General features: G+C 57.2%; 59 protein-coding genes (2 of these 59 running past the window's edge). 37 read left to right on the top strand and 22 right to left on the bottom strand.

The window, feature by feature from the left end; translation table 11 throughout:
* The 3 genes from P0120_05150 to P0120_05140 all read left to right on the top strand — a co-directional run.
* On the top strand, positions 1-396 hold the 3' portion of the coding sequence (locus P0120_05150) for a c-type cytochrome (GenBank protein ID MDF0673717.1). It extends 51 nt beyond the left edge of the window; only the last 396 of its 447 coding nucleotides appear in the window; the start codon falls outside the window, past its left edge; its stop codon occupies positions 394-396.
* A 326-nt stretch (positions 397-722) separates the two neighbouring features.
* Positions 723-2570 (top strand): hypothetical protein, encoded by a 1848-nt coding sequence (locus P0120_05145; protein MDF0673716.1) that lies wholly within the window; start codon positions 723-725, stop codon positions 2568-2570.
* A gap of 305 nt (positions 2571-2875) precedes the next feature.
* Complete coding sequence (locus P0120_05140) at positions 2876-3469, top strand: DUF2269 family protein (GenBank protein ID MDF0673715.1); 594 nt, start codon at positions 2876-2878, stop codon at positions 3467-3469.
* 177 nt (positions 3470-3646) lie between these two features.
* On the opposite strand, the gene P0120_05135 is transcribed toward P0120_05140, so the two are convergent.
* The 4 genes from P0120_05135 to P0120_05120 form a co-directional block, all read right to left on the bottom strand.
* Positions 3647-3877 carry a YgiT-type zinc finger protein gene (locus tag P0120_05135; protein ID MDF0673714.1) on the bottom strand — a complete coding sequence of 77 codons (231 nt, stop codon included), beginning with the start codon at positions 3875-3877 and terminating at the stop codon, positions 3647-3649.
* A gap of 999 nt (positions 3878-4876) precedes the next feature.
* Positions 4877-5311, bottom strand: a complete 435-nt coding sequence (locus P0120_05130) for a PIN domain-containing protein (GenBank protein ID MDF0673713.1) — start codon at positions 5309-5311, stop codon at positions 4877-4879.
* 6 nt (positions 5312-5317) lie between these two features.
* Complete coding sequence (locus P0120_05125) at positions 5318-5599, bottom strand: AbrB/MazE/SpoVT family DNA-binding domain-containing protein (protein MDF0673712.1); 282 nt, start codon at positions 5597-5599, stop codon at positions 5318-5320.
* Positions 5600-5678: 79 nt separating this feature from the next.
* Positions 5679-7544 (bottom strand): caspase family protein, encoded by a 1866-nt coding sequence (locus P0120_05120; GenBank protein ID MDF0673711.1) that lies wholly within the window; start codon positions 7542-7544, stop codon positions 5679-5681.
* Positions 7545-7815: 271 nt separating this feature from the next.
* On the opposite strand from P0120_05120, the gene P0120_05115 reads away from it, so the two are divergent.
* From P0120_05115 to P0120_05065, 11 genes are all read left to right on the top strand, one after another.
* Positions 7816-9324 (top strand): Do family serine endopeptidase, encoded by a 1509-nt coding sequence (locus P0120_05115; protein MDF0673710.1) that lies wholly within the window; start codon positions 7816-7818, stop codon positions 9322-9324.
* Positions 9325-9422: 98 nt separating this feature from the next.
* Complete coding sequence (gene tatC / locus P0120_05110) at positions 9423-10364, top strand: twin-arginine translocase subunit TatC (GenBank protein MDF0673709.1); 942 nt, start codon at positions 9423-9425, stop codon at positions 10362-10364.
* 43 nt (positions 10365-10407) lie between these two features.
* Positions 10408-11379, top strand: a complete 972-nt coding sequence (locus tag P0120_05105) for an Mrp/NBP35 family ATP-binding protein (protein ID MDF0673708.1) — start codon at positions 10408-10410, stop codon at positions 11377-11379.
* Positions 11376-12674, top strand: coding sequence for a molybdopterin molybdotransferase MoeA (locus tag P0120_05100; GenBank protein ID MDF0673707.1), 1299 nt, complete (start codon positions 11376-11378; stop codon positions 12672-12674). The genes P0120_05105 and P0120_05100 overlap by 4 nt, the downstream gene beginning before the upstream one ends.
* A gap of 94 nt (positions 12675-12768) precedes the next feature.
* Positions 12769-13287 carry a molybdopterin-guanine dinucleotide biosynthesis protein B gene (gene mobB, locus P0120_05095; GenBank protein MDF0673706.1) on the top strand — a complete coding sequence of 173 codons (519 nt, stop codon included), beginning with the start codon at positions 12769-12771 and terminating at the stop codon, positions 13285-13287.
* Positions 13271-13981: a cytochrome c3 family protein gene (locus P0120_05090; GenBank protein MDF0673705.1), complete on the top strand. Its 711-nt coding sequence runs from the start codon at positions 13271-13273 to the stop codon at positions 13979-13981. The genes mobB and P0120_05090 overlap by 17 nt, the downstream gene beginning before the upstream one ends.
* A 15-nt stretch (positions 13982-13996) precedes the next feature.
* Entirely contained in the window at positions 13997-14740 is a 744-nt protein-coding gene (locus tag P0120_05085; GenBank protein ID MDF0673704.1) for an ABC transporter ATP-binding protein, read from the top strand.
* On the top strand, positions 14737-15144 hold the full coding sequence (locus P0120_05080) for a hypothetical protein (GenBank protein ID MDF0673703.1): 408 nt from the start codon (positions 14737-14739) through the stop codon (positions 15142-15144). Before P0120_05085 ends, P0120_05080 begins: the two co-directional genes overlap by 4 nt.
* A 190-nt stretch (positions 15145-15334) precedes the next feature.
* Positions 15335-16126 carry an ABC transporter permease gene (locus P0120_05075; GenBank protein MDF0673702.1) on the top strand — a complete coding sequence of 264 codons (792 nt, stop codon included), beginning with the start codon at positions 15335-15337 and terminating at the stop codon, positions 16124-16126.
* Positions 16127-16365: 239 nt separating this feature from the next.
* On the top strand, positions 16366-16698 hold the full coding sequence (locus tag P0120_05070) for an RNA-binding protein (protein ID MDF0673701.1): 333 nt from the start codon (positions 16366-16368) through the stop codon (positions 16696-16698).
* A 260-nt stretch (positions 16699-16958) separates the two neighbouring features.
* Complete coding sequence (locus tag P0120_05065) at positions 16959-17498, top strand: 2OG-Fe(II) oxygenase family protein (GenBank protein MDF0673700.1); 540 nt, start codon at positions 16959-16961, stop codon at positions 17496-17498.
* A gap of 40 nt (positions 17499-17538) precedes the next feature.
* Here P0120_05065 and P0120_05060 read toward each other — a convergent pair whose 3' ends face one another.
* Positions 17539-18042 (bottom strand): response regulator, encoded by a 504-nt coding sequence (locus tag P0120_05060; protein ID MDF0673699.1) that lies wholly within the window; start codon positions 18040-18042, stop codon positions 17539-17541.
* A 342-nt stretch (positions 18043-18384) separates the two neighbouring features.
* Here P0120_05060 and P0120_05055 point away from each other — a divergent pair, with 342 nt between their 5' ends.
* The gene (locus P0120_05055; GenBank protein ID MDF0673698.1) at positions 18385-18849 is read left to right on the top strand and encodes a nucleotidyltransferase domain-containing protein; all 465 of its coding nucleotides are present in this window, start codon (positions 18385-18387) and stop codon (positions 18847-18849) included.
* On the top strand, positions 18830-19219 hold the full coding sequence (locus P0120_05050) for an HI0074 family nucleotidyltransferase substrate-binding subunit (GenBank protein MDF0673697.1): 390 nt from the start codon (positions 18830-18832) through the stop codon (positions 19217-19219). The genes P0120_05055 and P0120_05050 overlap by 20 nt, the downstream gene beginning before the upstream one ends.
* Before the next feature lie 37 nt (positions 19220-19256).
* On the opposite strand, the gene P0120_05045 is transcribed toward P0120_05050, so the two are convergent.
* The 6 genes from P0120_05045 to P0120_05020 form a co-directional block, all read right to left on the bottom strand.
* On the bottom strand, positions 19257-19391 hold the full coding sequence (locus P0120_05045) for a hypothetical protein (GenBank protein ID MDF0673696.1): 135 nt from the start codon (positions 19389-19391) through the stop codon (positions 19257-19259).
* A 279-nt stretch (positions 19392-19670) separates the two neighbouring features.
* Positions 19671-21383 carry a kelch repeat-containing protein gene (locus P0120_05040; protein MDF0673695.1) on the bottom strand — a complete coding sequence of 571 codons (1713 nt, stop codon included), beginning with the start codon at positions 21381-21383 and terminating at the stop codon, positions 19671-19673.
* Between the two features lie 227 nt (positions 21384-21610).
* On the bottom strand, positions 21611-21979 hold the full coding sequence (locus P0120_05035) for a hypothetical protein (protein ID MDF0673694.1): 369 nt from the start codon (positions 21977-21979) through the stop codon (positions 21611-21613).
* A gap of 19 nt (positions 21980-21998) precedes the next feature.
* The gene (locus tag P0120_05030; protein ID MDF0673693.1) at positions 21999-22388 is read right to left on the bottom strand and encodes a hypothetical protein; all 390 of its coding nucleotides are present in this window, start codon (positions 22386-22388) and stop codon (positions 21999-22001) included.
* Between the two features lie 215 nt (positions 22389-22603).
* Positions 22604-22831: a helix-turn-helix transcriptional regulator gene (locus P0120_05025; protein MDF0673692.1), complete on the bottom strand. Its 228-nt coding sequence runs from the start codon at positions 22829-22831 to the stop codon at positions 22604-22606.
* 381 nt (positions 22832-23212) lie between these two features.
* Positions 23213-24652 (bottom strand): NFACT family protein, encoded by a 1440-nt coding sequence (locus P0120_05020; GenBank protein MDF0673691.1) that lies wholly within the window; start codon positions 24650-24652, stop codon positions 23213-23215.
* A 231-nt stretch (positions 24653-24883) separates the two neighbouring features.
* Between P0120_05020 and P0120_05015 the strand changes: the two genes are divergently transcribed.
* On the top strand, positions 24884-26449 hold the full coding sequence (locus P0120_05015) for an HEXXH motif-containing putative peptide modification protein (protein ID MDF0673690.1): 1566 nt from the start codon (positions 24884-24886) through the stop codon (positions 26447-26449).
* Positions 26450-26636: 187 nt separating this feature from the next.
* On the opposite strand, the gene P0120_05010 is transcribed toward P0120_05015, so the two are convergent.
* The 3 genes from P0120_05010 to P0120_05000 are packed head-to-tail and all read right to left on the bottom strand — an operon-like array spanning position 26637 to position 28624.
* Entirely contained in the window at positions 26637-27083 is a 447-nt protein-coding gene (locus P0120_05010) for an FUN14 domain-containing protein (protein ID MDF0673689.1), read from the bottom strand.
* Positions 27080-27940: a zinc metallopeptidase gene (locus P0120_05005; GenBank protein ID MDF0673688.1), complete on the bottom strand. Its 861-nt coding sequence runs from the start codon at positions 27938-27940 to the stop codon at positions 27080-27082. Before P0120_05005 ends, P0120_05010 begins: the two co-directional genes overlap by 4 nt.
* Before the next feature lie 27 nt (positions 27941-27967).
* Positions 27968-28624: a DUF2959 domain-containing protein gene (locus P0120_05000; GenBank protein MDF0673687.1), complete on the bottom strand. Its 657-nt coding sequence runs from the start codon at positions 28622-28624 to the stop codon at positions 27968-27970.
* 225 nt (positions 28625-28849) lie between these two features.
* Between P0120_05000 and P0120_04995 the strand changes: the two genes are divergently transcribed.
* The 7 genes from P0120_04995 to P0120_04965 all read left to right on the top strand — a co-directional run bounded on the left by P0120_04995 (position 28850) and on the right by P0120_04965 (position 35959).
* Positions 28850-29083 carry a hypothetical protein gene (locus tag P0120_04995; GenBank protein MDF0673686.1) on the top strand — a complete coding sequence of 78 codons (234 nt, stop codon included), beginning with the start codon at positions 28850-28852 and terminating at the stop codon, positions 29081-29083.
* A gap of 78 nt (positions 29084-29161) precedes the next feature.
* Positions 29162-29683, top strand: coding sequence for a signal peptidase II (lspA, locus tag P0120_04990; GenBank protein MDF0673685.1), 522 nt, complete (start codon positions 29162-29164; stop codon positions 29681-29683).
* A gap of 224 nt (positions 29684-29907) precedes the next feature.
* On the top strand, positions 29908-30465 hold the full coding sequence (locus P0120_04985; GenBank protein MDF0673684.1) for a DUF4136 domain-containing protein: 558 nt from the start codon (positions 29908-29910) through the stop codon (positions 30463-30465).
* Between the two features lie 284 nt (positions 30466-30749).
* Positions 30750-32027 carry a ribonuclease HI gene (gene rnhA / locus P0120_04980; protein ID MDF0673683.1) on the top strand — a complete coding sequence of 426 codons (1278 nt, stop codon included), beginning with the start codon at positions 30750-30752 and terminating at the stop codon, positions 32025-32027.
* Positions 32028-32269: 242 nt separating this feature from the next.
* Positions 32270-32788 (top strand): DUF2059 domain-containing protein, encoded by a 519-nt coding sequence (locus P0120_04975; protein ID MDF0673682.1) that lies wholly within the window; start codon positions 32270-32272, stop codon positions 32786-32788.
* Positions 32789-33570: 782 nt separating this feature from the next.
* On the top strand, positions 33571-34641 hold the full coding sequence (locus P0120_04970; protein MDF0673681.1) for an HAD family hydrolase: 1071 nt from the start codon (positions 33571-33573) through the stop codon (positions 34639-34641).
* A gap of 7 nt (positions 34642-34648) precedes the next feature.
* On the top strand, positions 34649-35959 hold the full coding sequence (locus tag P0120_04965; protein ID MDF0673680.1) for a hypothetical protein: 1311 nt from the start codon (positions 34649-34651) through the stop codon (positions 35957-35959).
* A 211-nt stretch (positions 35960-36170) separates the two neighbouring features.
* Here the strand turns inward: P0120_04965 and P0120_04960 are convergent, their stop codons facing one another.
* Positions 36171-36620, bottom strand: coding sequence for a type II toxin-antitoxin system VapC family toxin (locus P0120_04960; GenBank protein MDF0673679.1), 450 nt, complete (start codon positions 36618-36620; stop codon positions 36171-36173).
* Positions 36617-36883: a hypothetical protein gene (locus P0120_04955; GenBank protein MDF0673678.1), complete on the bottom strand. Its 267-nt coding sequence runs from the start codon at positions 36881-36883 to the stop codon at positions 36617-36619. The genes P0120_04960 and P0120_04955 overlap by 4 nt, the downstream gene beginning before the upstream one ends.
* A 206-nt stretch (positions 36884-37089) precedes the next feature.
* Between P0120_04955 and P0120_04950 the strand changes: the two genes are divergently transcribed.
* The gene (locus P0120_04950; GenBank protein MDF0673677.1) at positions 37090-37476 is read left to right on the top strand and encodes a hypothetical protein; all 387 of its coding nucleotides are present in this window, start codon (positions 37090-37092) and stop codon (positions 37474-37476) included.
* Between the two features lie 126 nt (positions 37477-37602).
* Here P0120_04950 and P0120_04945 read toward each other — a convergent pair whose 3' ends face one another.
* Both P0120_04945 and P0120_04940 read right to left on the bottom strand, forming a co-directional pair.
* A complete protein-coding gene (locus P0120_04945; GenBank protein ID MDF0673676.1) occupies positions 37603-38001 on the bottom strand; it encodes a hypothetical protein in 399 nt (132 codons plus the stop codon).
* A gap of 3 nt (positions 38002-38004) precedes the next feature.
* Positions 38005-38301 (bottom strand): AbrB/MazE/SpoVT family DNA-binding domain-containing protein, encoded by a 297-nt coding sequence (locus tag P0120_04940; GenBank protein MDF0673675.1) that lies wholly within the window; start codon positions 38299-38301, stop codon positions 38005-38007.
* A gap of 211 nt (positions 38302-38512) precedes the next feature.
* Between P0120_04940 and P0120_04935 the strand changes: the two genes are divergently transcribed.
* Positions 38513-39517, top strand: coding sequence for a hypothetical protein (locus P0120_04935; protein MDF0673674.1), 1005 nt, complete (start codon positions 38513-38515; stop codon positions 39515-39517).
* A 169-nt stretch (positions 39518-39686) separates the two neighbouring features.
* On the opposite strand, the gene P0120_04930 is transcribed toward P0120_04935, so the two are convergent.
* Genes P0120_04930 through P0120_04920 form a run of 3 tightly spaced genes read right to left on the bottom strand, consistent with a single transcriptional unit; the run spans position 39687 to position 40661 of the window.
* Positions 39687-40121, bottom strand: a complete 435-nt coding sequence (locus tag P0120_04930; GenBank protein MDF0673673.1) for a type II toxin-antitoxin system VapC family toxin — start codon at positions 40119-40121, stop codon at positions 39687-39689.
* Positions 40118-40366, bottom strand: a complete 249-nt coding sequence (locus P0120_04925; protein ID MDF0673672.1) for a ribbon-helix-helix domain-containing protein — start codon at positions 40364-40366, stop codon at positions 40118-40120. Before P0120_04925 ends, P0120_04930 begins: the two co-directional genes overlap by 4 nt.
* A 40-nt stretch (positions 40367-40406) precedes the next feature.
* The gene (locus P0120_04920; protein MDF0673671.1) at positions 40407-40661 is read right to left on the bottom strand and encodes a hypothetical protein; all 255 of its coding nucleotides are present in this window, start codon (positions 40659-40661) and stop codon (positions 40407-40409) included.
* A 254-nt stretch (positions 40662-40915) separates the two neighbouring features.
* On the opposite strand from P0120_04920, the gene P0120_04915 reads away from it, so the two are divergent.
* The 8 genes from P0120_04915 (at position 40916) to P0120_04880 (ending at position 53133) form a co-directional block, all read left to right on the top strand.
* Positions 40916-41191: a SemiSWEET family transporter gene (locus P0120_04915; protein ID MDF0673670.1), complete on the top strand. Its 276-nt coding sequence runs from the start codon at positions 40916-40918 to the stop codon at positions 41189-41191.
* A gap of 130 nt (positions 41192-41321) precedes the next feature.
* The gene (locus tag P0120_04910) at positions 41322-45359 is read left to right on the top strand and encodes an AsmA-like C-terminal region-containing protein (GenBank protein MDF0673669.1); all 4038 of its coding nucleotides are present in this window, start codon (positions 41322-41324) and stop codon (positions 45357-45359) included.
* A 62-nt stretch (positions 45360-45421) separates the two neighbouring features.
* Positions 45422-46309, top strand: a complete 888-nt coding sequence (locus P0120_04905; GenBank protein MDF0673668.1) for a hypothetical protein — start codon at positions 45422-45424, stop codon at positions 46307-46309.
* A 223-nt stretch (positions 46310-46532) separates the two neighbouring features.
* Positions 46533-47615: a glucose 1-dehydrogenase gene (locus P0120_04900; GenBank protein MDF0673667.1), complete on the top strand. Its 1083-nt coding sequence runs from the start codon at positions 46533-46535 to the stop codon at positions 47613-47615.
* A 320-nt stretch (positions 47616-47935) separates the two neighbouring features.
* Positions 47936-49507, top strand: a complete 1572-nt coding sequence (locus tag P0120_04895; protein ID MDF0673666.1) for a patatin-like phospholipase family protein — start codon at positions 47936-47938, stop codon at positions 49505-49507.
* Between the two features lie 331 nt (positions 49508-49838).
* Complete coding sequence (locus P0120_04890) at positions 49839-51671, top strand: mechanosensitive ion channel family protein (GenBank protein ID MDF0673665.1); 1833 nt, start codon at positions 49839-49841, stop codon at positions 51669-51671.
* 363 nt (positions 51672-52034) lie between these two features.
* Positions 52035-52526 carry a hypothetical protein gene (locus tag P0120_04885; GenBank protein MDF0673664.1) on the top strand — a complete coding sequence of 164 codons (492 nt, stop codon included), beginning with the start codon at positions 52035-52037 and terminating at the stop codon, positions 52524-52526.
* Between the two features lie 55 nt (positions 52527-52581).
* Positions 52582-53133 (top strand): hypothetical protein, encoded by a 552-nt coding sequence (locus P0120_04880; GenBank protein MDF0673663.1) that lies wholly within the window; start codon positions 52582-52584, stop codon positions 53131-53133.
* Positions 53134-53207: 74 nt separating this feature from the next.
* Here the strand turns inward: P0120_04880 and P0120_04875 are convergent, their stop codons facing one another.
* Complete coding sequence (locus P0120_04875) at positions 53208-53447, bottom strand: hypothetical protein (GenBank protein ID MDF0673662.1); 240 nt, start codon at positions 53445-53447, stop codon at positions 53208-53210.
* A gap of 32 nt (positions 53448-53479) precedes the next feature.
* On the opposite strand from P0120_04875, the gene P0120_04870 reads away from it, so the two are divergent.
* From P0120_04870 to P0120_04860, 3 genes are all read left to right on the top strand, one after another.
* On the top strand, positions 53480-54262 hold the full coding sequence (locus P0120_04870; protein ID MDF0673661.1) for a lipid-binding SYLF domain-containing protein: 783 nt from the start codon (positions 53480-53482) through the stop codon (positions 54260-54262).
* Positions 54259-55479, top strand: a complete 1221-nt coding sequence (locus P0120_04865; GenBank protein ID MDF0673660.1) for an endonuclease/exonuclease/phosphatase family protein — start codon at positions 54259-54261, stop codon at positions 55477-55479. Before P0120_04870 ends, P0120_04865 begins: the two co-directional genes overlap by 4 nt.
* A gap of 188 nt (positions 55480-55667) precedes the next feature.
* Positions 55668-56784: the start of a DUF3141 domain-containing protein gene (locus P0120_04860; GenBank protein ID MDF0673659.1), read on the top strand. Its footprint extends 1151 nt past the window's final position; 1117 of the gene's 2268 nt are visible here — the first part of the coding sequence; its start codon is at positions 55668-55670; its stop codon lies beyond the right edge, outside the window.

Below are 56784 nucleotides of genomic sequence, written 5' to 3'. Positions count from 1 at the left end.
TCGGTCGCAGTGGTTGGGGCTGAAGAAAAAGATCCTTTGAAGCCTCGTGTTCCGCCCGATCAAGCAGCGGACGCAAAAGCTCTGAAGAATCCGGTCGCTTCCAGCCCGGAGAGCATCGCCAAAGGCAAGGCGCTTTACGAAGGGAAGGGCACCTGCTTCAATTGTCATGGCAAGGCCGGAGATGGCCAGGGCGAAGCCGGGAAGATCCTGAACCCAAGCCCACGGGATTTCACCAATTGCAAGTTCCACAAGAAACGGAAGGATGGCGAACTTTTCTGGGTCATTAAGAACGGCAGCGCCGGAACGGGCATGGTTTCCTTGATCCCCGCCGCGATCACGGAAGAAGAAGCCTGGGCGATCATCAACTATGAACGGAGCTTCTGTAAGGCCGAGTAGTCTCTGAGAAGCTTCCGGTGAGTTGTAAGAACGGGGTGGAGAGGCAACTCTCCACCCTCTTTTTTTCCCGCCGACACGTCTGCCCCTCTTGTTTGCTCGGCTAACCCCGCATATTTCCTCACACCAAGAGGCAATGGGCTTCGGGCCATCTCAGCCCCCCAGTTGGGGGGATCACACAGATAATCGTCTAAATGGTGCCTAGGGGGATTGCACCACAGACATAAAAAAGGGTAGAGTCCGCGCGTCAACCCAGCGTCGCAAGGCAAACTCAAACGAGGTGGCAACCACCAAGAGCCGTCGGTTTTTATAATTTAGGAGGAGCGACTATGTACAGCCTATGGCCGTGGGTGAAGTGCCGGATAGGAGTGGCAACAGTAACGCTTGTGCTAGGGTCAACAGGAATTATTTCCAGTACTGCCACTGACAGGAGTTACGCCGGAGATACCGCCCCACCGCCAGGCGTCGTGGCAGCAGACATCGAATACAATGGTCACATCGCTGTGAATGGGGAACCTGTCACGGTGAAAATTGAAACTCCGAATAAGAACGGCTTGATGGTCTTCGACGGTACAGCCGGCCAGCGGATCAATATCGGCTTCAGCGGTGTCATGCTCACACAGTTTCAAGTTTCAGTCTATGGGCCGGATGGCGGGGTGATACCCAGACGTGTCCCCGCAGTAAGGAACTACTATGCGACTATGGGCGAGCGGCCGATGTCTTCACAGACAAAGGTGTATACATCCATGAAAGCCTACCAGTTTGGAGCCGATTCGGGGGCCACGATCTCTTCCAGCCAGATGAACGGCGCTAGCATTGATCTTGAGGAATTGCCGGTGACAGGGAGCTATACCATTTTCTTCGACCCGCTCAGTACGTATACCGGGAGTTTCACGATCACAGTTTCAAGCGAGTTGGGCGGCGACATCACCCCTCACGGTGCGGCGGTGCCGGTCAACATCAGCCGTACCGGTCAGAAGGCCCGCTATACATTCTCGGGAGAAAGTGGCCAAACGGTGAGCTTGCAAGTGAGCGATGTGACAATCCGAAGCGGGTACGTCTCTGTTGTTAATCCGGATGGAAGTTTGTTAGGCAAGCCGATCTCGTTTGTCTCTGGGAGTGCTGTGGGTGCTATGATTCCAGGACAGGTCCTTCCGGCTTCCGGAACCTATGCAGTCCTGGTTGAATCGGATCTGAGTTACACCGGGAGGCTCAAGCTTGCGCTTTATAACGCCCCAGAACTGACCGGTACCCTCATGATCGACCAAGGGAACGTGACACCGACGCTGACGGTGCCGGGTCAACGGGCGCGCTATACATTTAACGGGACGGAGGGGCAATGGGTGAATCTCGGTCTGACGGGGGTGTCAATTCCCATGGCTTCTGTGGCCATACTGAAACCGGATGGCAGTAAGTGGGAATCGACCACAGTTGGTCCAAGTGGCGGCAGTCTCGATCCTTTGACGGCTCTGCCGGAAACGGGGACTTACGCCATTACGGTGGAGCCGGTTAGTAACTATACCGGCAGTATGACGCTCGGCCTTTCCTCTCCCATCACGGGTACTATTGCGATCGATGGAGCCTCAGTGCCGGTCAATCTGACCAAGGTGGGCCAGACGGCGCGCTATACCTTCAATGGCAACGCTGGGCAATGGGTGAATCTCGGGCTTACGTCAGTGAGCATTACATCCAGCGCGGTCACGCTTATGACGTCGGATGGGACCATCCTAGCCTCAACGGGTGTGGGTACGGCTGGCGGAGGTCTCGAAGATCAAAACCCCTTGCCGACCACCGGCACGTACACGGTTGTCATCAACCCTGTCGGCAGCTACACCGGCAAAATGACCTTGACTCTCTCAACCGAGGTGTCGGATTCATTAAAGGTGAATGCGGCCCCTCGGCCGATCACGGTCAGCCGAGCCGGCCAAAATGGACGCTATACGTTTACAGGTACGGCGAGCCAACAGGCCACGATCAAGGTCACCAATAATAAGCTCGGCAACGTGACCGTAAACCTCTATAGCCCGAATGGTATCCTGCAAGCCGGCATGACGAGTTCAGAGTCAAGCTTTACCCTCAACCCTGTCACATTGGCTTCAGCAGACACGTACACGGTCACCATCAATCCTGCGCTGACTGAGACGGGCAGTATTCAACTACAGGTGAGTAGCCAATAGGAGCCGAGTTTCTGCAGGGGTGAGTCATCGCCTCCGTCGAGACCGTTGCAGAGCGAAAGAGGGTGGGGAGACAAAACTCCCCACCCTCTTTTTTTGTCGCGAAACGACGACGGTTCGAATGAAGGACGGTCAAGACGTCAGTGACGGTGGGTCACACGGGTGCTGATGTAAAAGAGAAAGTGGAGGGTCTGGCAGCTGCCGAGGGGTGTCGGATGGCAAGAACGAGCCTCCATTGTTCTTCACGCTTGTCACCAGCATTCCGATGGAAGATACTGTGCCACGCGTTGATCAGGACATGAGAGGCCATGAGCTACTCTTTACTGCGTTATGCCCACTTGATCGGCTTGATGCTGATCGGGTCTGGATTAATCGGTGTCTGGATCTCGGATATGCGTTCACGGAACGTGCGCGACCTTATTCGCTTCGCGGAAGCCGTTCGGAGCATCGTGGTCTTCTATGATGGCGTCGTGGTGCCTGGTGCCATCATTCTGTTTATATCAGGCGCGTGGATGACGGCGGAAGTCTGGGGCGGGTGGGGATTCATGCAGCATCCGTGGCTGGCGGGGATGATCGTGCTGTTCGTGCTGGAATTCGTCGAAGGGAACACCGTGACGCGGCTCTACTTCATGCGACTCCGTCGCCTGACGGGTGAGGCGTTGAATCACGGAGGCGTGACGCCGGACCTCACTCGTGCTCGACAAGAGCAGGTGCCGACGTTCACCCATTTCTTGGACCTTCCCATGCTCTTGCTCATTGTGTCGCTTGGGGCCATCCGGCCCAACACCTGGACTCAATTTATTGTCGGTGCGATCTGTGCGCTGGCCGTTGCGACGGCACTGACCATCTGGATTCCTCGCCTCTATCCGTGGGTCCCGCCGACATACGACAAGCCGAACTAGCTGCGGTCTCGCTCGCAGGGAAAGAGGGCGGCAGGGAGTGGCGTCTGCTGGGGGATGTCGAACGGCAAAGCGGAATCTGTGTATTTCTGCGCCATGCTGATTCAAGATCCGACCCCATGATTGCCACGCATTCGCATGAGGATTCTCGCAGGGATGGGATCGAATCGAAACTTGGCTTTACCGGTAGGCGAACACGTCCATCTGAATGGACTTGATCGGCTTAGCCTCGCCGTGCACCATGCGACGAACTCGTTCCGTGGTGTCCCGACTGAACACCGGTTCGCCACAATGAGCGCAGATGGTTGCGGGGATCTGCTCAACCCGCACGGGCCTGCCATCGATATCAAAAACCTCGCTCACAAGTTCCTGACGGCTCTCGGTCTTCCCGCACACATGACAGTGAAACATGGCTACCTCCGTCGGGAGTAATCATACCATTCTGCAGGGTCAGGAGTGAGGGTGCCATTATGCTCGAGGAAAACGGCCGGAAGGCGTGGTTGGGGATGTAGAACAGCAAAGCTGAATCTGTATTCCTGCGCCATGCACGATTCAAGACCCCAAATGAGAATATGCGATCCTATTTTATAGTTGCTCACGGAGCTGCAAATTTCCAAGCTCTTGACGAGATCGGGCCAGCGGTCAGGAGGGTGAGGCCGTCCCAGTCCAGCAGATGGCTCTCAGTTGGCTGCGCCCGGTCTCGCTGCCCGCGACGTAATCGACGTATTGGATTCTGGGCAGGCGAATGTGAAAGTCATTTAGATTCCCCCCTTGGAGCAACACCGGAACGATTCGATTATGTGGGCGATGATCCATGGCCCACGCGAGCTCGTCCTGGACCCATTCCGACCTCGCAGAGCTTGGCGACACAACAACGAGAAACCATTCACTCGAATTTAAGCCTTCCCTAATACTACGCTCATACAGTGTCCCTGCGCGAATGTCAGTTCTGGAGTACCAGATCTCGATTCCTAACTGCTGGAGCTCCGGGACCAGCTCATTCTCGACGAAGGCACGATCTTCTGTTGCGTGGCTTATGAACACCTTGGCCATCGGCTTAAACCTCTCTGCCCGTGCGAGTCGCGTCTTTCGGGCTGGCTCGCAGAGTTGAATATGGCGCCACCTAACAATGTTTAGGACGATCTGCATAAAAAAGAGCCGGATCCGCCAAGTTCTGTCCGTATAGCACGCCGCGAATCTTTGAGCAATACGCAATAGCCGTTGCTGCTCCAATGAGTTGCGATTGGGAAGAAAGTTTGGGGTGGGACTTGTCTTCTGCATTGCGAGAGCCGGTTCGATCCTCGGGGTAACCCCAAATGGCCCAGTCCTCACAAGTGATAATTCCCTATTGACATGCCTTTGGGGCAAGTGATCGTGAGGTTGCGTAGGATAGGAGTTCTGTTTCGGCGTTTAAGGGGTACGAATTTCGATGTCGTCCAGGCGAAAGCTCACAAAGTCCCGCGCATTGAAGGTGAGTAAGGTCTTCACTCGCGCGGCCCTAGCGCAAGCGGCGATCACCCAATCATAGGTCCGACCGCCTGCTATGTCGTGGTCGGCAGCCTCTCGGAGCAGCGGCCGAAAGGCTTTGTTGTCCAAGCCCACGAGTGTTCCGACGTTAAGAAAGCTGGTCTCGATCAGAGCGATCGCGTCCTTCGGCGACAGTCGATGGGGCGGCGGGAGTCTGGTGAGTACTGCGTAGGCCTCGATCAGAGTTGGCGTGGCGATGACCAGAGATTCCCGCTCCGCAAGTCGGCGCTCCATTTCCGTAATGGCTCGCTCATGGTGCTCATGCCAGGTGCACACCGTGGCGACCATGACGCTGGTGTCGGGGAGAAAACTACCCATACATGGCTAGGAGACTGCTCTTTCGCGAGTGAGCTGCCGGCGTGTCCGCTCGACGGTCTCGCTTGTGAGTTGCTCGGTCGGCTGATCTGGCATCGCGACAAGGAACCGGCCACGTTTCTTCAGCTTGACGGGAAGCGGTGCCGGCTCGATTTCAATCAGTCCCTGCCGCCAACGAATCTCCAGCTCGCTGCCTGGCTGTAGTCCGGCTTCCCGTCGTAGTTCCTTGGGAATCACCAAACGACCGGCAGCATCGATGGTGGTTTTCATGGTATTGATTTTACCATTCATTTCACCATCATGCAAGCAGGACCGTGTGACATTGCCTATGGGCTTATTGGGAGAACGGCTGTCGCATGAGTCTGGCAAGTTAGGGCATTTCGGAAGAGCTGAGCGAAGGCAGCGCGGTCAGGACGAGCGAGGCGGCCGCGTCGTCCGGTTTGAGCGAGGGAAAGAGCAATGGCCGTTGCTCTTCATTGAACTGAGACTTCGCTGCCCAGGCGACTTTCTGACGCACGTAGCCGGCGAGTTCACCGAGGGTGACTGTCCCGTTCCGGTTGGTATCAGCCTCTCCTCGGAGTCCTCTCAAGAGGTAGTAGGTAAACAGACTGTGGCGGTGCTGGTCGTCTTCCAGTCCCTTCGTAAAGTCCTCGCCTCCGATCAGCCCGAGCGCATTGTCTCCCCCAAGTTCCCAACGGGGTGAAGCGGTCTTGATCTTGGCATTGTCTGGAAGTCTGGACACCATGCCGTCAAACAAGAAGATGACATGTTTGGCCTTGAGCTTGGTGAAGACTGACTCAATCTCATTGAGCGGGTAGAGTCTGGCAAAGTCCGCAGCATTGCCGTCATAAGGGGTCAGCAAGATGTCGCCGGCTGGTGTCACCATCGCCTGTCCTGAAAAATAGACGATTACGACGGCATTCTTGGCCGCATGCAATGGGAGCCACCAGGACAACGCCTTGTTGATATCGGCACGGAGCGCCTCCTGATCTTGCAACAGCCGGATGTTGGACGGGGGTACGCCACCGAGCGACTGAAAATAGGCGGCGACGGTCTCCGCATCCGTCGGGGCGTAGCGGCGGGGTGAGAGCTTGGGATCGCGATAGGCGCCGACCCCAATAGAGACAAGGTAGGTCAGAGGCTGGTGAAAACCCAGCGCCGGCGCGGGAATTGGGTGCACGTTGTCCGTACCGGCACCGGCCGGCTGAATGGTCAACGAGAGGGTTTGGGGCGGCGCCGCGGCTCCTCCTGTCTCAACCACGGTGACATGAATCTCGGCCTGTACTGCCTGGACAGTCACGGGCAACGTCGCCATGAATTCCAGGGATTTTGTTTGGCCGGGCGGCAGAGGCGGGATCTTCAAGCGGGTCGTGGGGAACCGTTCGATGACCGCCGAAGTTCCGGTGAGCGAGGCGGTAGCGTTTTCAATCAGCTGTGACCCTGTATTGACGACATCCACACGTACCCGCACATGCTCGCCTGCTTCAAAAATCAGATTGCTGTTCTCGTCGAGGAGCGTTGCCTTGAATCGAAGGTTCGAAGCAGTGGAGGCAGGAGGATATGGGGTTCCTGAGGGTGCCGATCCTGAAGAGCTCAAACCCTCTATCGGCATGGGATTCGGTTCGACCGAAGATGAGGGAGGCTGGCCGGCTACAACTTGCCGGGCATACAGAGAGACATGTGTCGCAAAATCGATGGCGGCGTCGCGGATGAATGGTTCGATGATGTAGTTGCAGTTCTTCGAGAGCTGTTCGAGTCGCAACCGTTCCCGACGGGCAATCTTGATGTCCGTTTGGTGGAGCAACGCTCCCGTTCGATCGTGGATACGAGCGATTGCGTTGAGCTGTAGGACGGCAGGGGCTCGGTCGTACAGTGCCTCCTTATTCAAGTCAAAGGACGAATCGACCCGGTCAACTTGAATGACATAGTCGGGTGTGGCGGTGTCACTGGTGCCTTCGTCAAACGTGGTCTTGAACGTTTGATGAATTCCTTCCCGTAAGGCCTCCTGCAGTCGATCTCCCAGCGGAATATCCTGGAGCTGTCCACAGGAATCGCTGTAGCGAATCGTCAGGGCTTGGATCGATGGGGGAATTTCCAGCTTGGCACTGGCGGGTAACGGCTCCCCCAGCGGTGGAAATTCCAGGTGTTTGACGCAAGCGGCAAGAACGAGGAGCGCACATCCGATCCATGCCCCTGCCGCTTGCCCTCTGCGATTGAGCGGGTTTCCTAGAAACAATGTCTAGCCCTATGTCAAAAGCCCCCTCGGACCGTCCGTCACCGTACTGGAAACATCAAGCGAAAGCAATCGGCCGGCAGAGGTAGAGCAAGGTCGGAATCGACCGGGAGTTATTCATCGGTCTTCCTGATGGCGGAAGTCATGAGAGAAGCGGACTTTTCCTCTTTGAAGCCTATTGAAAGAGTAGTGTAATATGGAGTGTTCGATCATGTGAAGATGCTCGTTCCCAATAGCACTCTCGATGAGAGTCACATCCTGGAGGAATTCAGTTATGGCAAACTGGAGTCAGCAAGCGACGAAGATCCTTCTCGGCAGCGGACTAATTGTATGGGCTCTATCCGGCAGTGGATGCGTGTCATCCGCATCAGCTGCAGGGGTCCCTCCAGCATGGGCTCAAGGCTTTTCGGATATCGTGAAAAAAACCACCCCGGCCGTTGTGAATATCGCGGTGACGGGTGGGGGAGAAGGGAGCCGGAGGCGAGGAGGGGTTCCTCCCGGTCCATTCGGGGCCCCTCCTCCGGGGGATGAGCCGGGAGGAGGAGAATTGCCGACCCCTCCGCCGATTCCGCATGGTCCACCCACGCCGCATGGCCGCCCTGATCAGAGTGCGGGATCCGGAGTCATCTTGGATTCCAATGGGTTCATCGTGACCAATAATCACGTCGTAGAGGGAGCCACTCAGATTACTGTGACCCTCAGCGATCGGCGCGAGTTTTCGGCGAAGGTGGTGGGTACAGATCCGAAGACGGATTTGGCGGTCGTCAAGATTGACGCCAAGGATCTGCCGTCGCTGCGGTGGGCTGAGTACGAAAAGTTACAGGTGGGTGATCTTGTGCTGGCGGTTGGAAGCCCGTTTGGCCTGAGTTCGACCGTCACGCTCGGCATCATCAGCGCCCTTGGGCGTGGGAATGTCGGAATAGCCGACTACGAAGATTTCATTCAGACCGACGCGGCGATCAATCCCGGAAATTCGGGCGGGGCTCTCGTCAACATGAATGGAGATCTGATCGGTATCAATACCGCGATCTTCTCGCGAACCGGGGGATCGGAAGGGATCGGGTTTGCGATTCCCAGCAGCATCGCTCTCGACATCGTGGAGAGTCTGCAGAAAACGGGCAAGGTCGTACGCGGATGGATGGGCGTCGCGATCCAGGAAATTACGCCGGCCTTGGCGAAATCGTTCAAACTTCCAGAGCAGCGGAAAGGTGTGTTGATCAGCGATGTCAATGAAAATGGCCCTTCCCATGCCGCCGGCGTAAAGCGAGGCGATGTGGTCGTGGCATTTAACGGTAAGGAGGTTCAAAGCGTCAGCCAGCTGCGCAACCTTGTCGCAAGAACGGTGGTGGGAAAAGACGCCCAGATCAAAGTCTTGCGCGAAGGCAAGGAACAACTGCTCGTCGTGAAGGTGGCCGAACGCCCGTCGGATGAAATACTGGCAAAGAAAGAACCGGCGCCGCCGAAGGAGTCGGGAGAAACGATGAAACTTCCTGACAATGTGCTCGCGTCATTGCGTGTCCAGACGCTGGATAACGCGTTGATGAGCCAGTTGAACATTTCCGCGAAGACGGCCGGAGTGGTCATCACGTCGGTCGAGTCTGGTGGACCGGCAGAGGCAGCCGGACTCCAGCGTGGCGACGTGATCCAAGAGGTCAATCACGAGCCGATCAAGACGCTCGGCGATTATCAAAAGGCCGCGGAAAAGATCAAGAAAGACGAACTTGCGGTGCTGTTGGTCAATCGACAAGGAAACAGCCTGTTTGTGGCGATTAATCCGAAGTAGGAAGCGTAGGGGCATCTGTTGATCTGTCAATCTGTTGATTGCCGGAAGCCCGATCGTCAGATCATCAGATCGACAGATTCCGAAACTTACGAGGCTGCGTGCTGAACAAGCTGAACCGGTGGCTGCAAGATTCGGTCTTCAAGCCGCTGGAAGACAAGAAGATGCCGGTCATGGAGCACCTCGTAGAGTTCCAGGTCCGGCTCACACGTGCGGTGATCGCTCTGGCGGTCCTGTTCATGGGGACGTTTTTCTATGCCGATACCTTGGTCAAGTGGTTGCGGGTTCCGCTCCAGAATATGTTCGTGCCGAGCAAATTGACCTGGGAACCGACCGATTTGCCGACGGTGCCGTTTGTCTTCCTTGCGCCGGCGGAGGCACTCTGGCAGAACGTCAAGGTAGCGGGCCTGTTCGCTATCGTGCTCGCCATGCCCTATCTTTTGTTTGAGATCTGGAGATTCGTCGTTCCTGGACTTCACGTTCAGGAGCGACGGTTTGTCGGGCCGTTCGTCTGTGTGAGCGCATTGGCGTTCTACGCGGGGGCCGGATTCTCATTTTTCTTCGTGCTTCCATTCGCCTTGAATTTTTTGATTTCGTACGGAGTGAACGCCGGATTCGTGCCGCAAATCTCGATCGCTCAATATGTCGGGTTTGCCCTGTGGTTCTTGATGGTCTTTGGGCTGATCTTTGAAGTACCGTTGGCCATCACCCTCATGGCCAAGTTGGGGTGGGTCGATGCGCCGTTCCTGATTCAGTATTGGAAGTGGGCGCTGTTGGGATCATTTGTCATTGCTGCGATTCTGACTCCGACGCCGGACCCGTTTAATCAGACGCTTATGGCCGGACCCATGTTTCTCCTGTACTGGGTCGGCATCTTCGGTGCAAAGTGTTTTGGCAAGAACACATCTGCTGAAAGTCATCAGGCCGGTATTCCGACAGTCGCCATGGCTGGGGCAGGGGTTGGAGGGGCTGCCTCAGGTATGTCCATGTCGAAATCTACCGGCGATGACTATGTCAGCGTTCCCGGAGGACGACATCACTAACGACGAGGGCGATCGACGGCAATGGTCGCAGAAAAGAAATCTTATGGCACGTGAACTCAACGTCATCAATAACGGAAGCGGAGATGGAGATGCCTGCACCTATATGTGGGCGTGCGCCATCTGCGACGAGAACGAGCGGTGCCAAAAGGATAAGGAAGGCCATAGCCGATGGCTGGTCGCCAAACGGATGGAGCGCATCGAGCACAAAGTCCTCATCATGAGCAATAAAGGAGGTGTGGGAAAAACCACGTGCACGACAAACATCGCGGTGAGCCTTGCGCTCAAAGGATGGCATGTCGGTATCTGTGACATGGACATTCACGGCCCCAACATTCCGAAAATGGTCGGTGCGGAAGGTCAGAAGCTTAAAATCAGCACCTCCGGAGGGATTATTCCCTTCCAAGCGTACAATTTGAAGATTGCCTCGATGTCGTTTCTGCTGCAGAACTCGGATGATCCGATTATCTGGCGCGATGCCTACAAGTACGAGTTCATCAATCAGCTGCTCGGAGGGGTCGATTGGCAGGATTTGAATTTTCTCCTGATCGATCTTCCGCCGGGAACCGGGAACGAGTCGGTTACGACGATCGATCTGCTCGGCACGGTGAGCGGTGCCGTGATTATTACCACGCCACAAGAAGTGGCACTCCTTGATTCCAGAAAATCCGTCACGTTTTGCAAGGACAGCGAGGTGCCGATCATCGGGATCGTGGAAAATATGAGCGGGCTCGAATGTCCGAACTGCCATACTCATATTGATGTCTTCCGGAAGGGCGGTGGCGAAGCGTCTGCGCTCGACATGGGAGTCCCGTTTTTGGGGCGGATTCCGCTCGACCCGGACGTGGTCACACAGTCCGATGCGGGTGAGCCCTTTGCGCTGTTCAACTCCGACCAGCCGACGGCCGAAGCGTATCACCGTATTGCCAATCAGGTTGAAGCCTTCTGTAAAAAAGGCGCATCGTTGGTGAAAGTGGGGCGGACAACGACGGGATTGCTGAAGGGAGACAGTCAGTGAAAGCCGCGGATGCCATGACCGGATTGACCCAACTCTACGATGCGCAACAGGTGGTACTCGATGCTGCGCCGGTGTTGGGTCTCGAAAAAATCTCGATTCTGGACGCCTTGGGTCGTGTCCTGGGTGAGGACATCGTCGCTGAGCGAGATAATCCGCCGTGGGATAACTCAGCCATGGATGGGTTTGCCGTCAGATGGGAGGATATCAAGCAGGAGCAAGCCATTCGGCAACCAGTCACTCTCTCGGTCATTGAGGATGTTCCCGCCGGTAGGATGCCGTCAAAAGCAGTTGGTTCTGGTCAGGCCATCCGGATCATGACCGGGGCGTCAATCCCCCAAGGGGCTGATACAGTCCTGAAGGTCGAAGATACGGAACATACACCTGATTCGGTCCGCGTGTTTAAGGCGGAACCTAAAGGAGCCAACATTAGACCACAGGGGGAGGACGTCAAAAAAGGAGACCGCATCATCGCGAAAGGGACCAGAATCCGTCCCAGCGAGGCAGGAATGTTGGCGATACTCGCGAAGTCGTTTGTGTTCGCCTACCAGCGGCCGCGAGTGGCGATCCTTTCGACTGGTGATGAGTTGGCTGATTTGGACGAGCGGTTCAGCGAGGAGAAGATCATCAATTCGAACAGTTACGGAATTGCCGCGGCTGTGCAGGAAGCGGGGGGCATTCCGTTATTACTCGGCATCGCGCGCGATACCCCGATGGCCCTCAAAGAGAAGATCTCCCATGGGTTGAATGCCGACATGTTGGTGTTGTCCGGCGGGGTGTCGATGGGTGATTATGATTTCACCAAAGCGGTGTTCCGTGAACTCGGCGCCGAGATGAATTTTTGGAAACTCGCCATCCGACCCGGTCAGCCGTTGGTCTTCGGCAAGATTCAGGGAAAGCTTGCCTTCGGTCTTCCAGGGAATCCGGTCTCATCGATGGTGACCTTCGAGCAATTGGTGCGACCGGCATTACTGAAAATGAGCGGGTGTCGGAGCTATGGCCGTCCGGTGGTTCAGGCCATGTTCCAGGAACGATTTTCCAAGCGGACCGATCGGAGGCATTTCCTGCGCGGCATTCTCACGCAGGAAGAAGGTGTGTTCAAGGTCCGAACGACCGGAGACCAGGGCTCTGGTATTCTCACCTCTATGGTTAAGGCGAATTGTCTCATCGATGTGCCGGTGGCAGTTGAGCGTCTGAATCCCGGCGACGAGGTAGCGGTTCAGTTACTGAGCGGCGAAGCGTGGCTCACCTCGACTGAGCATGGGAGTGCCGGCGGGCATCGGTTGTCCTGTTGCTAGAGAAGGAATCATTGGTCACTGGTCATCGGCCACTGGAGAAGCTCACTCTCGCTTCCCACGCCCAATGACTATTGACTGATGAGTGAACATCCTCATGTCTATTCCGATCGTCTCTTTTATCGGCCGGTCGAACAGCGGTAAAACAACCTTGATTGAGCGCATCATTCCCGAGTTGGTCAAGGCTGGATACCGTGTGGCGACGGTTAAACATACCGGCCACGGGTTTGATCTTGATACGGAAGGGAAGGATAGTTGGCGCCATAAACGTGCCGGTGCCGGTAGTGTTGTGGTGGTAGCGAAGGGCAGCCTCGCCCTGTTTGCCGATGTCTCCGAACAGCTGAAGGTGGAGGAAGTGCGCGATCGTTTCTTAGACGCCTCCTATGATCTCATTATCGCCGAAGGGTGGAAAAGCGAAGGGTATCCGAAGATCCTCATCGTTCGTGATCAGCTCGGTGAAATTGCGTACTCTTCCGACGGCCTTCTCGCGGTAGTCTCCGACAGGACACTCGATCTTCCTGTGCCTGTGCTGCATCTGGACGATGTGGCCGGGGTCGCCGACCTCTTGATCAAGCAGTTCCCTCGTAGACGCCGGGAGCATGAGCTGGAAGTCTAAGGCCACGCTCGTGCTGAGCCTTGGTGCCGGAGCCTTGGTTCTGGGTGGAATTGCGATTCCGTTTACAGACCAGCCGACATTCTGTGCAGGATGCCACACGATCGCCCCTGCCTATGAGAGCTGGGCCAAGTCTTCCCATAAGGAAGTCACCTGTGTTGCCTGTCACGTAAGACCTGGGGTTCAAGGCTGGTTATCCGACAAGGTCTTGGCAGGAGTCGGAGATCTGGCTATCTACGTCTTCGGGACGCCGACCGATGCACACAATCTCAAGGCAAGAGTAGATTCCGGAGTCTGTCTCGGTTGCCATCGTCACATCCTTCGTGTGTCTGAAACGGCGCCGCGCGATCTTCCGTCGCCGGTGAAAGAGGTGGGCTTAGTCATGAGCCATGGCCGACACATGGAGGCTTTCAGCGCCCGTGGACGGGGTGAAGGATGTACGACGTGTCATTCCGGTGTCGTGCATGATGAACCCATCAAGGGGTATCCCATTGTCATTCCACGGGGACATGTGTCGGCCGACAGCAAGCCTTGGTATCCGCCTCATCCGGAAGGCTCCTATCTCCGCGCGAGGGCGCTCAGCGACTGTTTCCGTTGCCACGATGGGAAGACGCAGCATGGCGGGAAAACGTTGGACCGCAAATGCGAGACCTGCCACCTCCCGGAGAAGGTCAGCGGCGCTTTGCTATTCAACTAATCGTTCGTCAACGTGATGTCCACTCCAGTCCTGAAAGTGTCTGAACTGACCAAGCGGTTCGGCGACTTTACGGCGGTCAATGGGGTGTCCTTTGAGATCAGGCCGGGAGAAATTCTGGGGCTGTTGGGGCCGAACGGAGCCGGGAAGACCACTACCATACAGATGCTCTTGGGGCTCGTCACCCCCACGGCCGGCTCGATTCACATGTTTGGTCTGGATCTTTCGACTCATCGTGAGGAGATTCTGCAGCAGGTCAACTTTTCGTCTACTTACATCTCCATGCCCCAGTCGCTGACGGTCGAAGAAAATTTATGGGTTGTGGCGCGGCTCTACGGGATTTCGGATATCGCTCGGCGCGTCAACGACATCGTCAAAAAGCTGGAGATGGAGGAGTTCCGCGGTAAGATTACCCGCAAATTGTCGTCTGGTCAGATGACGAGACTCACATTGGCGAAAGCGTTTCTTACCGAACCGCGCATCCTCTTTCTTGACGAGCCGACGGCGAGTTTGGATCCTGATATCGCGGACAAGATCAGATCGTTGCTGAAAGAAGAGCGGCGATCATTCGGCTTAAGCATCCTCTACACGTCACATAACATGCGCGAAATGGAAGAAATGTCGGATCGCATCATTTTTCTTCAGCGGGGACGCATCGTGGCGGAGGGAACGGCGCAAGACATTGTCGACCGATTCGGAAAGGCCGATCTGGAAGAGGTATTCCTGAAGTTTGCACGGGAGCCAGGACAGTCATCATCGTGACGGACGTCTTGATCGATAGTGTCTCCGGATTCCTTACGGGAGGGCTTGCACTCAGCGCGGTCTGGGGTCTGTTTTGGTCGGCGATCAGCCTGGTCGGTCTGAGCCGACGTACGTGCAGCTGGCGTATCGTCCTCATGAGTTTGACGGGAGGTTTTGTGCCGCTTGCCTTGGCGATCATTCTTGTGTGGTGGATGGGGCACCTTGAACGTATGACGGCTGTGTTCGCAGCGGGACTCATGGTGATGCCGACGGTGTTGGCGGGCCTTTGGTTACGGCGTATGCCCGACGGACAACGGGCAGGGACGCACCTGGTCGCGGGGATTCGGCATCTCATGGATGACCTGCTTGGTGTACATCAGGGATGCGGGGGCTGCCACGAGGGACATGATCATGTCCCGCATTAATCATGAACACTTCTGCTGTAATCGCCGATCCGCTGTTCCGACGAGCCTGCGGCCGGCGGGCTCGCCCCTCGGACCCTCGACGTACTGCACGAGTACGCCTCAGGTCCTCCGGGCTCCGCGCGCCGGTCTCACGACGCGGCTTGGCGATTTCGCGACGAACTGTCATGCATAATGCGGGAAGGACCTGCCGATGAAACTGCACCGCATCACGGCATTGGTCGTCAGGCATTTGTACCTCTACCGACGCAGTTTGCCCCGCATCATGGAAATCTTTTACTGGCCTTTCCTGGATCTCGTGATCTGGGGGTTTATCACGCTCTATCTCGCTCGATACCAAAGCCAGGTTCCTGGATTCGTCACCTTTTTTTTGGGCGCCTTGATCCTCTGGGACATGTTGTTCCGATCGCAGCAGGGAGTCACCATTTCCTTTCTCGAAGAGCTCTGGGCGCGTAACTTGATGAATCTGTTCGCCAGCCCGCTGAAACCAAGCGAGTTTCTGACCGCCACGATGGCCATGAGCGTAATGAAGGTGACGATTGTCTCGATTGTCATGGCGGGCTGTGCCCTCCTGTTTTATTCGTATAATATCCTGATCGTCGGGGTATGGCTGATGCCGTTCGTACTCAATTTGGTCATTACGGGCTGGATTATCGGCGTGTTTACGACCTCACTCATCATGAGGTTCGGACAAGAGGCTGAAGTGCTCGCCTGGAGCATGGTGTTTCTCTTCCAGCCGATCTCCTGTGTGTTCTATCCCATGGAAGTGTTGCCCACGTGGCTGCAGATGATTGCGATGGCGAATCCGGCAGCCCATGTCTTTGAGGGCATGCGGACTGTCTTGGGTGCAGGCGCATCACCCCTTGGGGACCTTGCCTGGGCGGTGTGCCTGAACGGGGCATTGCTCGTCGGCGTCGTCGCATGGTTCTATCAGACGGTTGCCTATTGTAAAGACCAAGGGCTCTTGGTTCGAGTCGGGGAGTAAGGCGGGGAGTATGGTTGTAATTGTCGAATCCCTGTGCTAGTCTAGCTTTGGCTCGTGTCGCCCTGGGTCTCGGCGATGCCGAGTTTCTATTCAGAAGAGACCCACAATGCCGATGTTGCCTTGTCCGGGAATCTTGTCGGAAGTCAGACCTAAGTCGCTGCATCGATTGCGTCTTCGGCCCGCTCCTTCCCCGTTCCTCGTGTTCAAGACAATGTCATTATTTTAAAGGAGGAACCCCGATGGGTTCGAAGATCTATGTCGGTGGGTTGCCCTATTCGGCGACCGAGCAGCAATTGAGTGACTTATTCGGAGCCCATGGCGCAGTGGCCTCGGCGCGGATCATCACGGACAAGTTCACCGGCCAATCCCGTGGATTCGGCTTTGTGGAAATGTCGTCGGATTCCGAGGCGCAAGCAGCCATCACCGCCCTCAATGGGTCGGATATGGGTGGCCGGACTTTGACAGTCAATGAAGCACGTCCTCAAGAACCGCGTACAGGCGGCGGGGGGCGTGGTGGATTCGGCGGTGGTGGCGGTCGGAGCGGAGGCGGCGGAAAGCGCGATCGCTGGTAATTGATCGGTCAGCACGGAGCACATTGAAGGGGTTGCCATGGAAAGTGGCAGCCCCTTCTTTCTTTGTGAACTGAGCGGGAGGATAAGAGATCGGAGCCGCTGGTACGTATGTCCGATCCCTATGGCCGTGACAAAACATGAATGTTGCCCAATCGACCATAGAGCCGGCTGAGTTATCCTCCTTCTCATTTCAGAGAAGCCCTGTGCTCGTCGTGGAGAACTTTTGGTCGTCAGGAGAGCGGCAATTCTTTCGAGAAGCAATGAATCAGACTGTCTGGAAAAGCCTTTCCGATCTACCGAACGCTCGAGAAGACTTTCCGAATTCCGGCAACTGGGCAAAAGCTGAAATCGGCTCGGGGGAGGGGCAGCGATTTCTGTCGAGGCTACAGCTCCCCTGCATTCGAGACCATATCGAATCTTTCCCGAATATCATCGGGCGTCATGTGGGATTCAACTACTACTCGTATTCCGCCGGCGACTGCCTCTTGACCCATGACGACACGGATCAGGGTCGTTTCGTAAAGGGCCGTCGAGCCTTGCAGCGTCGGATCGCCGTCGTCACCTACTTTCATGAGGAATGGCAGCCCGATTGGGGGGGTGAATTGATCATCTACGAGCAACGAGCGGATCGCACCGGAGGGCCTATCAATCTGACGCCGACCCACTGTATCGAACCTCGCCCCGGATCGCTCGTCATGTTTACCGTCCCTCGATACCACCGAGTCTGCCGCGTGGACCCAACGGCCGGTCAGCATCGGCGGTTATCGATCGCCGGATGGTTCATGACGGAACATGCATAGCAGATGAGCAAGTTACGGTGGAGATGAGGGGATACCAGGTTCAACCGAACCAATCGGTGTCGTTGGCGGCGCATGGCCGCCTTTCTACTGCAAGGGTCGGCGCCGGTTGTGCGAGTACGTTTTTCACGAGGGCGATCAGGCGGTCACGCTCGAACGGCTTCGCCAAGAACGGGAGTGTTCCCCGCCTGATCCCATGACTGGCAAGTTCCTTATCAGGATTCCCCGACATTAGGATGATGCGGAGACCGCTCCGGATCATGGTTGCGCGAACCGCCAGTTCATGACCGTTGACGTGCGGGAATTGGTTGGAGGGTGGGGTCAGCTGAAAACCCGGTGGAGGTAAGACCAGGTCTGTGAGCAATAGATCGATCGGTCCTTGATGCTGTGTGCAGATCTTGAGAGCTTCCGAACTGCCCTCTGCTCCGAGCACCCTAAACCCCGCTTCTTCCAGCAAGGCTTTGCAGAGTCTGATGATCGAGAGTTCGTCGTCGACGACGAGGATGGTCGGCGAAACCTCTGATGATCGACCCCTCTGATCCTCCATGTGGGTCCTCCCGGTCCCATCATAGTGCTGAACATCCTCCAGCGCGAGGAAAAGTCATTTCCGCACGTAGTCGAATCTCTACCGCTGTGATAACGGACTTGAGCGAGTGTATGGCGTCTGGGCCGCAGCGAGTTACGCTCGCTGATGTGTGAGCTGTTGGCCGTGGGCGCTCAAGGGGGCCAGTAAATCGGAGACATCTAGGAAAGCCAGTAAAAGGATGGCATTGATGCGCGCCAATGCCCCTGGCGCCTACCAGCAACTCTGTGTAATGATGTCTGCGGTTTCGCCGGCAGTTGTCTTGATGGAGGAGTATGCCGGGAATGGAACTGGCCCAGGAGCGGCATGGTGCAGCTCATGGCGGCAGACCTCACATTCCATTTCTCGCCAAAGCCTCCGCGCAACGATCGGACTAACTTGTCTTGCCTTTTGCCGATGGAGCGGCTATACAGACCTAAGGACTATCGCCCAGGAACTTTTATGCAAGGCGCGCAACATCAAATTCTGTCGCTCGTTGAGCAGAAGGCTCGGGAAGTGGCGTTTACCGTTCTTGCCGAAGAAACTCGCGTGCATCTCTTTGTCTTCGGTTCCCACGCGAGTGGGAGTGCATCACCCCGATCGGACATTGATGTTGGGATCGACATCGGCCATGTGATTGCGCCGGAAAAATTGGCAGCGTTGCGGGAGGCATTTGACGAGTTGCCGATCCTCCAGAAGGTGGACGTCGTCGACTTCTGCGGTCTCGAAGAGTCGTTCAAGTCTGTCGCGCGCCAGCACACGATGACGCTCTATGACCGACAAGCTGCATAACCTGTTGCGACTGCTGGATACGGCTCTTGTTCGATTGGAAGGGGCGCTGACACAGCCGGTCAATGAGTTTGTGCGGGATTCTGCGATCCAGCGTTTCGAGTTTACGTTTGAATTGTTCTGGAAGAGTTTGAAAGCCTATGCTGAGCAAACAGGGCTGGAGGCGTATTCACCGAAAGACAGTATTCGCACGGCGTTCCAATTGGGCGTGATCCCGGAGCATTCAGACTGGTTTCACATGCTGGAAGACCGCAATCTCACCAGCCATACCTACAATGAAGCCAGGGCAGAAATCATCTACTCTCATTTACCCGGATATTTACGACTCCTTCGCCAAGCGCATGTCGAGCTGACGCGTCGCATAAGCCAATAGGTGCCCGCATTGAGAGAGGAACACCTCTGACGACCGCTCAATGCTGCGGATGGAACTGGCCCAATGCGGCATGCCCGCAGATTTCAAAATGCCATTTCACACAATAGAGGGTATTCGTTGCATAGTCATAAAACCCGCGAACGGTCTTGATGAACGGGGTGGTGCTGTTCATGGGAGTAGCGAAGTGGAGCCCCACGGCCTGACAGCCGTGGTCCCTGGTGGTTCTTCGGCGACACCTCGCCGAAGTGTGTCCTCCTTCGCCAAAGCTTCGGAGGACATCGTTGCGCATTCCTCCACGGGTTCACAGCCGTGGCTTCCTGCATAGGCGGGTGAATCGGATCGCGGCCCGCAATGAGGGCGCCGCATGTAAACCACATCGTCTTTTCCGCTCTTCTTCAAGTCATAATAGCCGAGTGCCCATGTCATAACTTTGCAATTGTGTCTGCACCTCTTATGGTCTATAAATCTCAATCGTATTGAGCACCACGAAAGAGTTGCTGGAGACAAAGTTTATTCCACCGGTCAAGAGGACCGTACCGTCCGCCAGCGCTGTTGCTTGGTGATAGGCTCGAGCTGTTCCCATCGAGGGAGTAGCAGCTGTAAACGTTTGAGTGGTTGGATCGAAGGTTTCTACTGAGCTCAACGTGTGGCCAGTTGGCTGTGGTCTTGCGGTTAAAATATCTGCCCCGCCAGTCACGAGGACTTTTCCGTTTGAAAGAAGGGTTGCCGTGTGTCCCCCACGAACGGAGGTCATTGTGGCGCTGATCGCTGTGAAGGTTTGGCTTGCTGGATCGTAGAGTTCCGCAGTATTTAAGGTGCCGGAAGGATTTTCCCCACCGGCTATGAGGACCTTCCCATTGGGAATCAAATCCGCTGCGGGCTTGTCACTACGGTTGGATGTCATTGTAGCTGAAATGGCCATGAAGGTTTGGGTGGCTGGGTCGTAGAGTTCTGCAGAGTTGTGGGCGACGGGAAGGTCATTAAACCCGCCATTAAATCCTCCCGCCAACAAGACCTGGCCGTTCGGTAACAAGACCGCCACATGTGATCCACGAGGGACGATCATGCGATTCGAAATGGCCGTGAAGGTCTGGGTAGCCGGGTCGTACAACTCCGCGCTGTCATTGCCGTCCCCATCATTGTCAGTGATCTGCCCACCCGCTATGAGGACCTTGCCATCAGGTAACAGCGTAGCGGTATGGTTCCCGCGCGTTGACTGCATTCTGCCAGTGATGGCTGTAAAGGTGTTGGTCGTGGGATTGTACAACTCGGCGGTATTGATGGCGGCGCCTGGGAAGACCGAAGAACTGAACCCTCCCGTAATAAGAACCTGCCCATTTGCGAGGCGTGCCGCTGCATGACCGGCGCGCGGGATCGTCATTGTCGGTAACGACGTGCCAAACGTCGCTGTGACCGTCACGTTTGCATTCAGCGTGACCACGCAAGCGCCGGTGCCAGTACAGCCTCCGCCGCTCCAGCCGGTAAATCCAGCCCCTGTAGCGGCCAAGGTGACGGAACTTCCCTTGATATAGGCTGCAGTGCAGACGGTGCCGCAATTGATGCCTGCCGGATCAGACTTTACTACTGCACCCCCGACGTTGCTCCCGGCGAGTGTGACCGAGAGGGTGGCAAAGCTTTCCTGCAGGTGCGTCGTCGCATCAGCCTCTGAGACGAGCGTGAGTCCAGGGAACGAGGTGTCGAAGTTCGTGGCTGAGAAATCCAGTGCAGATGGAAAGTTTGCCGGCGGTGTTGCTGGCACTGTGATCGGGTTTGCTCCGGAAGGGTTCCCTCCCAGTGTCAGCAAGAGTTGCGACAGATTGAGCACGCGAGGATCGGATAAGCTTGTGGCGTTGAACACCGAGAGCGCCGTCACCACCGGTGCAGCCGGCACGGCTGCCCCAATTGTCCGGCCATACAGATTAAATGTCACGGTATCGCCTTGATCGTAGTTGAACTGCCCGTTCGCATCGGTAATGCCGGAAAGCCCGGATGGAGTTGTGCTGTAACCAAGCCCTTGAACCGGGCTATCGAGAAAGACACCGGTGAGCGGAGTCGCCGCCGGAGGCGCCCCGGTGCTACCACTACCACCCCCATCGCCGCCGCATGCGACCGTCACAGCGGCAAGGATACAAACAGCAATCACACGCAATCGTTCGAGTCGCATAGTTCCTCCGGAAGATAGAGCAACCTAATCAGTTGACAAAAGTCGCCTTGACACGTTTGAGCCATCCCCGGATACCGACCAGTTTCGGATCCACTGACGGGGAAATCGAGAGGGGTTCTTCCGCTACTTCTACTCGGCTTGTCATGGCAACACCTCTTATCAGCACTTGGTCAGCTGGGCTCGCTGATTTGACTCATTCTCCGTGACGGTGCCAGGATTGTCACGCTTTACTGGCGAGTCCTTACAACATCGCCCTTCACTTCCCATCCTCCATTCCCATAGATATACGGAATCCACCAAAACCAGGTCTTGATGGTCACATCGGTCATGACATCGCCTTTGCCTTTGGCCATTGCATCGTCCATTGCCCCCTTCAGCGTGATATTTCCTTTGGTAGGAATAAATAGGATGATGTGAGTCTCATCAGTGCCGGTCACGCCCTTTACTCGATCGGCCTTCGACAGATCAAATTCCTTTGTGTTAACCAGCTTATTCGATAGCACCGTAAAGTCACCGTGATTGATAGTACATCCTCCAAGCAGTATCCAAGCCGCTAGCACTGATGGTCCCACCGATCGACTCCGTTTCATCCCCATACCTTATCCTCCCGCGCAATTAGTTCCGTGTCTTCACAACGTCGCCTTCCACTTTAAGACGAGTCAGACCAAACAGTATGGCTGTCCATCCTTCCGAGGTGACAACTGCATCAGTCATTAAATCGCCGCCTCCCTTATCGAGGGCATCATCAACAGCTTCCTTGATAGTTGGAAACCCGAGCGGGATAATCAGAATAGTCCATCGTGTCGACTCGCCAGCGACACGTCGTTTCGTGGGGAGCTTATCCAAATCGACACGATCGAGAGCGACTATTCTCGTTGTAATGACGGTCATATCAGCAATGCGCGTACTGCACCCGGCGGTGAGCAGTGTCATAATCATCAAGATCACCAATGTATAAGGACTGGCCCACCATATGCGCCGTTCTCTCTCTAACATTTCACTCATAGTCTTCTCCTCGGTGCTTATGAGAAATAGAGGGCCAGGCTACTTTTCCCTTTGCCTGGGTACCCGGCGTGCAGCTTCATGAATCTCCGCATGAATAGCCTATCCATCTTTCCTTGCTACGGACGCCTTGTAGTCCTTCGGTCATTCGCACGCAACCCTACAATAGTCGTACGCCAAAGCGCGTATATGTGGCGCCACTGATTGATCGCCGACCGTCAGGGTTTTTTGAACAGGAGTACAGCCGCGATTCGGCCTCTCACTCCGAGCTTGGCGTACACTCGCTGAAGATGTTTCTGGACCGTTCTGGAGCTGATGCCGAATTGCCGACCGATAACCTTGCTCGGCTCACCGGTCGCGACTGCTTCGAGCACTTCTCGCTCTCGGTTCGTCAGACAAGATAACTTTTTGATCGAAGTCGCTACAGGCTCGTTTTGCAATGACACGGTGACAGGCCCCCCTCTATCTTTTGGTGACTCTTGGGCGGAACGGCACAATAATCCGATGCCTCCAGCCACGGAATGATCAATATGGCGAGAGCGAACCAAGGCGCTGTGCCCAGTTGTGACGACTGGAGTCGAGGAATGATCCTGGAGAAAGATGAGCGCGGCGTTTTTACGGGGGGGGGGGGACCGCACCTTTGAAAGATGCGTCGATAGCTCGAACTACAGAAAAGGAGCCTGGCTGCACAGAGGTCCTGTCCGAAGAAGCGGTGGTTCGAACCAACAGCAACTGGGCGGATGCTACTAAGTATTAACTAGATAATCAAGCCTCGGTGAGTGGATACTCCGGGTGACTATCATTGAGCAAGTGGCTCCTTGATCGTCCTATGATCGTGCCTTTAATTGATCCAGCCTGTGGCGATCCAACGACACGAAGAGCGATTTTTCCTGGGTCACGACAACCGCTCCATGCTCCTGGCCCTTCGCCTTCTTGACCCACTTGCGCCGCGTGTAGATCACCTCGCCTTTGCCGCTTTTTTTTAAGTCACTGTAGAGCAGCGCCAGAGTCGCGGCGTCACGGAGCGTTTCAGGCGGCGGATCGGTTCCTTTGCTCAATCTCACGACGACGTGAGACCCCGGCGTCCCACGGGCATGTAGCCAGAGATCGTCGCTCTTGGCCAGACCGAACGTCAGCTCGTCGTTCTCTCGGGCATTGCGTCCGACGAAGATCGACAGCCCATCCGTGGAGGTGAAGCGGCGAAATGGACCCCGACGTTGAGCGTCGGTCGAGTGGTTCTTGTCACTGGTTGATCGAGCGATGGTCCTAGCATTCAAAGAAGAAGGCGGGATGGCAGGCGGAATCCAGATTCCTTGCTCGATATCCTTGATCTCTTGGCGAATTCTACACACATCCTGCTCGGCTCGCTCGATACGTGGCCTGAGTTCACGTTCAGCTGCCAGAAATTTTCGATGTTTTCGAAAGTAGTCATCCATGTTGCCCTGGGCTGATTTCATAGGGTCGAGCGGAATCGTAATGGTAGGAAGCCTGTCGTCGAAATAGTCCGTCATCTCAATATGATCAGTTCCCTTCGCGATCGCACCGAGGTGGGCCTTGATCAATTCTCCATACCGGGCATAGTCGCGATAGGTGGTGGCTCTTGATAGATCGCTCCGCCAGGCTTCGAGCAATCGTACTTGTTTCTTGAGTGCCTTCTTGAGGAATCGTATGCGTAAGTCTTTGGCCTGGGCGACCTCCCGTGCCGCATCCTGGTTCTGATAGAACGCCTCGATTTCCGCTGAGATAGGAAACAGGGAGTCGGCAATTCCCGAGAACCGAGCCGCTGCTCTTTCTTGACCGATCTCACGGATGGCCGGTGGTGCATAGGGTTGTCCGACAAGGGCTCGTTGGCCGGCAAGGTCCCTCAGCACTCGTCGCTCTGCATCGAGGACCAAGATGTTGGCCTTTTTGCCGATCAATTCACACAGGATCGTACGGGACCCTTCCTTGCCGGTGATTTGAATTTCAACAATGCGATCATTCGCAACTTGGTGGATGTCGTCGATTCTCGCTCCCTGGAAATGGGCTCTCATGAATTGACAGAACGGCGGAGGTGTCGGGGGATTAGGCGGTGAATGGCTCGCGAGATGCAGACGAGTGGTTTCCGGTTCGCAGGAGATCAAGAGCCGATGCGTCTGTCCCGGCACACGAACCTCGAACAACAAGGTACGGGCGGTCGGCTGATGAATTTTTTGGAACCATCCTCTACGCAGGACGGGAGCAATCTCATGAAGCACCTGCATGAGGTCGGAAGCATTCAAGGCCATGAGTCAATTCCAATGTCAGTGGACAGTCTCTACCTCCTCGAATTGTCGGCATGCGCTAGATCACATCACAAGCTTCTTGACGCAAGGACGAGTGTTCAAGCCGCCACTCTACGACGTGCCGCAAGAACTCGCAACCGCGAGAGCGATCCAGCATCATTGGCCGAGCGAGCTTGCGTCATCTCTCGCGCTACGCTAGAGTCTTCCCGGCATCTCACGCCTAGTTGTTCCTCCATGCGCCTTCTCGATCCGCAGCGGCTCACGCAATTACAGGATGAGTTTCGTCTCTCGATGCGGCGGTTGTTGATCGACCTGTGCCAAGAACTGCATGCCGACCATGCTGATCTGGCCAGAGAATTCCAGCTTCCCACTGGTTTCTTCGACGTGCTCCACTCAAGCCTCAAGCCAGAAGCTTGTTCGAACTGGAAAGTTGTCGGATGGATCGAGACGCTGAATGATCTCGTGTATCTCTTGGATCTGCTCAGGCAGCTCAAGAGCGAACAAGATCGGCCCGAGTTTGCAGAACAATTGTTTGACGAGTGTCAGGAGAAGTTTTTTGAACATGGCTACCTGGAAGATCTTTTTCCGACGGGCCAACCTCAAGCAAGTGGATTAGAAACGCGGTTGTTCGCGCTCTGTCGACGATTGGCGCAGGAATTGACCCAGGAGTCGCTCTGGTTTGATCCCGCGTCGTTGATCAAGTGGTGCGGCCGGAGGAAGATGGGAACATGGGATGTGTCGGGATTGTTGGTGGATAACTTCGAGCGCAGCGAAGCCGCGGGAACGCTCTCCGTGGACCGCGATGGAGCATGGTGTTCAGCGCCGCACGATGTACAACGAGCATTGAGGCAGTCGTCAGGACGCGTCACGTTTCGAATAGAGCCGACCGGGATCACAGTGAAGACCGGCAAGATCGTTTCCTCAATCTGGTTGAGATGGGGAGAAATGGGGCGATGGCAGTGGGCCTACCATCCACCAATCGCCGCAATCCATAGCGGCAACCGTCCCGTCACCGTCGGCCCGACCCTCGTCTACGGGAAGGATCGTCAGCCGAGAACGGTGAAGGCCACTGATCAGCGACAAGTCGAACGCATTGGCCGCGCCTGGCAGACCATCCGGCTCGCATGGCCTGAAGGTCATGATGTGCTGGCGCTCTTAACCTTCCGCATTGTCCCGCTGCAGGCGAAGGGGGTCGTCAGCTTCAGCTACCGGCATCGACCCGGGCTGTCCTTCATCAACTGTTTCGATCGTGGCAATCTCGATTTGATCGACGATCTCATCCATGAGAACAGCCATCACCACTTGAACCTCTTATTAAGAAAGTATGTCATGTATCGTGGAGACCACAACCGGCAGATCTTCTATTCGCCGTGGCGGCGGAGCCTCCGGCCGTTGCGTGGAATTCTTCACGCGACCTTTACCTTCACCATGGGAGCGCTCTTGTTCCAGCGGCTTTCGTCCTGGGGATCGGGGCGAGGCGGAGCGATAAGATGGAAGAATGCGGGACTTAGTCAGCGAGACTTGCAGCGGGCACGGTTTCGTTGTTTAGAGGAGATCGCATCCGTCCGCTACTCACTACAAGATCTGCAGTACGCCGATCATCATCTCGGGTGGCTCACCGGTTCGGGCCGGCGCTTAGTCGGACAACTGACCGAAACGATCGATCAGGTTGAACGTGAAAGCGAGCGATTCAAACGAGAAGTCGAGCGTTCTACTTTAGGCCAGGCCCTGCGGAAGCATGTGAAAGAACTCCAACAGGCCCGCCAAACCCATGGGCCGGTACGGTTAGGGAAGGTGTAGCGTGAATGAACGAGACCAACCTCTAGCAGGTTGCGGAAAAACTCGATATGTGTGCTTCGACAAGCTCAGCACGAACGGAAAACCTCAATACATTCAATGGCCGCTCCGTTCGTCCTGAGGCTCTCGAAGGACCTGTCCTGAGTTGATCGAAGGATGAACGGAGGGTTTTTCCGCAGCCTGCTGGAAGTTACTTCTTTCGCAACCCAAAAATCGCTCCGGCGCCGGCTGCGCCGGCTGCGGGGAGATAGCCGGCCAGCACTTCCTTGAGACCCTGCGCTTTGCCTCGAGCCCAATCAAGCGTACGAGTCGTATCCGCTTGGATCAAGGTCCAATCCAGGTGAATCCAGCCGGTCGTTTTGAGGACGGCGATGAGCACCAGCAATGAGCCGGCGATCAACAGAGCGAGTTTCACGGTTTTTCGGAATGCCCAGCCGATCAAGAACCCGCCGAGAAAGCTGGCACCCCCACGGGCGAGGGCCGGCGACATCATGTCGGTGAGCCAGGCGCCGAGCCCGGCGGCGGTCGTCGCGCTGGCGGCGAGGAACGATTTGGCCGCCCAGGGAGGGTCGGACGCGAGTGTTCCCAGGGCCTTGGCTAAGCCACCACTCTGAGTCTGAGCTGGTACGTTGCTCATAGTCGTTTCCTGTCGAACGTGTTGCAGGCTGAGGGGTCACCGGACTCGAGACCGCGCTTGAGCCAGGTCATCCGCTGTTCAGATGAGCCGTGGGTCCAGCTTTCCGGCTGAACATGGCCGCGCGACATTTTTTGCAATCGATCATCACCAATCGCCGCTGCCGCGCGGAGTCCTTCCTCAAAATCCCCGGGCTCGATCAAGTTTCGTTCGCGATTGGCGTGATGACCCCAGACACCGGCATAACAATCAGCTTGGAGTTCCAGCCGGACCGAAAGCGCGTTGGCTTCCACTTCAGACACCTGTCGTCGGAGGCGATGCACTTTTTCGGCGACGCCAAGGAGATTTTGCACGTGATGGCCGACCTCATGGGCGATCACATAGGCCTGAGCAAAGTCACCCGCCGCCCCTAGACGATGCGCCATTTCTTCGAAGAACGCAAGGTCCAAATAGACCCGGTGATCGTTGGGGCAGTAGAACGGCCCAACAGCCGACGACGTCGTGCCGCAGGCCGACTGCACGGCTCCTGAAAAGAGCACCAGACGAGGCTCCTCGTACCGAGGACCGAGAAGATTTCGCCAGGTCGTTTCGGTGTCTGCAAGGACGACGGAGGCAAACTTGCCCAGTTGGTCTTGAGGGGCGCCGACTGGGCCGGATTCAGATGGGGCGGACACCTCGGTCATACTCTGGACGCCGCTGAGGAGATTCATCACGGTCAGGGGATTGACGCCCGTGAAGTAACTGACGGCGAGCGCCAGCACAACGGTGCCGATGCCGAGGCCGCCTCTCCCCATCCGGGCCGGGCCCATGCCTCGACGATCTTCGATGTTGTCGCTTTCGCGTTGGTCTTCGATACGCATCGGCGACCTCCCTCACGTTGCACACACTCAGTCCGATTCCTTCTCCATCGACTGAATGAACTTGTCGGCTTCGGCGATGGAACGGTTCATATCTTTGACCAGCTGATCGACCTGCGCATCCACTTTCACGAGTTCTCCTTTGATGGCGGCGAGCGCGCGCGCGTTTAAATTGTGTTTCAGGTAGAGGACCTGATCGCGCAGGGGTTTGAGGACCGGTTCAATCCGCTGCTCCGCGCGCTTCATGGCCGCAAGCATCTCTCGGTAGCGGCCCTTCGTTTGGGTGAGTTTGGCCTGGCTCTTCCGGCGCAGGTCGGCGCTCGAGTATTGACCGAGTTCTTTCTCCCACTCCGAAAAGAGCGCATCAGCCACGCTTTCGACGTCCGCGATGCGCTTCCTGACCGCCTCGGCACTGTCTTCGCTTGTCTCCAGTTCACCGCTCAGTTTCTTATAGGTGGCTTCCAGATCTCCTCCTTCATAGGAGACCACCTTGCCGAATTGCTCAAGGGTGCTCTGAATCTCTTTCTTCGCATCTTCTTGCGCATCCCTCGCCGACTTGACACGACTGCTGAGGATGTCGCGTTTGGCATAGCCCATCTTCTCCATAGTCGCCAGATAGGCCTTGTCGCAGGAAGACAGGCTCAAGGGCATGAACACCAGCATGATGGCCAGAACGAATCGCACCATGATCGCCTCGCTACTCGGAGTGGGGTCGAAGGATCGGTGACCCGGAAAAGTCGCCTTAGGATTTTGCATCATACCTGATGAGCGTGCAGTGGAAAAGACCCCAGGCCGGAATTCTATGAGCAAATGGCCGGACCGCAAAGTCCACTTGCGTGTATGGAATAGAGCATGATATGCAAGTATAAACGGTGAATACAGGCCCAGCCACATTGTGAAGGAGATGATCACATGAAACAGAAACGGCAGATCACGAAGCGAAAGGAAAGGGTCACGCTGTCTCTTTCTGCCGATATGGTCGAGCGGTTGCGAACGGTCGTCTACTGGAGCCCAAAGCTGACGCTCACCGGTGTCGTCGAGTCCGCGATCCAATCCGCGCTCAAAAATCTGGAAAAAGGGAAGCGTTTCAAGAAGAGAAAGGGAAAGTTGCCTGTCGGCCGTCCCCGCAAGGACGAGTCGTCTTGATGCTCACTCGAAAGGTAGGCAGTAGCAGGGACCGAGCGATGGAGAAGAAATGGCTGAGCCACTTCCTCGAAACCTAGGATGAACGTCAGGCTCTCAACAGTGCGGTTCAAACGAGACCTGTTGATACTTCTACTGCTCGTTGGCTGTGTGGGTTGCGACCAACTCACCAAAGATGTTGCGCAACAGTACTTAGCCTTCGAGCCCCCTCGATCGTGGCTCCACGATACTGTTCGCCTGGAGTATGCCCAGAACACGGGAGCCTTCTTGAGTCTCGGCAGCGGGTTGTCCGAGGGGCTACGAGTCATTCTCTTCCAAGCGTTCCCTGCGCTGTGTCTTGTCGGAATGGCAATTGTACTCTTCGGGGCCAAGCAGATGCCGCCGTTCTCCGTCGCTGCTTGGAGCCTCGTGCTCAGCGGAGGCATAGGCAACCTTTTGGATCGCCTGCTCCACGATGGACGCGTCATTGACTTCATGAATGTCGGCATCGGCAGCGTCCGCACCGGCATTTTCAACGTGGCCGATGTCTGCATTACGGTCGGCGTATTGTTGCTTGTGCTCGACCTGTCACGGAGTTCCCCGCGGTGTGGAAGCCACCGATAGTGGCTGACGATCAGCTGAATTGGTCCTTGCGGAATCTCTCGAACATCTCTCCCGCCTTGCCGTTGACTCTCGATCGATTCCAGCCTATACAGATGGCATCCATCGCGGGCGGGGGGTGCCGGAGCCTGCCTCCTCCTTGTGACAGGGTGCGCGAGAGGGCCGCGCAGGAAGATCCTGGCACAGGCTCGAAAGGAGCCAGGCGAGTTCGAGAAAGGAGTTGCGCTATGCAGGGATGGTGGAGCGGAGTGGCGGCTATGTTCGTGGCCTGTGCCGTAGGGTGTAGCGCGATTGATGTCAAGACCGACTTCGATTCGACCATCGATTTCAGCCGGTTCAAGACATTTGCGTTTACCGGAATGACGGACCTGAATCAAGGCGGGCGACTGGACAACTCACTGGTCCGGGATCGACTCGAGAGCATGCTCGAGCGGGAACTTCGGCAGAAAGGGTTGACGCAGATCAGCCTCGATCAGCACCCGGATTTGTTGGTGCATTACTGGGTGGGTGTGAAAGACAAGCAGGAAGTGCAAAGCAGACCTAGTGCTCCGGCGTCCAGCTGGGGAGACGGATATGGCTGGGGTAGCGGCTACACCGGGAACTTGTCGTATGAGTATCGAGAAGGGACACTGATTACGGATCTGGTCGAGCCGGCCAACAAGACACTGGTATGGCGAGCCACCATGGTGGCTGAGTTGAGAGAAGGCGTGGAAGAGAACATCGACCTGACCGAGAAGGCGATTAAGAAAGCGTTCAAAAATTATCCGCCGTCCAGGACCAAGTAGTGACGATTCTTTGCTGGCTTGGTTCAACTTGGTTCAACGATGTGTTCCTCTCGGGCCTGATACTAGACGCGGTGATCCTCATCATATAGGGAGCTGCCATTCAAGCATCGGTGTAAGATTGGATTCTCGCCTCCTGAGCGCATTTCATTGTGCTGCTCCGAAAAACAAGCCTTATCCGATGGGCGTGCGACAGGCCGGCTTTCTGCTTGGATTCGAGCGATAGCTCGAATGAAACATACCTAGTACAATCCAGACGCGAACGACGAAATCGAAAGAGGAACCGTATGATCGACATCTATACAGACGGCGCCTGCAGCGGAAACCCCGGTCCTGGGGGCTGGGGGGTCTTGGTGCGGGACGGCAGCGCTGAAACGGAATTCTGTGGCGGTGAGCCGGCGACCACCAACAACCGGATGGAGTTGCTCGCTGTCATCGAAGCGTTGCAGTTACTCACGCAGCCAGTGAGGGCTCGAGTCTACACTGATTCGCAATATGTCCAGAAGGGCATGAGTGAATGGATTCACAGTTGGAAGCAGCGTGGGTGGAAAACGGCAGGCAAAGACCCGGTGAAAAATGAAGACTTGTGGCGGCGACTCGATGCGCTGGTTGCCAAGCATACGATCGAATGGCACTGGGTCAGGGGGCATAACGGACACCCGGAGAATGAGCGGGCGGATGCGTTGGCTCGCGCCGGTCTTGAACAGGCTCGGCATGCCGGTCAACCAGTCCAGCAACCAATCCGGGGATCAATTGATAAAAAGGCAAGCCGATCAGACAGTTCCGCCTCAATCCTTGACATCGAGCATGCCACGGTCTATCGCGGCGATACCTGCGTCTTCTCGGATTTCTCCTTCGACTTGCGAGCGGGAACACATGCGGTCATTCTTGGCCCCAATGGAGCGGGAAAATCGACGCTTCTCAAATTGTTGTCGGGCGAAGTCCATGTGATGGCGAGAGATGAAACGCGGATGGCACTCTTCGGTGATGAACGCTGGAATGTCTGGGATGTGCGCAAACAAATCGGTATGGTGTCTCACGATCTCCAACGAGACTATCTAATCTGTGCCGAAGGGCTCAACGTGATCCTTTCCGGGTTCTATGCCAGCAACGATACCTATGAATACCAACAGTTCACTACAACGCAGGTGACCAGGGCCTATGAGGTGATGCAGGAATTGGGAATTATGGCTTTGTCCGGCCGCCGCTTCGGCCATCTGTCCACCGGCGAGCAGCGACGATTTCTGCTGGGCCGAGCATTGGTGCATGACCCGCTGGTGCTGATGTTCGATGAACCAACCAGCGGCCTCGATCCTCAGGCCTGCTTTCAGTACCTCGATTTCCTGCGCGCTCAGATCAGAAAAGGGAAAACCGTGCTCCTTGTGACGCATCATCTGCATGAAATTCCTCCCGAGATCGATCGAGTCGTTTTCTTGAAAGGCGGGAAAGTCGTTGCCGATGGCGCCAAGTCCGCGTTGCTCACCAGCGATCAGCTCAGCCGACTCTTCGACAGGAAGCTCACCCTCGTTCAGGCCAATGGCTGGTATCAGGCCTTGCCTGGGTAATAATCGCCGGGCACAAATCGGTAGGCGCACGTAACAGACCATCACATCACGATCTCACCCGCGCTCGCTGGGCCTATGGCTCGGAAGGTTGAGCGAAGTCTGATGATAGAAGATTCTCTATTTCTTGACGATCGATCCATACGATGTAGACTCGACCGCAAGAGGTGAGAACTATGCACAACTTGAAGAGGACACATGATGTAAGAATTGCGTCGGCTGTGCTACGAGGTTGGTTCTGTTGCGTGACGCTGATTTCCAGCGTCGCTCCTGCCGAAGCGGCAACGATTGAGAACTCCAAGTCAATCAAGGTTGAGAAACTGCTGACGCTGATCCGAGTCTCGGAGCTGGAGTCGGAATATGACTCCCTTACTCAGAAATATATCGGCGAATACGAACAGCAAATCAGAAAAGCCATAGGAAACACCTATTCCAATGTGGCCGGTGAGAAAAAGAAGGAAATCGAACGACTTATTGAAGCATTCTTGAAAGACATCAGAAAATCGATAGGACAGGTCGAGACTCTCCATGACCATTTAATGCATGCATACTCGAGGAGTTTTGGTGAAGACGAGCTTGATCGTCTCATTGCGCACTATTCCTCTCCGCTTGGTGAAAAGGATGCGGGGATGAAGAAGAGTGCTGCAATTGAATACAACAAGATGTGGACGGCTCAATTCATGAATCAATACAAGGCTCGAGTCGAGAAACTTTTTCAGGTGATCGCAGTGGTTGCCAGAGGCAAGGGGAAGCAAGGGGCATAGCGGCAATGCGATTTCATCCACGTTGACGCCCCCGATTCGCGCGACACCCCGCAACAGCCCAGCCTCGTACAGGGACGCGTTCACGGGGTCTCAGTCGCTACAACGCTACGGCCCACCCCACAGGGTCGATCCCAGCACGAGGAGGGTGCACCCAGCGCACCAGCAATCGGAGCACCGGCATCGAGGGCTTCGGAGCTTTCGCTAAGCCCCGTCTCTACACCGACAGAGGGGTTGTCACGGATCATTTCTCGATGGATCGGACGGAGAGCGCATTGCCTTTCACTCACCGCAGAGACCAGCTTGTCCCGTTGTTCCTGCACACGTACGTTGGGTACGCTTCGCCCTAAAATCAGGGCAAATTCTGCTCATCAAAAAATAAGATTTCGAGATAATCCTCGTCGATCGAGTGGTCGGTCAGCGCCTGTCGCAAAGGGACCGCTGTGCCTTGATCGAAGAGGATTCGCAACGCGCGCGGGGTTTTTCTATTAGGCGAGCCTCACGTCTCGACCAGGCTGTGTTCAGCCGGCTCCAACAAGCGACGACCTGTTCGTCCGTAGCACCAGGAAACCATTGCAGAAAGTTATTCACGCTGGTACCGTCCTCAAGGGTCTCGAACAGCGCGTGTACGGGCAGAGGGGTTCTCTTGAACAACCAGGCCCCGCTGACAGTGGGGCCAAGCTAACATCGGGGTCAGTTTAGCTTATTGAAAACCATCGAGCCATGGCGTTTCATAGGTGCTCCGTCGCCCTGGTCCCAACTAATCAACAGGTATGGAGACGCTGATGTTGCCGAACATCGAGAAGCCGAACTGTCGAATGACGCCAATCCACAGGGGGGGGACAAAACTCATCGCCTCCGCGATGCGGATTGCAGGGCTCGCTTTTCTTGTGACAGTCGTGCACGTTGCCGACTCCCTTCCCGCCATCGGACCAGACCCGCTCTCGTCATGGAATGACGGTCCCGTGAAAAAATCACTTCTCGACTTCGTCTCTCGTGTGACGACGGAAGGAGGTCCGGGCTTCGTACCGGCGGCCGAGCGTATTGCGGTCTTCGATAACGACGGCACGCTCTGGGCGGAACAGCCGATCTACTTCCAGGTGCAATTCGCACTCGACCGTGTGAAGGCGTTAGCGCCGCAGCATCCCGAGTGGAAGACGAAGCAGCCGTTCAAGGCGCTGCTGGAAGGAGATAAGAAAACCTTTGCCGCAGGAGGGGAGAGGGCGCTGCTGGAGGTCCTGGCTGTGTCGCACAGCGGCATGACGACTGACGAGTTCGACCGCATCGTCAAGAACTGGCTGGCCACCGCGACGCATCCACGCTTCAAGCATCCCTATTACGAGATGGTCTATCAGCCGATGCTCGAGCTGCTTGCCTATCTGCGCGCGAATGGATTCAAGACCTTCATTGTTTCAGGCGGCGGGGTGGAATTCATGCGTGCCTGGGTCGAGAAGGTGTACGGCATCCCGCCCGAGCAGGTGATCGGCAGCACGGGGAAGCAGAAGTTCGAGATGCGTAACGGCCAGCCCGTCATCGTGAAGTTGCCGGCCGTGGATTTCATTGACGACAAGGAAGGCAAGCCTCTCGGCATTCAGAAATTCATCGGTCGCCGTCCCATCTTTGCGTTCGGCAATTCCGACGGCGACCTTCAAATGCTGCAATGGACGGCAGCCGGGTCCGGGTTGCGGTTCATGGGGCTGGTGCACCATACGGACGCCGAGCGTGAATGGGCCTATGACCGTACCTCGCACATCGGGAAATTGGACAAGGCGCTGGATGAGGCGATTGCCAAAAGCTGGACGGTCGTGGATATGAAACGAGACTGGAAGCGGATGTTTCCGTTCGATGAGCGATGAGGTGGCCATGCGCATTCCCTCATGTTTACAGGCGCAAGAGACCAACGGTGACACAGGGAGAATGGCTTGGTCGGCTTGCTCGACCCTCATGATTCTCACTCTTGGCCTGTTTAGCGTCATCGACTCATGGGGAGCGCCATACGAAGTCCCGGAAGAAGAGCCGGCCGAGCAGGTGCTGGGACCGGACCTCGTTGCAGGCCCACAGTACCGCGTCGAAGATCCGATCCTCCACGACGGGTACACGAATGTGTATTCCGTCTCATCCCCGCATGGTCGGTTTGTCGCTCACGGCAGCACGATGTTCGTTCGACTGCGACGCGAGCTGACGGCCATCGCCGATTTGCATGAGCGCAACCTCGCTGGGCTGACGGCCGAAGCCGCGGTTCACGAATGGATCACTCCACTAAACGCGCTTGGACGCCTTGCTTCGAAGCCCTGGCAAACGCTTGTCGGAATCCCCCGGGGAGTTTCTCGACTGATCGAATCATCCAAGGACAGCCTTTCGTACGAGGCGGGGCCCTATGAAGACAACAGCGTTGAATCGTTTGCCCAAATGTCTGCGTACAAACGCCGTATCGCTGCTCACTATCATGTCGATCCGTACTCGACGAATCCAATCCTCCAGCATGAATTGGATCGCGCCGCGTGGGCGCATGTGGCCGGCTATACCACCACCTTTGCCTTGGTCTTAGTTCCCGCACCCAACCCGCTGCCCTTGATGTTGACCTCTCTCACAACCGTACAGGTGCTGAATCAAGCTCTGGAGGAACAGGGGCCGTCGGATCTGAACAGCCTCAGCGAAAAGAAGTTGAAGGCCATGCAGATCGATGACGAACTGACCCGCCAGTTTCTGGCTCATCCGTCATACAGCCCCCGGCATAAAGCGGTTATTGCGTTCGCTCTCGAAGAGCTGACGAAGGCTTCACACCGAGACCGCTTTCTCGGGGCGGCCTTGAATGCCCTGTCGGAGGAAGAAGCATTGTTTTACCAGCAAGAAGCCGAACTCCTGCAGGCCTACAACCAGCAGAAAGCACCCATCGTGGATATCGACATTGTTGGACGCATTCCGGTCGGCTTCACCGAAGCAGGAACGCTGTTTTGTCCACTGGCCGTGGACCATGGGATTTGGAGCGAGAGAAGCGAGTCAGCCTATAACCGTCTCGCGAAGAGGGCCGCTACGGCAGGGAAGGATGCACACATCGAGATCTGGTCCAGTGGAAGCTTGTCGCCAAGAACCAGATCTGAGCTGCTTCAGCGCGGCGTCGCCCCTCGTGAAAATGTGGCTCGTGAGATCCCGCTGATCGACTGGAAAGACTGATGGTCCGACAGGTTTTTCAGCTTCGGAGATCGAAGGGGGTCTGCGATGGGATATCAACCGCTCGCTCTTCCTGCACGGCGGCGCATGACAGCAATGGAAGGTGACGATTGACCTAACACCATAAGCGGTAATGGCCCAAATCGAGACAGACGGTCAAAGCGGAAGCGCCTCGCAGTAGGCGCGGCTCGTTAAGGAGTACCCTCGGCCATAATCAGGAGCGTCGCTGAGGCTTACGACCTATTGGGTTCTCCCAGCGCAGCCTTTTGAAACGCGCGAAGTCATTGTCGCATGAGACGAGAACGGCACCATAGCTGATTGCGAGGGCGGCCAGGTGAGCATCGGTAACGAGATTGGCAGCAGTACCAGTCTCTCTGAGTAAAGAACGAAGAATCTCCCAATGCTCCTCCTTTTCCGGCACGAGCGTAGTGATGTCGACAGAAAGCCAGGCCTGAACTTTGTCGGCAGCCGAATCGGAATCCAGCGGTCGTGGAAATATGTCGCGGTTGGTTGAGATGCGGAGAAATCCGAGAAGGACGACCCAGGGCAGTCCCAAAGATTCGTCGCCATTCAAGGCTTCCTCCCACCAGGCCCGTATGGTTCCGTGATGAGGAGCGTCTTCGTTGACGGCGTAGAGGAGGATGTTCAGGTCGATCAGCTTCACTTTCGGCCGAGCACTTTTCTGACAATCTCCTCATCTTCCAGTGCCGCGGCGAGAGCCAGAGCTTTGTCCAGTTTGATCCTCGGCAGGCCCATAGTGTAGGTTTGCTCCCGATGGCGTCGCTTCGGCCGAGATAGTTTGACCGATGCGCGCATGCCTGCGCGGAGCGTTCGATTCAGTAGGAGGGTCAAGGAAGCGTCTTCCTTACGTGCCTGTTCCTTAAGCTTCCGGAGGAGTTCATCATCAATACGAACAGTAGTGCGCATGTAGGCATCATAGCATCATCGTCATTGATGTCAAGACATCAACGATACGGGCATCTTGTCTGTTGCAGCGCAGACGGACGGGGGCATGTCGGTCTCGATGGACGACAAGGGACGGGACGGCAAGTTCACCGGTACCATGCAATGTCTCTCCATTGAGTGAGGGGACATCGAACCGGTTGTCGGTCATCGGCTCGGTGGAGGCTAGCATGGAGCGTGCATTGGATTCCCTCGTCACCTGGACACAAGTCGTGTACGGGCTGCATGCGTTCAGCCTACTCACAGGCATCCTCGGCACCGCGACCGTCGTCGGCGCGTTCCTCACCGGCTGGCCGTCGATCATCGCGGTCATCCTGAACTACGTCAAGCGGAGCGAGGCGCGCGGCACGTGGCTCGAATCGCACTTTCGCTGGCAAATCCGGACGTTCTGGTTCGGGCTGCTGTGGATCTCACTCTGCGTAGCCTTCATCATCGTGACCCTTGGGATCGGCTTTCTCATCGCGTGGCTGCCGATGGTCGTGCTCGGGCTCTGGTTCGTGTACCGGATCGTCCGCGGCTGGGTTGCCCTCACCGGTGGTCGGTCGATGTATCCATGAACTGCATGTCGACGTCAGGTGGGCACCGGGGCTCGTTTCATGAACTTTGCGGAATTCGGGCTGGAGCGGAACGTCAGGCAGCAGGTCGTTCTCGTGTGAAACGGGGCAATCGCTCTAGCGGCTCCCTCACCGGCGCATCCGCATATACATGGCCGGCGGCAGGATCAACACTCCCTCAAGAGTCCGGCCATAATAACGGCCGAAGTCTTTGACATCGCCGGTGAGCAGATGGGTTGCGCGAGCACCGATGGCGGCCATGAGGATCGGTCGGTCGCTCTCCGGCAGCTCGAAGCCTGGAGAGTGAAACGATTCAGCCGGAGCGGCTGGGACGATTTCCATGGATGCACAGAGTTGCTCCAGATCTTTGCGCTGCTGGGTAGTAGAGAGGTTGCGGCGGGCTTCCTCTACCGCGTAGGCCGAAGACATGAAGGTCACGCCACGCAACTTGAAGAGTTGTCGGAGCCGGGAGTCCTGCCGGTCGGCGGCGGAGAACAGGACATTGGCCTCCAGGAAGACTCGCTCCACGCCCTACGTCTTGGTCGGGTTGTAGTGAGGAATGGCGTCCGGGTCCAAGCCCAGCTTCCGAACCGCTTTTCGCGCCCGTTCATAGTCTTCCGGATCCACAGCATTGGACAGTAGGAACTCCGCGCGGCGTTCCGGGCTGTAGATCTCCACCGGGAGGGCTGCAGCCGGACGGATCAGCACACCCTCAGCCCGTTCTTCAGCAATAACAAGCGATCCTTCTTTGATGCCATACCGGCGGCGGAGCGAGGCGGGGATCACAACGGTTCCGCGTTTGCCGACTTTGCTGGTTTCCGTAGCCATATGGCTTCCCCTTTGAGATCCCTTGATGCCCGAATATCTGAATGTCTGCTTCTCAGGCATAGTTCGGCATTTTCCGAGCGCAAGGGCAAGCAGCTTGCGCCGAAAACGTGAATCAGCTACAAGGGTCCGTTCTCTATGTATGTGACCCCGGACGTGTGGCTGTAGAGAGGCTCCTACCCACCCGGTCGGCCGTTCCTCCTGCATGTCTCACATGGTGAATAAGCGCCGCAGGTCAGGACGACTGCTCGTTTCCGTCTTGCTCTTGCTCGTGGCGGCGCCCGCGGCGCTCGCCGAGACGACGATTGAAGGACGGGCCTTCCTGTTTTACACCGACGATGTCGCGCTGTTCTCCGCCACACGACGTTTCAACCTCGATGGCGATCCAACCCAGCCTGTTCTGGATTCATCGCTGATCGGCAAGGGTTCGGATATGGTGTTCGAGCCGGAGGTCAATGTCATGAAAGCCATGACGTCCCGGTTGGGTCGGACCGAATTTTCGTTCCGAGGGCAGGGTTACATCTATGCCGTCGATCCGGGATTCAATCACGGCACGGCCGGCCTGCAGATGCTCCACCACATTGACCAGAACACGAGAGTCCGTCTCCGCTATTACACCGCACCGAATCTTCTGTTGGGAGACAATGAAAGCCGGCGCACGGACTCGATTCAGGAGGAGCGGGTGACGAGCCACATCGGATCCCTCAGGTTGGAGCACAATCTGTCCAAGCACTGGGAAGTCCGGCTGTTGGCGCGATACGGCGCCCGGTTGTACAACGACGAATGGGCGCAACGCGATACGACGTTTTGGACGATAGGTCCGCACCTTGTCTGGCATTTCATGGAGCATTATGCGATTGTCGCCGGCTATCACTACGAGAGAGGGTTGGCGGATGGGCGAAACCAACCGCAATTCGAGGACGATACGTCCTACGTCAATAATTACGTCACGATCGGACTGGAAGCCGAGGTGACCCATCGACTGTCGGCGGAGATTGCGGTGCATTTCGAGCGCAATGATTGGACCAGCCAGATCGAAGGGGACGAACGCAAGGGCGGCCACGAGACCGTCTGGCAGGGCCAATGTACGTTCCGCTATCGCGTGGGCGAGCGTACGGCTATCCTGGCCGGATTCCAGCACTCGCAGCGAAAGCAGAGTTTTGAGGGAGAAGTCGCCCGCGATACGAATGTCTTTCTCGGCGGTTCCTATACGTTCTGACCGCCATTTCTCCTCAGTGCTATCGCTGGTTCCATCTGTATCGCGCTCCTACCAAGACGACGCTTCACGAGATACGAAATATGGCCGATGAGATACGCCCGTCCCACCGGCGTGAAACGACCTGTCAATTTTGCCAGTGCCTGATCGTTGCGGGATCAGCGCATTGACGTTATTTCTGAACCAGCGGGTTCGTCCATTTAAGACCTGGAAATCGCGAGAAATCGCGATCGGTGGTGTGAAGGATCGCGCCGTGCTCGAGAGCGATGGACGCAAGCACCGCATCCATGATGAGTGGGCCGGCCGTTTGCCCCTTCCGCATCAGCCCTTGCAGCATGTCCCAGTGGCGGTCGCCTGACTCTAGAATTCCGACCTGTGGCTGGGAGAGCCACGATGCCACGGCCGCTTCCGCCTCGAGGGTGGTGAGTGGACGTTCGAAGGCGCGAGGATTCGTTGAAATTCTGAGGAAAGCCCAAATTGTCAGCCAAGCGAATCGCACAAGCTCGGTACCTGAGAGGGTGCTTTCCAGCCAGGCTCTACTCGCTTCGTGTTGGTCCGACTGTGGGTGGTAGGCATAGAGGAGGAGGTTGGCATCAACGAGGATCATCGATAGAGGGGGCCTTCCAGCTGCTCCAGCAGATCGGCCACACTGTCAAGGGTGAGGCCAGGTAAGAGCTTTCCGAGATCTCGGGTCACCACCCTGAACGGCTCCTTCTTGGACCGAATGTGCTTAGTCGAAAGGCCACGTCGTAGCATCTCGTTCACAGTCTCTCGAAAGGAGCGGCCGGAACGACGCGCCTCCGCCTTGAGCTTGGCGGCAATATCGTCATCGAGCGTCATGGTCGTACGCATGCGCTGATGCTAAATCGGTAGCATCATGATGTCAAGATGGTCACACATTGCTGCAGAACAGCCGCCGGCGCCTCCGGTTCGCGTTCAACGGCAGGAGGCTCGTCCGCCTGGTTCGAGGGGGGGCCTTGTGAGGATCGTCGGCAGTGACTTCGCCAAGGGCTGCCGCCGGACCCATCCCGATCGACAACAGGAAGAGGCCCAGCACCGACATGGATCTGAGTTGTTCGCTTGCGGCAGGATTGACGGAAACGCGATCGACATCAGCCACACGACCCGGGGTTTCGACGCGCAGCACACCGGACTGTATGCTGAGGCAAACAAACTTTCAAGACACAGTCCGCCTCCGCCTTCGCAATTTAAGAGCTGCGATTCCGTCTTTATTCTTTGAATTCCACCCATCTATACTGGGCCGGCTCATGGTGTCCCATTCTCACCGAGGGATCATGTGGAATCCGTGACTGATACCTCGCAGAGATTCCGGTTCATGCTGTTCGGACTGGAGCGCACCTGAAAGGCTGATCGTGTCATATCACAGAGACGGAGACGCGCATGCCGCTGCATGAAATCATCGGCTTCGTGGCAGGATTCGGGACGACCTTCGCCGCCCTGCCGGACTTGATCGCGATGCTCAAGCGGCGGTCCAGTCAGGGCATGAATCCCACGATGGCCGGGATCATGGGCTCGTTTCAGATTATATGGGTGTACTACGGATTCTTGATCGAGTCCAGGCCGGTGATCGGATGGAACATGGTCGCGGTCATTATCAATTTCCTGATGGTGGGAGCCTACCTGTACTTCAAACGTCTGGGAAACGGCTTGCGATAAAAATCACACGCGGTCGACAGGGCTCACCGATCTCAAGCAAGGTGGGGTCCTGGACAATTCTCTGACGCGCAAACAATAACAACCTGCTGCAACCTGTGTCCCGAGCGCGGTGAGGATCGGCCTCGGCGGCATGGCGAAGCAGCGGCGACGAACGGACGGGCAAGGGGTTCCACTGGAAGATGTGAAATCGATACGGCGGTCATCGGCTCGAATCGCTCTATGGGGCGGTGCGCTTGCGCTTCTCGTGATCGTTGCAGCAGCATCACTCTGGTTGTGGCTGAACGCGACGACGCAGGTGCGGGATTGGCTGGCGGAGACAGTCAGCGCGAGCATCGGCAAGCGAGTCACGATCAGCGGGCCGGTGACCTGGACCTTGTCGCTTGAACCGACGGTTGTCCTCAAGCAAGTCGCGGTCGCCGAGGAATCGGATCACGTATTCGCCGACCTCGCCACCGCGGACATGGTCGAGGTGTCGATCGACTTGCCGTCATTGCTGCGCCGATCGATCGTCATTCCGTCCCTCGCCGTCACCGATCTCAAGGTGGCACTCGATAAAAAATTCCTTGAACGAGAAGCAGGCGGGCGATCAATGACCGCTGGCGATGCCTCGAAGTCGAGACCGTCCCACTTTGCGGTGCAGATCCAGGCGATCCACCTCAGCCAGGCGGTGGCCACATTCAGTCTCGCATCCTCTGCCGCAACGGAGCGGGTGACGCTCCGTGAAGCGAAGTTGGACATGGTTCCTGATCGGCCCGTACATCTTGTCGCAAGCGGAGAGTTCAGGGGGGTGCCTGTTGCGATCGACGCAACAGGCGGCAGGTTCTTGGATGCGACCAACGGTGGGCAGGGGTGGTGGCCGGTGGCCTTGGAGGCCCACGCACCGGAGATGACGGTCTCGGTCGACGGCAACATCGGGCTGCCCTTGGGCTCGCCTCTGTTGGATGTTCAGCTTACCGCCGCAGGCCCTCGCCTGGCCGATCTCAATCAGTTACTGACGGTGGATTGGCCGGCGCTTGGTCCTTACCGATTTACCGGACGAGTGAGAGCAGCCGACAACCAGGTGACCATCAATGGTCTGAAAGCGACGTTGGGCACGAGCGATCTGGCGGCGGATGCCTCGCTCCAATACCACGAGGGGCGGCCGCGCCTCTCCGCCACTGCTGCCTCTCGGAAAATCGATCTGAACGATTTTTCAACCGGACACAGCGCTTCGCAGGATGCCCATTTCATTGAATGGTTGAAGGAGTGGGATATCGCTGTCGCGATGACGTGCGATTCCGTCGTGCTCGGCGAGCGCGCATTGGGCTCGTTACAGGTCCAGGCTGATTTGGAAGCGGGCTTGCTCCAGATCAAAGTGCCGGCTGCAGACTTCCTGGGAACGCGGATCGAGGGACGGACGGAGATCGATGTCCGCTCGGATGTTCCATCGCTTTCACTCTCTGTAATCGGGCGGGGACTTGAACCGGCGAGGTTCAAAACTGAATTGTCAGGTGCTCTGATCGGCATGTCCGATGCCGTGCTGAGTGCAACAGCTCGTGGAAAGACATGGGATGCGCTTCTCAGCTCATTGGCCGTCTCACTTCGGACGGATCATTCGATCTTCCTGTTCCAGGATCCCTTGTCGGGACGACCGATCGAGCTTTCGTTTGACAAGGGACAGGCGAGCTTGGATGTGTCAGGTCACGGAGAAATCGACCTGGCCGGCCGGTATGGGCTACGGCCATTCCGCATCCATGCGACGACCGGCTTGTTTTCCGCCTTGCTGGCCGATGGAGCCTGGCCGATCAACGCGGTCCTCCGAATCGGTCAGGCCCGGTTGCTGGTGGACGCCACGGTGAGCCGGCCGTTGAATCACGAGACCTGGTCCGTGTTGGTTCGAGCTCAGAGCCGCAGCCTCGATGAGTTCGCTTCCTCCCTGCCGGCCAGCGGCCCCTTTCGCTTGTCGTGCCATGTGGCCGGCGAGCGCGGCGGGTCCTGGAGCACCACCTTCTCTTGGCAGATGGGGGGAAGCGACGGGGCAGGACGGCTTGATGTGGCCACGGAGAGCGACCGGTTTGCCGTCACGGCCGACCTCACGTCCCGCCGTCTGCGCGCAGACGATTTCATGGATCGTACGGCGAGCCATGACAAATGGGGAAGCTCAATGTCCGGCCGTGGAAGCCCGGCGGTGCCGGTGATTCCGCCGTGGCTTGTGGCGGACGTGAAATGGAAGATCGACCAACTCCATACCGGCCCTCTCCACTTACGCAGACTGCTGCTGCATCTCACGGCAGATCGTGGCCGAGTGGATGCCTCTTCCTCGGCCATGCATCGGTATGGAGACATGAACGCGCTTTTGATGTTCGATAGCAGCGAGGTCGTGCCCAGGCTGAAGGTTCAGGCTCGTTCGCGACATTTCGACTATGGCGCGCTGCTTCGTGACGCGAAGATAACCGATCGTGTGACAGGAACGACCGATCTCGCACTGGACCTGACGAGCGAAGGGAACAGGGCTGAAGAGCTGGTGGATCACGTTGGGTTCAACCTCAGTGCGACACCGGACGCCTTGCATATTGCCGGGACCGGCGGCCATGAGGTGGGACCGGTCTCGCTCTCAACGGCAGGTCTGTCGGGTGGAATCCACGAGCCTCTTAGCCTCCGTCTCCAGGGTAAAGCGCGTGACCTTCCGCTCACGCTCACCGTGACGAGCGTTCCATTGAAACAAGTGCTCGATCTGCCTGTATCCCTGCCCTGGACCCTGATCCTGCAGGGACCGGATATCGCGCTGGAGGCGCAGGGGCAGGCGGAATTTCAAGGTAGGACAGGGACTGCGGATTTCCACGTCAGTCTGAAGGGTGCTTCGTTGCCGCGTCTCGCCGCCTTGTTCGATCACGACCTGCCTGAGCTGGGCTCGTATGAGCTGTCTGGTGATGTAGTTTATGCCGATCAGCGCGTGACCCTGTCCGATCTCCAAGCGCGAGCCGGCAGGAGCGATGTCGCCGGGGAGATCGAGATGGCGTGGGGGGAATCTCGGCCACGGGTGACCGGGACATTCTGGTCCAAATTGGTCGACCTGGAGTTCCAGGGGCGACCTGCTTTGAAAGATGTCACGGTGGAGAGCGAGGAGTCGTCGTCGGAAGCGACTACCGGGCCAGTCCCGGACTTGGCCAGCCCGAGAATCATCCCGGATTGGCGGCTGCCCGTTGAGTCTTTCCATTCCCTGAATATGGAGCTCCTCTGGACGATCAAACGGCTCTCGGTTCCACCGGTGGAGGCGGATGAGGTCACGGCGATGCTGACTCTGCAGGATGGCGTCTTGACCGTTGGTCCGCTGGCATTGTCCCACAATGGGTCGATGAAGACCGGACGATTCACAATAGACGGTACCGGCAAGGTTCCGCATGTCACGGTTGGGATCACGGCAATCGATGTTGATTACGGCGGACTGTTCAAAGCGTTCAATATTACGGACAAGGTGGAAGGACACGCCGATATCTATCTGACCGCCGAAGGACGGGGCCGAGACTTTCGAGAGGTGCTGGGGGCCGCGAACGGTCATCTTGAAATTGTCGCAGGACCGGCGACATGGGACAATCGGCTCATCCACTTATGGGCATCCAATCTGATGACGGCCATGCTGTCGCAAGCGTGGCGCCGGGAGAGGGCCTCTCAATATAATTGCGGAGCCGCGTATATCGACATTCAGAAGGGAGAAATGGAGACCGACGCGTTGTTGATCGACGCAAGGGACCATTCGGTCGCGGCCGTCGGGATGTTGAACCTCGGCACGGAAGACCTGGACATGGTGCTGACACCCATGCCGAAAAGTTTGGCCCTTCTCAGTCTCGCAGTGCCGGCTCGTTTGACCGGACTCCTGGCCGCCCCCAGGGTGTCGACGTCACCCACCTCTATCGCCGCCAGCAAGGCTTGGAAGGTTCTTGATATCGCGGTCCCCATCGGACTGACTTTGCAGGTGCCTCGTGTGATTCTTCAGGCCACGGTAGCCGGCTCTCCGCTCGAAAACCCCTGTACGACTGCCTTGCAACCGGGAGGCAAAGGAACGCTGACGACTCGAAAGGTTGTCACCAGCGGGTTTAAATGGGTGGCGGAGCTTTTGCGGAGAGCCGGATCGGCGGGGATTGGATTGCTCCAGGGCCGGTCCGGCGCATCTGCTCGTGAGGGAACATGACGGTGATCCTGTGCGCTCTCGCGGTAGTGACGCTTGGCTGATCGGATATATGGGAGGGGATCATGAGAGGATTGTTCAGACTGTCGCCACAGTGGGCGTGGGGCTCTTGGCGGTCTTTGGTGACGGCGATGGTGCTTGTCTTGGTCCTCGGGACACCCGGCATGATTCTGGCCGAGGAACCGAAACAGGAGCTGCGCGACCGGCTCATGATCCGCGCCGGCTGGGCCTATGTCTTCGGAGTCAATGCAGACGTCACAGTTCGCGGCGAGCGAACAGGGATCGGTGCGAGCGTTGACTTTGCGAAGACCTTGGGCGGAGACGACAGCACGAGTGCGCTCAGAGTCGACAGCCTCTATCGATTCAACGAGCGCCATGCAGTTGGATTCTCGTGGTATCGGGTCGCCTTGGGGGGAGAAAATACGATTCTCGACCGGCAAATAGAGATCGGCGGCAACACCATCAATGCCAACGCGAGCGTCCAGTCGGACCTGAACGTGAATCTCTACAGGTTTCTTTACAACTGGTCGTTCTATCGCAGCGACAAGGTGGAGCTGGCCCTGTCGCCCGGGTTCTATGTGGCGGCGACGAAATTCGATCTCACGGCGCAAGGGAACATCCTACTGCCCAACAACCAACCCTCCAGTTCGACGGCGGTGAACGAGCATATAACTTTTCCGCTGCCGTCGTTCGGGCTTCTGTTGAACTACAACGTGACGCCACGCATCCAGGTTCAGGGCCGCACCGACTTTTTCTATCTCAGGCTGGGCGATTACGAGGGTGTGATGTTTGAGTTCTATGCCGGCCTTGAGTACCGGCTGTTCAAGAACTTCGCGGTCGGCGCCGCCTATGACCGGCTGGCTGCTGGCCTGCAAGATACCAGCACAGGCGGGTTTGAGATCGATGTTGCCTACAATTTGGCCTACTTCTACGGCACCCTCTACGCCTTCTAGCGACTCTGGGCCGGGATCAGGGAGCGCACAGTGGACCTCCGTGCCATTTTTGACAGTTGCCGTCCATCTGTGACCTTGCTAGTCTCCCCGCTGTCGATTCCGACCCGTCCGATCTCATTGGCCTGCCGCTCAATATCTTTGCAGGCGACGGGGCTCTCGGCCCCTGTGAAGGTCCGTCGCTGCCGGACGGGAGCATCGCCCTCCTGTTAAGGAGAACAAATCCATGCGCGCGTTAGTCGTAGCTCCACGTGAAAAGAGCGTCCGTCTGGCGGACCGGTCGGAGCCTCGCAAGCCCCATGGCGGCGAGGTGTTGCTTCGAACGCTCGAGGTAGGTATCTGCGGTACCGATCGCGAGATCTGCGCCTTCGAGTACGGCACACCTCCAGCGGGTGCGGCCGATTTTATCCTGGGCCACGAGGCTCTGGCGGAGGTGACGGAGGTAGGACCTGATGTGACGTGGGCTCGCCCCGGGGAATTGGTCGTCCCGATGGTGAGACGCCCTTGTCGAAATCCGCGTTGCGCGGCCTGCAGCCAGGGGCGACAAGATTTTTGCACGACAGGAGAGTTCAGCGAGCGCGGGATCGTCCGCGACGACGGCTTCCTGTGCGAATACTTCCTTGAAGAGGAACGTTTTCTCGTTGCGGTCCCCCGCGTCCTTCAAGGAGTCGCGGTCCTGGTCGAGCCGCTCACCGTCGCGGCCAAGGCACTCGAAGAGTTCAAGTCGATCCGCGCCCGGTTCAGGTTCGACCTTCCACGGCCACGAGGTCTGGTCCTCGGGGCGGGGCCGGTGGGGCTTCTCGCCGCCATGGTCCTCCAGTGCTACGGGATCGAAACAGCCGTCTTTTCGCGGGAGGCGGAGGATGGTCCGCGAGCTGCGCTCGTGAGGGCCATTGGGGCAAAGTATGTTTCAGCCGGAGGTACGCCGCTCGAACACTTGTCCGAGCATCTCGGAAGATTCGACGTCATTTTCGAAGCGGTCGGCATTCCCTCGGTCGCCTTCGGTGCGCTTCCGGCCCTCGCCGCCAACGGCGTCTTCATCCTGAGCGGAGTTCCGGCGCAGGGCGACCCAGTGCCGGCCGATCTCAGCCGCTGGATGCGCGACCTCGTCCTCAAGAATCAGGTCATCCTCGGAACGGTCAATGCAGGCCGCTCAGCCCACGATGGCGCGATCCATCGTCTCGAACAGTTCATGGCGCTGTTCCCGGAAGCCGTACGATCGTTGATGAACCGGGTTCCGTTCGAAGATGCCCCGAGTGTGCTGGCGCGCAAGCAGGGCATCAAAGATGTGATCAGCTTTGCGACGTAACGCGCGGTGCCGGCCGCCAGCAGGACCACCACCAAGGACTAGGATACGCATCCGGTCTGTTCCCTCACGGCCACGCAGTCATTCATGAGCAGTAAAGGTTCACGATCCAACATCTTGGCCTGTTCCCCGACAGTCTTTATCGTTGCTATAGTCTTCCTCGCACTCAACAGGGCGCGTGTCCAACCTGCAATCATGGAATCTTCGAGGCCGCGACGACTCGCAATTCGGTGGAAATTGGTCAGGCACCATCTGGTGTGCTCAACAACGCCGCCGAGGCGGTAGGGTACTTCGCGAATCATCCCCAAAACAAGTGACAATGTGTGAAGGTCCTGCGGTGGGTTCGTCGGATAGGAATTGGACCAGCCGTTACGTGCCCGGCTGGAACGCCCGATGATCTCACGCATGTCGGTCCTGGGTTTGAGGAATGGCCACCGTCAATCGATTTTGATATAAGCAGTGGCGATTGGTTCGTAAGCCTGCCCCACGGAAAGGAACGCATGGGAGCCCTCGCTCACTCTTGTGCAACGATCATTGCGCTGGCGATGCTGGTCGGTTGCGACGAACGTCCGACCCTCAATGCGCCTTTGACACAGTGGGATCCTGCCTCCGGGTATCGATTCGCTACTCTTGCCCCACCAGACGCGGACAACTCGGATAGCCTCCTGATTTTTGCATCGTTTTCCGGAGGGGGGACCCGAGCCTCGACCCTAGCATTGGGAGCGTTAGGGGAACTGGCCCGCCGACAGATTACCTGGGAAGGCAAGACCAAGCGGTTGCTCGATGAGCTGGATGTCATCTATGCGCTGTCCGGAGGCACCTTTACGGGTGGGTACTATGCGCTGCACGGCGATCGGATCTTTCAAGATTTCGAGTCTCGGTTCTTGCGAAAGGACTGGGATCGTGAACTCAGATCACGAATTCTGTGGTCCCCCCGCAATTGGCTTCGCCTATGGTCACCCTACTTTGGACGCACGCATATCATGGCCGAATTGCTGGACGAGGCCCTGTTCGAAGGGAACACCTACGGCGATCTGCTGGGACGCCGGCAGAGGCCCTTTCTCATCATCCATGCCACAGACATGGCCATGCTCTCGCGCTTCGAGTTTGACCAGAGCAAGTTCGACTGGCTCTGCTCAGACCTGAGCCAATTTCCGATCGCCCTGGCCTCGGCTGCCTCTGCGGCGCTTCCGGTGGTGTTGAGTCCCATCTCGCTCAAGAATTACGCAGGAACCTGCGGGTTTCAAGTCCCGACGGAGACGGAGTCAGCCAGAAAGAGAGGCGGAGCAGCCGCTCAGCGAGCAAGAGAATACTTGTCCCATCTTGATGTGAAAAAACGTGCCTATATCCATTTGCTCGACGGCGGTCTGTCGGACAACATGGCGCTCCGAAGCCTGATCGAAGCAGCCAACGTCGCAGGAGGGTTGGAGAATCTGCTGAAGTTCGGTCGGAAGTTCGGTCTGCTGAAAAAGGTGAAGAAATTTGTGATCCTCGCAGTAGACGCGGAGACCAGCCCTGACGTGATGACCCTTGGGGGCGATCAACTTCCGTCCCTCTTCACCGCCATGCGCTCGCTGATTGATGTGCCGATCAATCGCTATTCGTACGAAACGGTCGAGCAAATACGTGCATTGGTGGAACGGTATCGACAAGAGATGCGTGCGCAACCGAGAGCCGTCGACAGCCCCTTCGCCTCGGATGCCGAGATGTATTTTATCAACGCCAGTCTCGCTCAGATCGCTGATTCCGAAGAGCGAGAGTCGCTGATGAATATTCCCACGACGCTGTACCTCACCGATGCGCAGGTTGACCAGCTACTCCTGGCCGTCGGTCGGCTGATCCGAAGCGATCCGGACTTTCAACGGCTCATGCAGGATCTTGAAACAGGCAAATAACGCCGGTTCGGTCCACCTGATTCGTCCAGCGATGCGATGAAAGAGCCAACCGATCTAACAGTGGGGTTGGCAGGCGCGTAACAGAGGAGGATGTACCGTTTGGCGTCACGGCAGACGCGAAGAGCGTGCCGATTCGCACAGCCGCCTGACTATCCGATGAACATCTCCTGCCTCGTGTCAATAACCCTCCACAACCCTCCGCACAGTGATTCTTGAGGGCGTCCGGCGCTCCGTGATACAGGTGACGCCTTGCCGTACAAATAGCGGAGAGGCGGCATTTGACATTAAATACATCACCATTTCCCAGACAGGCAGACCAGGAGGAATGACCATGCCCAGCCAACTGCTGACCCGGCGGCTTGCCATGATGACCGGAACAATCATGATCTTGCTCGGAGTGCTGTGGGCGTCGCCGTCGTCGGCCAAGACGAATCCGCCACAACCGTCCTTGAAAGAGCTGATCTCGAAAAGGACCAACGAAACCCCGTCCACTGGGCAAGCGGCGCCGGACCAGTCGCAACTTGGACTACCCTATGACCAGCTGGGCAGGCAGGTTCCAAGATCCACGGTTCGTCGATTTCTGGCGGCAACGGGGGGACGCAACTATGCGCTGGCGGCCGAATACCTGGACCTGAGCAATTTGGCCCCCGAGACAGCGGCAAGCCAAGGGCCCAAGCTCGCGCGGCAACTCAGAATCGTGCTCGACCGAGCGCTCTGGATCGCCCCGGACCTGTTGAGCGCCGAACCGCAGGGCGACCAAGACGACCATCTTCACCCGGCCTACGACCGGGTCGGAACCATCTCGGCAGGTGATGCCGTATTCGACATCTTCCTGCAGCGGGTTACGCAGGACAACGGAGCGCCGATCTGGAAATTCGCCGGCGTCACGGTCGCGGAAATTCCCGAATTGTACCGGGAGTTCGGCTATGGATGGCTCGAGGAGATGCTTCCGAGTTGGTTGTTCGATGTCTCCGTCCTCGGCATTCACCTCTGGCTGTGGATCATGCTGGTCGGCCTCGGCTTGTTGCTCTATCCGGCGGCGATGCTGATCACGTGGGTCATGGCCGTCATCGTCCGCCGTTTCGGTACAGATCTCGGGCGGGAGGCCGAACGATTGTTTACGGGGCCGGTGCGGTTGCTCATCTGGGCGGTCCTGATGTATTGGAGCACGGGCATGGCAGGACCGTCGATCGCCTTGCACGCCCTGAGAGAAGCAAGAATCCTCCAATTCATCGCGTTGGCATGGCTTCTGGTGCGGACGGTGGATTTGGTCGCAGCGCGTGGGCAAGCGAAGCTTGATGGGCAAGGCTTTGCGGGCGGAGCGTTGCGCTTCAAGCCGGTGATCAGGATTCTCAAGGTTGTGCTCCTTATCGTCCTGTCGTTTCTCTGGCTCGAGTACATGGGATTCAGCGTGGCCACGCTTGAGTTGGCGGGGCTCACGATCAGCGGATTGGCGATCGCGCTGGCGTCGCAGAAAACCCTCGAAAACTTCCTTGGGGCCTTTACACTGATGGCCACACAGCCCGTCCAGGTCGGGGATCTGTGCCGCTTCGGTACAACCGTGGGAACCGTAGAAGAGATCGGGCTTCGCGCCACCCGCATTCGCACGTTCGAACGAACCGTGCTCAAAATCGCCAACGCTGAGTTTCTCGGTATGCAGGTGCACAACCTCTCGAAACGCGACCACTTCTGGTATCACCCGAGGCTCAGACTTCGCTATGAGACGACTCCGGACCAGATTCGGTACCTGATGGTTGAGGTTCGAAAGATGCTCTACGGCCATCCGAAAGTCTTGGCCGACCCTCTGTATGTGCGGTTCAAGGGGTTTGCGGAACACTCTCTCGATCTGGAGATCTTCTCGTACGTCGAGGCGGCGGGTTATGCCGAATTCCATGACATCGCCAGCGATCTGAATCTCCGGGTCATGGAGATTGTCGCAGCGGCAGGGACCGGATTTGGAGTCCCCACTCAAATCGAATATGCGTTCCCGGGGAAGCCACTCGACGAACAGCGGGTGCAGGCGATCGAGACTGAAGTCGAGGAGTGGAAAGCGCAACGCGCCCTGTATCTTCCGGACTTTCCGGAAGAGACGATCGCCGAGATCAGAGGATCGCTTGACTATCCCCCTGAGGGATCGCCCCACTACTCCCGCAGGGAAGACTAGCCGGCAATCGATGGTCCGAGCAGGGAGGGAATGATGACGGGAGGAATGATGGGTTGACAGGACGAGGGGGTTCCCACTATATTTCTGGGCCGTTTGCTCGGGTGCGACCCTGTTCACGGGCAATGTTCGTGTGGGGTTCATTGGGGGACAAGATCACGAAAGAGCGTAGGAACGAGTCATCATTTGACCGGCCAGACCTCTCAGTTTCGACAGGTCCCCTCGGTCGTCAAATCTGATACCTCTTGTGGCGCCGATGCCGTGGGGTCGGCCCGCCGTTCACCCGGCTCAACATGCGAGGGCCTCGGCGTGTGACCACGGGACCAACAACCTTCTCATTACTATAAGGCAAAGGAGATCGTACCCATGAAGTCATTGAAGTCATTGACGACCATCACCCTTATGGCGGCGCTAAGTCTGTTCCTTCTGGTCTCAGTCTCGCAGGCCCAAGGTACCTCGGATGCCAACGAGAAGATTCTGATGCAGAAGATCAAGGCCGACAAGAAGCTGCTGGTCGCAGAGAATATGGCGCTGACCGATGCGGAAAACAAGGTGTTCTGGCCTCAGTACGACGCGTACCAGAAGGAATTGGATCAGATCAATCATCGATTGATAAGTGTCATCAAAGAGTACGCCGATGCCTTCAATAAGGGACCGATTCCCAACGACACGTCAACGAGGCTCATGCATGACTTTCTGGCGACGGAAGAAGCGGAGGTCGATCTGAAGAGCGCCTACGCGAAGAAAATTGCGGCCGTCATGTCGCCGGTAAAAGCGGCGCGTTACATCCAGATCGAGAACAAGATCCGGGCGCTGCTCAAGGCAGAAATGGCCCAGCAGATTCCGTTGATTTACTAGCGGACAGGAAATGTGCGGACGGGCGGAACAAGTCTTGAACCAAAGGAGAATGACCATGCGATCAGCGCGACGAGTGAGTTCGGTTGTCATCGGCCTTTTCATCATGGCCGGATGCGCATCACAGGAGACAGTTTCGAAGCCAGCCGCCGCCCCTTCCCAGGCTGCGGCCGGATCGGCTTCCCGCCAGGCGCCCGGGTCGCCGGCGAGCGAGCAGAATGCTCAGATCTTGCTGGACAAGATCAAGGCCGACAAGAAGTTCCTGGTGTCCTCCAACATGGAGCTGACTGATGCGGAATCCAAGGTATTCTGGCCTCTCTACGATTCCTATCAGGGCGAATTGATGCAGATCAATGAGCGGCTCGGAAAGACGATTACCGATTATGCGGATCTCATCAAGAAAGGATCCGTTCCGGACGATCGCGCCACGGCGCTGCTCGATGAGGCACTGTGGGCCGAAAAGAGGGAAATCGATCTGAAACGTGTCTATGCCGAGAAGGTTGCGGCGGTGTTGCCCGCCACCAAGGCGGCCAGATACATGCAGATTGAAACAAAAATCAGGTCGATCTTGAAGGGTGAGCTTGCCAAGCGGATCCCGCTGATTTATTAAGAGCGCTTCCAGCAGGCTGCGGAAAAACTCGATTTGTGTGCTTCGACAGGCCTGTCCTGAGTCGTTCGAAGGGCTCAGCACGAACGGAAAACCTCGGTAAATTCAGTGACCGCTCCGTTCGTCCTGAGGCTCTCGAAGGAGGAACGGAGCGGTTTTCCGTAGTCTGCTATACGTTTTTCACCCTGCACGACGATCAAGCCTTCCCCCATGAAGGCCTCGCGGTGGGCGCGACGGGGCGAGTCACGAAGGACAGGCTCATGACGGATCTGTCGCGCCATGCCTGAGGTCGGAGGGGGTGCTTTTGTCGGCCTCACCGAACCTCCAGGTGTGAAAGCATGACTGGGTCATGAACGTCTTCCGCATGATCGCCCCTCGTCTCGTCACGCGAGCAGCGATGTTTCACCGCTTTCCACGCATCATCCACTGCAACAGATGCCGGCCGATTTTTTCGGCCTTCCTTGCTGCCACGATGCTGATACTGTGTCCGGCGCCCGGGAAGGCCATGGATGTCAGTGAGGCTCAGGAGATTGTCGACAATGCGCGGCTGATCGTCGCGCGAATGCTCGGTCATCCGGACATGGGCTGGTTGCGGCGGAATCTGCAGGAAGCCAAGGCCATCTTCATTGCTCCGGCGATCGTTCGAATCGGATACTTGGCCGGAGTGGCCAAAGGAAAGGGTGTCTTGTTGGTAAAGGACGAACAGACCGGACAATGGAGCGATCCGGCGTTCTTCAGCCTGATCGGAGCCAGCGCCGGTCTTCAAATAGGTATTGCTCGTACGGAAGTCGTCGCCCTCATTATGGGCCGCCCCGAGACCGACTCGTTCCTGCGAGGGCGGTTCGTCTTCGGACCAGGCGCGGCCTTGGCGATCGGTCCCCTGGGAGCTGCAGCAAAGGCGGCGACGACACCGACCCTGCGTCACGGCATCGTGTCATTTGCCAAGGCCGAAGGCGCCTATGCCGGCGTGACCCTCCAAGGCCTCATTGCGATGTCCGATGAATCCGCCAATGAGGCCTATTATGGCTCGGCGATGCGTTCAGAAGAGATTCTTGCCCATCCGCAAACCATCCGCCATTGGTATTCGGCCCGCATACGCAACACCTTGGACAGAGCGGGAGAGGATCCATGACGAGACTGCTCCGCATGATCACGGTCGTCACGCTGAGCCTTGTGTCGCTGTCCTGCCAAACAGCGAGCCCTCAGGATCAGCGGTCCACCATCGCCGAAACCTCGGAACAGATGCCGGAGACGTTTAAAGTCCTCACCTATAACGCCTTGCATGGATTGCTGACCGGGACATTCGGAGTCGCTCCCGGAGAAACGCCGGAGCAGAACGAGACCAGATTCCGTTTGCTGATCGCCCAACTGGCCAGAGTGCAGCCCGATATCGCTTTTCTGCAGGAGGTCAATCCCTTGCCCCTCCGATCGGAGGCCTATGTCGGCGCCCTCGAGGAACTGGGATTGGCTTATGATGAGGTGCACCAGGTGGATGCATGCGGAATCCGCACCGGCGAGAAACGGGCCCTGTTCGCCGATTTGAACAACGGACTGGTCATCCTGGCAAAGAAGCCGCTCCGGCTCCGCAAACTCGCAGGGCTGAAACTAAGCGGGGAAAAAGGCGAGTGTCACACGGATCGTGGCTTCCAACTCGAAGAGTTGCGCTATGCGCTCATCGCGGAGATCACGATTCCGGGAAGCAGCCGGAGGCATCTGGTCGCTACAACCCACCTGCATTCGGGCTTTGAAGCGGGCCGGTCATTCTTAGCCCATTTGGCCTCCCTGCATTCGCAAGGCCGGCTTTCCAAGTACCGGTCGTTGCGGTGGAATGTCGAGCAGTCGCGGTTGAGGCGGATCGGAGAAATCGACCGGTTGAACCGCGCGTTGCAGAAGCTCAAGCGTGAGGAGGATTATGCGGGGATTCTCTTCGGCGGAGACTTGAATTTCGAGTCGGATGACCCCGAATACGAGGAGATTCAGCTTCTCCGGTATGTCGATACGACTCGTGTGAGCGGGGGAGACGTCGGCTTCTATACCGCCGATCCCCCCAGGAACCGGCTGATACCGGACGCAATGACCTCGCCGCTTCCGTCCGTTCTGACGGATATGATCCGGGGTGAGGGCGACGACCTGCAGGCCGATATCACTCGCGCGTACCGAACCGAGATGCAACGTCCAAGACAGATCGACTACTTGATCGAGGACTCCTTTCTCCCCGGCTACTGTCCGACACAATCGCTTTTCGGGCTGGAGACGGACGAGGCCGGACTGCCGGCGTCCGATCATTACGGTCTCTTGAACTCTTACGTCCTCTCGCCAGAGGTCTGCGCCAGACCGGGAATTCTGTAACCGGCTTGGTGCTTGCGTGCAGCCTTGCGTAAGAGCGGCACAACTCCTCATCCTGTACCTGTTGTTTGCGCGATCAAGAGTAGGACTGATCTGTCTGGACCGCCGCTCTATATATATGATACTCCCATACAGCTTTGCCGGATGAAACATCCCGGCTACATGGCCTAGGCAAGAAAGAGAGGACGATTATGCAGACCGAGACGCCGGCAGACGACCGCACGCGATCCGAAGTCTCGAGTGACCGTCATCAGACAAAGACTCCGACCCCGGGCGTATCCGATCGGAAGCTGCTCGATCCCACATTCTCGGCCATGCCGAACCCCTGGCTGCCTGCTTGGGACTATTGGGTGGACGCCTGGCAGCGCACGGTCCTGTTCTGGGATGTGCTGCGGCAGCGCAGTGACCAATACTATGAGCAGAAGGCGAAGGCAGTACCACACGTGCTCATTTTCGGCCACGAAGCGGTGCTGGACGGAAGGACCTTCGACCGGCCGGTCAATTATGGGCTGGTGAGGATCAAGCCGCCGGAAGGGGTGGTCATCGACCAAAAGAAACGCCCGTTCGTGGTAGTGGACCCGCGCGCCGGGCATGGTCCGGGCATCGGAGGCTTTAAGGCCGACAGCGAACTGGGCGTGGCGATGCGCGCCGGTCATCCCTGCTACTTCGTCGGCTTCTCCCCCGACCCGATGCCGGGCCAGACTATCGAAGACGTCATGCTGGCCGAAGCGATGTTCTTGGAGAAGGTCATCGCCCTCCACCCTGACGCCGACGGCAAGCCCTGCGTGATCGGCAACTGCCAGGCCGGTTGGGCGGTGATGATGCTGGCCGCGACGCGGCCTGAGCTGTTTGGGCCGATCATCATTGCCGGCTCGCCTCTGTCCTACTGGGCCGGAACCGTGGGCCAGAACCCGATGCGATATACGGGCGGACTCATGGGTGGAAGCTGGCTGACCGTGCTGACCAGCGACCTCGGCGCCGGCAAATTCGACGGCGCGAATATAGTCGCCAACTTCGAGAATCTCAATCCCGCCAACACCCTCTGGACCAAGAATTACAACGTCTGGGCCAAGGTCGACACAGAGGGGACGCGCTTCCTGGAATTCGAGAAATGGTGGGGTGGCCATGTCAACCTTACTGCCGAGGAAATGCAATGGATCGTCGATCAACTGTTCATCGGTAACAGGCTGGCGACTGCTGAAATCGTCACCCGTGATGGGGTGCGGATCGACCTGCGGAATATTCGCTCACCCATCGTCTGCTTCTGCTCCAAGGGGGACAACATCACCCCGCCGGAGCAGGCCCTCG

Source organism: Nitrospira sp., from assembly GCA_029194675.1.
Classification (GTDB): domain Bacteria; phylum Nitrospirota; class Nitrospiria; order Nitrospirales; family Nitrospiraceae; genus Nitrospira_D.
Note: the sequence above shows the minus strand (reverse complement) of the source record. Positions and strands in the feature narration are given on the sequence as shown.

What these genes read in the sequence shown, in the direction of transcription:
- P0120_05145 (MDF0673716.1), top strand. Translation starts at nt 723, where the DNA reads ATGTACAGCCTATGGCCGTGGGTGAAGTGCCGGATAGGAGTGGCAACA.
- P0120_05140 (MDF0673715.1), top strand. Translation starts at nt 2,876, where the DNA reads ATGAGCTACTCTTTACTGCGTTATGCCCACTTGATCGGCTTGATGCTG.
- P0120_05135 (MDF0673714.1), bottom strand. Translation starts at nt 3,877, where the DNA reads ATGTTTCACTGTCATGTGTGCGGGAAGACCGAGAGCCGTCAGGAACTT.
- P0120_05130 (MDF0673713.1), bottom strand. Translation starts at nt 5,311, where the DNA reads ATGGGTAGTTTTCTCCCCGACACCAGCGTCATGGTCGCCACGGTGTGC.
- P0120_05125 (MDF0673712.1), bottom strand. Translation starts at nt 5,599, where the DNA reads ATGAATGGTAAAATCAATACCATGAAAACCACCATCGATGCTGCCGGT.
- P0120_05115 (MDF0673710.1), top strand. Translation starts at nt 7,816, where the DNA reads ATGGCAAACTGGAGTCAGCAAGCGACGAAGATCCTTCTCGGCAGCGGA.
- P0120_05105 (MDF0673708.1), top strand. Translation starts at nt 10,408, where the DNA reads ATGGCACGTGAACTCAACGTCATCAATAACGGAAGCGGAGATGGAGAT.
- mobB (MDF0673706.1), top strand. Translation starts at nt 12,769, where the DNA reads ATGTCTATTCCGATCGTCTCTTTTATCGGCCGGTCGAACAGCGGTAAA.
- P0120_05090 (MDF0673705.1), top strand. Translation starts at nt 13,271, where the DNA reads ATGAGCTGGAAGTCTAAGGCCACGCTCGTGCTGAGCCTTGGTGCCGGA.
- P0120_05085 (MDF0673704.1), top strand. Translation starts at nt 13,997, where the DNA reads ATGTCCACTCCAGTCCTGAAAGTGTCTGAACTGACCAAGCGGTTCGGC.
- P0120_05075 (MDF0673702.1), top strand. Translation starts at nt 15,335, where the DNA reads ATGAAACTGCACCGCATCACGGCATTGGTCGTCAGGCATTTGTACCTC.
- P0120_05070 (MDF0673701.1), top strand. Translation starts at nt 16,366, where the DNA reads ATGGGTTCGAAGATCTATGTCGGTGGGTTGCCCTATTCGGCGACCGAG.
- P0120_05065 (MDF0673700.1), top strand. Translation starts at nt 16,959, where the DNA reads ATGAATCAGACTGTCTGGAAAAGCCTTTCCGATCTACCGAACGCTCGA.
- P0120_05060 (MDF0673699.1), bottom strand. Translation starts at nt 18,042, where the DNA reads ATGGAGGATCAGAGGGGTCGATCATCAGAGGTTTCGCCGACCATCCTC.
- P0120_05055 (MDF0673698.1), top strand. Translation starts at nt 18,385, where the DNA reads ATGGTGCAGCTCATGGCGGCAGACCTCACATTCCATTTCTCGCCAAAG.
- P0120_05050 (MDF0673697.1), top strand. Translation starts at nt 18,830, where the DNA reads ATGACCGACAAGCTGCATAACCTGTTGCGACTGCTGGATACGGCTCTT.
- P0120_05045 (MDF0673696.1), bottom strand. Translation starts at nt 19,391, where the DNA reads ATGAACAGCACCACCCCGTTCATCAAGACCGTTCGCGGGTTTTATGAC.
- P0120_05040 (MDF0673695.1), bottom strand. Translation starts at nt 21,383, where the DNA reads ATGCGACTCGAACGATTGCGTGTGATTGCTGTTTGTATCCTTGCCGCT.
- P0120_05035 (MDF0673694.1), bottom strand. Translation starts at nt 21,979, where the DNA reads ATGGGGATGAAACGGAGTCGATCGGTGGGACCATCAGTGCTAGCGGCT.
- P0120_05030 (MDF0673693.1), bottom strand. Translation starts at nt 22,388, where the DNA reads ATGAGTGAAATGTTAGAGAGAGAACGGCGCATATGGTGGGCCAGTCCT.
- P0120_05020 (MDF0673691.1), bottom strand. Translation starts at nt 24,652, where the DNA reads ATGGCCTTGAATGCTTCCGACCTCATGCAGGTGCTTCATGAGATTGCT.
- P0120_05015 (MDF0673690.1), top strand. Translation starts at nt 24,884, where the DNA reads ATGCGCCTTCTCGATCCGCAGCGGCTCACGCAATTACAGGATGAGTTT.
- P0120_05010 (MDF0673689.1), bottom strand. Translation starts at nt 27,083, where the DNA reads ATGAGCAACGTACCAGCTCAGACTCAGAGTGGTGGCTTAGCCAAGGCC.
- P0120_05005 (MDF0673688.1), bottom strand. Translation starts at nt 27,940, where the DNA reads ATGCGTATCGAAGACCAACGCGAAAGCGACAACATCGAAGATCGTCGA.
- P0120_05000 (MDF0673687.1), bottom strand. Translation starts at nt 28,624, where the DNA reads ATGGTGCGATTCGTTCTGGCCATCATGCTGGTGTTCATGCCCTTGAGC.
- P0120_04995 (MDF0673686.1), top strand. Translation starts at nt 28,850, where the DNA reads ATGAAACAGAAACGGCAGATCACGAAGCGAAAGGAAAGGGTCACGCTG.
- lspA (MDF0673685.1), top strand. Translation starts at nt 29,162, where the DNA reads ATGAACGTCAGGCTCTCAACAGTGCGGTTCAAACGAGACCTGTTGATA.
- P0120_04985 (MDF0673684.1), top strand. Translation starts at nt 29,908, where the DNA reads ATGCAGGGATGGTGGAGCGGAGTGGCGGCTATGTTCGTGGCCTGTGCC.
- rnhA (MDF0673683.1), top strand. Translation starts at nt 30,750, where the DNA reads ATGATCGACATCTATACAGACGGCGCCTGCAGCGGAAACCCCGGTCCT.
- P0120_04970 (MDF0673681.1), top strand. Translation starts at nt 33,571, where the DNA reads ATGTTGCCGAACATCGAGAAGCCGAACTGTCGAATGACGCCAATCCAC.
- P0120_04965 (MDF0673680.1), top strand. Translation starts at nt 34,649, where the DNA reads ATGCGCATTCCCTCATGTTTACAGGCGCAAGAGACCAACGGTGACACA.
- P0120_04955 (MDF0673678.1), bottom strand. Translation starts at nt 36,883, where the DNA reads ATGCGCACTACTGTTCGTATTGATGATGAACTCCTCCGGAAGCTTAAG.
- P0120_04950 (MDF0673677.1), top strand. Translation starts at nt 37,090, where the DNA reads ATGGAGCGTGCATTGGATTCCCTCGTCACCTGGACACAAGTCGTGTAC.
- P0120_04940 (MDF0673675.1), bottom strand. Translation starts at nt 38,301, where the DNA reads ATGGCTACGGAAACCAGCAAAGTCGGCAAACGCGGAACCGTTGTGATC.
- P0120_04935 (MDF0673674.1), top strand. Translation starts at nt 38,513, where the DNA reads ATGGTGAATAAGCGCCGCAGGTCAGGACGACTGCTCGTTTCCGTCTTG.
- P0120_04930 (MDF0673673.1), bottom strand. Translation starts at nt 40,121, where the DNA reads ATGATCCTCGTTGATGCCAACCTCCTCCTCTATGCCTACCACCCACAG.
- P0120_04925 (MDF0673672.1), bottom strand. Translation starts at nt 40,366, where the DNA reads ATGCGTACGACCATGACGCTCGATGACGATATTGCCGCCAAGCTCAAG.
- P0120_04915 (MDF0673670.1), top strand. Translation starts at nt 40,916, where the DNA reads ATGCCGCTGCATGAAATCATCGGCTTCGTGGCAGGATTCGGGACGACC.
- P0120_04910 (MDF0673669.1), top strand. Translation starts at nt 41,322, where the DNA reads ATGGCGAAGCAGCGGCGACGAACGGACGGGCAAGGGGTTCCACTGGAA.
- P0120_04905 (MDF0673668.1), top strand. Translation starts at nt 45,422, where the DNA reads ATGAGAGGATTGTTCAGACTGTCGCCACAGTGGGCGTGGGGCTCTTGG.
- P0120_04900 (MDF0673667.1), top strand. Translation starts at nt 46,533, where the DNA reads ATGCGCGCGTTAGTCGTAGCTCCACGTGAAAAGAGCGTCCGTCTGGCG.
- P0120_04890 (MDF0673665.1), top strand. Translation starts at nt 49,839, where the DNA reads ATGCCCAGCCAACTGCTGACCCGGCGGCTTGCCATGATGACCGGAACA.
- P0120_04885 (MDF0673664.1), top strand. Translation starts at nt 52,035, where the DNA reads ATGAAGTCATTGAAGTCATTGACGACCATCACCCTTATGGCGGCGCTA.
- P0120_04880 (MDF0673663.1), top strand. Translation starts at nt 52,582, where the DNA reads ATGCGATCAGCGCGACGAGTGAGTTCGGTTGTCATCGGCCTTTTCATC.
- P0120_04870 (MDF0673661.1), top strand. Translation starts at nt 53,480, where the DNA reads ATGAACGTCTTCCGCATGATCGCCCCTCGTCTCGTCACGCGAGCAGCG.
- P0120_04865 (MDF0673660.1), top strand. Translation starts at nt 54,259, where the DNA reads ATGACGAGACTGCTCCGCATGATCACGGTCGTCACGCTGAGCCTTGTG.